This is a genomic window from Rhizobium sp. BK456 (assembly GCF_014194045.1).
GTDB lineage: Bacteria > Pseudomonadota > Alphaproteobacteria > Rhizobiales > Rhizobiaceae > Rhizobium > Rhizobium redzepovicii.
Window position 1 is genome coordinate 285,658 of record NZ_JACIAO010000006.1, and the last position, 54,932, is coordinate 340,589.

The window sequence follows — 54,932 nt, forward strand, 5'->3', positions numbered from 1 at the left end:
CCGAAGTGCGCTGGTTCAACTCCTTCCGCGCCGCCGGCAGCGCCGACAAGGTCAACCGCAATCCGCGGCTGCTCGCGCCGATGCGGGCGCTGATCGGCAGCCGCAAATCTTCGGTGGCGCTATCGACGACGGCGCTGCGCTCGATCCTCGATTCCATCGCCACCCGCCTCGACGAATCGCGGGATGTCTCGCGGTACCTGATCGGCCTTCTGGTTTTCCTCGGCCTGCTCGGCACCTTCTGGGGCCTGATCGGCACGATCGGTTCGATCAGCATGGTGATCCAGTCGCTCGATGCCGGCTCGAACGGCACGGGAGATGTGCTTGCGGCGCTGAAGGAAGGGCTTTCCACCCCGCTTTCGGGCATGGGCCAGGCCTTTTCCTCCTCGCTGCTCGGCCTTTCCGGCTCGCTCATTCTCGGCTTCCTCGACCTTCAGGCCGGCCGCGCGCAGAACCGCTTCTACATGGAGCTGGAAAACTGGCTCTCCTCGGTCACCGATGTCGGCTCCGACCTGGCGCCGGCCCTCGACGCCGTTGCCGGCGCTTCCTCGGACGATATGCGTGCGCTCTCCGATTATCTGCGCAAGGTCTCCGAGGAGGGGGGCGCCGGCAGCCAGCGCTCGGTCGCCGCCATGGCGAGCCTTGCCGAAGGCATTCAGGGTCTCGTCAAGAACATGCGCAACGAGCAGCAGATGCTGCGCGACTGGATCGAGGCGCAACAGGACGAGGCCAAGGCGATGCGCCGCACGCTCGATCGGCTGGCCGAACGCATCGGCGTTCAGGAGCGCGCCGGCGACCGAAGCGAGCGCGTGCGCGACCGCGCCAGTCAGGCAGAAAAGAGCGAGGGCAAGTAAGCCATGGCTCTTGCCCGCAACCGGCGCCGTGAACGCACGGTGGATTATTGGCCGGGCTTCGTTGACGCGCTGTCGACGCTGCTCATCTCAATCATGTTCCTGCTGACGGTCTTCGTCGTCGGGCAGTTCATCCTCAGCCGCGAGATCACCGGACGCGATGAGGTGCTCAGTCGCCTCAACAGCCAGATCAACGAGCTGACGCAGCTTCTTGCGCTCGAAAAGGGCAGCAATCAGGACCTCCAGGATTCGGTCGCCAATCTTCAGGCCTCGCTTGCCAGCGCCGAGGGCGATCGATCGCGGCTGCAGGCGCTGCTGAATGCCGGGTCCGGCGGGCAGGACGCGGCGCAGAAGCGAATCGGCGCGATGACGCAGGAGCTTGACGAGCAGAAGCAGGTCAGCGAGCGGGCGCTGAGCCAGGTGGAGCTGCTGAACCAGCAGATTGCAGCACTTCGCAGCCAGATCGCCGCCGTCGAAGCCGCTCTTCAGGCTTCGGAGGAGAAAGACCGGGTCTCGCAGACCAAGATCGCCGATCTCGGCAGCCGCCTCAACGTTGCGCTCGCCGCGCGCGTGCAGGAGTTGAACCGCTATCGTTCCGACTTTTTCGGGCGCCTGCGCGAGATCCTTTCCGACCGCGAGAATATCCGCATCGTCGGCGACCGCTTCGTCTTCCAGTCGGAAGTGCTGTTTCCCTCGGGCGGCGCCGATCTAAACCCGGAGGGACAGACCGAGATGGGCAAGCTCGCCGCCGCTCTTCTCGATCTCGCCAAGGAAATTCCGCCGGAGATCAACTGGGTGCTGCGTGTCGACGGCCACACCGACAATGTGCCGCTGGCCGGGACGGGCCGCTATCGCGACAATTGGGAGCTCTCCTCGGCGCGCGCGATTTCGGTTGTCAAGTTCCTGATTGCGCAGGGCGTGCCGGCCGACCGGCTGGTTGCCGCCGGCTTCGGCGAGTTCCAGCCGATTGCGCCCGGCGAAACACCGGATGCGCGCGCCACCAACCGCCGCATCGAGCTGAAGCTGACAGAGAAATAATCAGCGTGGCGTGGCTTGTCGCACCTCCTTCAGCCGGTCGGCGAGAAAATCGCGCACGGCGGGGCTGTCGCTGAGGCCGATCGCCGTCATGTAGGCATCGACTGCTGCGGCATCGTCGCCGGCGCGTGCGAGAAGAAAGGCACGCACGGCCCAATAGGGCTGATAGGCCGCGGCATCGCGCGGATCGAGCCTATTGAGCCGCTCCAGACCGGCGGCGGCGCTCAAGGCCCTGCCGATCACCGCTGCTTCGGCGACGCGTGCGCCGAGCGTGTGTTTTATCTTTACCAGCGCGGCGTAGAGCGTTGTCAGCGCCGGCCAGTCGGTCATTCCCGAAACCCGGCGCGTTGCATGCACGGACTGGATCGCAGCATGGCACTGAAAGGGACCGAAACGGTCGAAAGCTCCGGCCTTGCGCAGCAGCGCATCCGCCTCGGCGATCATGATCACGTTCCAGGCCGCCGTATCCTGCTCGTCGAGCGGCACGTATCGGCCATTACGGTCGCGCCGGGCGCTGCGGCGGGCCTCGCAGTGAAGCATCAGCGACAGCAAGCCGATCGCTTCCGGTTCATCAGGCAGCACCGCCAGAAGCGCGCGGCCGAGCCAGATCGCTTCGCCGGCAAGCGAATGGCGCTCCTCCTCGCCGTCGAGACCGTCCCATCCGAGGCCGTAGGCGGCATAGATCGCCGAAAGCACGGCAGCGAGCCGCTCCGGCAGAGCGGAGCGAGGGGGAATGGCGAAGGGAATGCCGGCATCGCGGATCTTCACCTTGGCCCGCACCAGCCGTTGGCTCATCGCCTCCGGTGAAACGACGAAGGCCCGTGCTATGGTTTTCGCCTCGATGCCGAGAACCGTCTGCAGCATCAGCGCCGTATGCACGGAGCTGTCGATGGCGGGATGGGTGCAGGCGAAGAGCAGCTTCAGCCGCTCATCGGGAAAGACGGCTTTGCCGGCCTCGTTCATGCGTTCCTCCGCCTCCTCGAAGGCGACGGTTATCGTCGTCTGCGCGTTGGCCGCGACGGTGCGGTGGCGGGCCGCCTGCATCAGGTTGCGGCGTGCGGCCACCAGCAGCCAGGCTTCCGGCTTGTCGGGAACGCCGCGCTCCGGCCAGACGCGAAGGGCCGACGCCAGCGCTTCCGACAATGCGTCTTCCGCCGCCGGCACGTCACGCGAGCGGGCGGCCAGAAAAGCGATTAGCTTGCCGTAGGACTGACGCGCCACCTGTTCGGCGGCGCGTCCCGCATCGGGCGGCATCGCCGTTTCACATTTGCAGGCGCGGACGCACCTCGACCGAACCCCTGTCGGAGATCGGAACGCGTGTTGCCCATTCGAGCGCGGTGTCCATGTTGGGGACTTCGATCAGATAGAAACCGCCGAGCTGTTCCTTGCCTTCCGGATATGGGCCGTCCTGAACGTCGTGATCCTCGCCTTTGCGGCGCACGATCGTACCGGTCTCCGGTGCCGTCAGCCCGGCTCCGCCGGTCATGATCCCTGCCTGGGCAAGCGCCTTGCTGTAGGCGACCCAGCCGTCGCGATAGGCGGGATCGCTGCGGTTGGCGAAATCCTCGGCGGCTTCGCGAATGATGAGAGCATATTGCATGGGAAACTCCTGATCTCTTTGTGGCGTTGATCCGGGCATCGCCATATCGGGAATATTCCGAAAGCCGTGACGCCCGGTGGAGCGGTTCAGCCGTTCCGAGACAATGAGGCGCGACCAGCGGTCATTTCGACATGGTTTTCAAGAAATCTGCAAAAAAGAAAAATGGCGCGGAGATCACAAGGAAACAGGCCGGGCGCGAGGTGCCGCATCGCTCATCGGCGCGCGGAGAGGCAGGGCGGCGCTTTACGCCGCCGCCGCCATTTTGCTCAGGCCTCGGCCTTCGTCTGGTCGACGACGTCAGCGCTTGGCGTGTTCTTCTTGATCGATTCGATGGCACTCATGGCGGACGCCTTCGCCTTGTAGCCTTCGGAAAGGAACATGGTTTCCCCGTTCGATGCCTTGAAGCGGAAGCGGAACTCGCCGGCCTTATCCTTATAAACTTCGAATTTATACATTGGATGTCTCCCGAAACGCTGAATTGCAACCATCAGCGTTAGGGAGGCTAGATCAAAATGGCGAGCTTTTCCACTGCCTTAATTAGAATTGGATGCTCGGCGTCCAATTGTCGCCGTTCCCAGGGACGCAACCGGAGGGGTCTGCGCCGCCGACGTCATTCCATCTGGATGTTCGCGCCCTTGACCACCGGTCCCCATTTGGCGAGCTCGGCCTTGACATGGGCGGCGAGTTCATCCGGCGTCGAGCCGACGATGGTGGCGCTGAATTCTTTCATCCGTTCGGCAACGGCCGGGTCTTTAAGCGCTTTGTTGGCCGAGGCGTTGAGACGCATCACCACCTCGTTCGGCGTCTTGGCCGGGGCGAAAAGCGCATTCCAGGTATAGGTCTCGTAACCCGGTATGCCTGACTCGGCGACCGTCGGCACATCGGGGAAGGAGGGCGCGCGCGCGGCCGTGGTCACCGCCAGCGCCCGCAAAGTGCCGGCCTTGATATGGCTCGATGACGAGGGCAGGTTGTCGAACATGATCGGCACCTGATTGCCGATGACGTCATTCAAGGCCGGGCCAGCGCCCTTATAGGGAATATGCTGCATGCTGACGCCGGCCATGGATTTGAAAAGTTCGCCGGACAGATGCAGCGGCGTGCCGTTGCCAGACGAGGCATAGCTGTATTTGTCGGGCTCGGCCTTCAGCAGCGCGATCAGCTCCGGCACGGTCTTTGCCGGCAATTCCGGATTGACGACCAGCACGTTCGGCACGACGACGAGCAGCGAGACCGGCGCGAAATCCTTCTCGGGATCATAGGGGGTCGATTTGAGGATCAGCGGATTGAGCGCGTGGGTCGCGACAGTGCCCATCAGAATCGTGTAGCCGTCGGGTTCGGCGCGGGCGACGTTACCGGCGCCGAGATTGCCGCCGGCACCGGCGACGTTCTGAACGATCACCTGCTGGCCCAGATCCTCCGACATCTTCTGCGCGACGATGCGCGCAACGACATCGGTCGAGCCACCGGCCGCAAACGGCACGACCATGGTGATCGCGCGATCGGGAAAATCGGCAGCAGCGGCGGATGCGCCTGATGCAAAGGCCGCAAGCATACCGAAGCCGAGCGCAAGGCTCGCACGTCGCGTCATATCGAAAGGCGCCATTCCTATCTCCTCCCAAGAATCTCAACAGCGATATCCCCACCCCGGGGCATGAAGAGGGTAGGGCGGAAGACGCGAATGACAACCGTGGGCTGGCGCGTGAGGGGTCAGACTTTAGTCGCGGAGAAGCGGATGGCCGCCTATTTCGCGGCGGCGAGCACATCCTCGTTGGCGGCATCGAATTGCAGCCGCGCCAATCGTGCATAGATGCCGCCGTGGCGGATCAGGCTCTGATGGGTGCCTTCCTCGACGACGCGGCCCTGATCCATCACGAGGATGCGGTCGGCCTTCAATACGGTTGCCAGGCGATGGGCGATGACGAGCGTCGTGCGGCCGTCGACAAGGCCGTCGAGCGCCTTTTGCACCAGGGTCTCGCTTTCCGCATCCAGCGCCGACGTGGCCTCGTCGAGCAGCAGCACGGGCGCGTTCTTCAGGATGGCACGAGCGATGGCGATGCGTTGGCGCTGGCCGCCGGAGAGCGTAATGCCGCGTTCGCCGACCTCGGTCTCATAACCCTGATCCAGCCGCGTGATGAACTCGTCGGCCTGGGCGGCAAGGGCTGCGGCGCGGACCTCGTCTCGCGAGGCTCCGGGACGACCGAAGGCGATGTTGTCATAGATCGAGGCGGCAAAGATAGTGACATCCTGCGGCACGATGGCTATGCGCCGGCGCAGTTCTTCGGGGGTCGTCAGCTGCGCGTCGACACCATCGATCGTCACGCTGCCTTGTTGCGGATCGTAGAAACGCAGAAGCAGCGAAAAGACGGTGCTCTTGCCGGCGCCGGAAGGGCCGACAATGGCAACGGTCTCGCCCGGCGCAATGGTCAAGCTCAAGCCATGCAGCGCCGATTTGCCGGGGCGCGAGGGATAGGCAAAATGCACGTCGGAAAATTCGACGCGGCCAAGGCCGGGCGAAGGAAGAACCTGCGGATGGTCGGGGGCGGCGATCGGCGAGACTTCGTCGAGAAGCTCGGTCAGCCGGTCGGCGGCGCCGGCTGCCTGCGAGAGTTCGCTCCAGACCTCCGACAAGGCGCCTAGCGAACCGGCAGAGATGACGGCATAGAGCAGGAACTGGCCCAGCGTGCCGGCCGAAAGCGTGCCGGCAAGCACGTTGTGGGCGCCGACCCAGAGCACGGCGACGACGCTGCCGAAGATCAGCGTGATGGCGATCCCGGTCAGCAGCGCGCGCGAGCGGATGGCGGCACGGGCCGCTTCATAGGCGGATTCAACGGCGCTGCCGTAGCGTGTCGCTGCGGCATCCTCGCCGTTGAAGGCCTGGACGGTGCGGGTCGCGGCGATCGTCTCGTTGGCGAAGGCGGAGGCATTGGCGAGCGTATCCTGGGCGGCGCGGGAGCGCTTGCGCACCGAGCGGCCGAAAGCGACGAGCGGGAAGACGATCAGCGGGATCGCCCCGATGACGAGGCTCGAAAGCTTCGGCGAGGTGACGATCATCATACCCATCGCGCCGATACAGAGGATGAGGTTTCTGAGCGCCACCGAGGCCGTGGCGCCAACGGCGGATTTAATCTGCGTTGTATCGGCGGTCAGGCGCGAGACGATCTCGCCGGACTGGTTGACGTCGAAGAAGGATGGCGACAGCCTTGTCACATGAGAAAAGACATCGCGGCGAAGATCGGCGACAATGCGCTCGCCGATGGTGATGACAAAATAATAGCGCAGTGCGCTTGCGACAGCGAGCACGACGGCCATGATCATCAGCATGGCGAAGTAGCTGTTGATGAAGCGGCCGTCGGACTGGGTGAAGCCGTGGTCAATCATGCGACGCACGGCGAGCGGCAGCGCCAGCGACGTGATGGCGGCAAGCGCCAGCGACGTCAGCGCACCGGCCACCAGGCCGCGATAACGCATGACGTAGGGCATCAGCCTACCGAGCGGCCGTAGCGACCGCCTTTTGTTTTCCTCAGCCCGTGCCTGCTCTGCCAAATTGTCTCCGATCGCCCTCAGGCCCCGCGCAATGCGGCCTGTTGGCTCTTGTTATCTAGGCGCCCTTCATGTATAGGCACGCCATCCTAATGGGAAGCCGTAGCCATCACGACTGCGGCTTCATTTATTCAATCGGTTCGGTGGCCGCAACTGCATGCGGCAAATTGAACTCTGGTATCGCAGGAAGATTGTTATGAAGGCAGGCATCCATCCCGACTATCACATGATCAAGGTGGTCATGACCGATGGCACCGAATACGAAACCCGTTCGACCTGGGGTTCGGAAGGCGCTGTCATGAACCTCGAAATCGATTCCAAGTCGCACCCGGCCTGGACCGGCGGCAACCAGCAGCTCATGGACCGCGGCGGCCGCGTTTCCAAGTTTAACAAGCGTTTCGGCGGCCTCGGCCTCTAATCCCTTCTGCTCGATGGAATTCGAAAAGAGCCCGGTTTTGCCGGGCTTTTTTGCGTTGTCGGGAAGGGGCGTTTTCAGGCAAAGAAAAACCGGCCGCGTCGGACGCGGCCGGTTTGTATGGAATTCCCGCAGATCTGGTCAGTTGTTGCCGAAGGCGGTCTGCAGCAGGGAAAGCTGGGCCTGGACGCTGTTTTGATTGTCGTGAACGATCACGGCTTCGGACGGGCGGTAGATCTCGCGATCGAGCAAAGCGATACGGTTCTGCAGACGCAGCGAGCGCTCGACGAGGTCGCGGAAGGATTCCGGCAGGTCGCCCCAGCCGGGCGCGGCGCGGTCGACGTTGAAGCCGTCGAGGCGAACCTTGTTCTTCTCGGCCAGCACCTGGTCACGGGACATTTCGCCATTGTTGACGGCGCGCTGCAGCAGCAGCCAGGAGGCCATCTGCATTAGACGGGTGGTGAGACGCATCGATTCTGCGGCGTAGAGAACCGAGGCCATCCGCGGCAGAACCTTGGACGCGGCGCGGCCCTGGCCGTCGAGATAGGCGGCGGTCTCTTCGACCAGCGACATGCCTTCCGCATAAAGTGCCTTGAACTGCGAGGATGCAGCGGCGCGACCTGCAAAACTGATCGTGTTCAATCCAACTTCCGACATCGCAATAGTCCCTGTTGCACGCAGCTACATATGTTCAGGTAACGCGGGCACCGACGGAAAAGTTTCCGAGCCCGGTCTTTATGACTTTAAGATGGTATCATTAGCCCAAATGCGCAAGCCGTTTCTTAAGAAAGGGTTAATCTCCACAGTTTCGTGGAGAAGCGCCGGGCACAAGGAAAAAGAAGAGCCGCAAAAGCGGCTCTCAAGGTAAAACAGGGAGAAAAATCAGACCAATTCACCGCTTGGAAAACTGTCTGAGATCCAGAGAAAATCCGGATGAGTACAGTAATATCTTATAAAGCTTAATATTTTATTAACATTGTGCCGAACTAAGACTTGAGGCGGGTTCATTTATCCGCCTATAGCCTTGTTTTTTGGGGTTTATCGGATCACGAGCGGAAGAAACTTTCCGCTGCCTGCCGTCCGGAGGCCTTGCGGGTGGCCTCGGCTTCGAGACGGGCGATCTCCGCCTTCAGCAAATCCACCCGCGCCTTTAACTCATCCACCGAAAGCATGGAGAGATCGGAACCGATCTCGTGGGCTATCTTCTTCTGCGGCCGGTCGTCATCGATGAAGCTCATGGGTTCTCCTCCATTACTGCCTGGAGCATCATGCCGAAAGGTACGGAATCGGAATTTAGGCCGATCCGGGCTAAATTCATCCTTTAGTCCCTTGTTTTACGCAGATCGTTATCCCGGAACCGCTGCACAGCTCCGGGCGACATGCATTAGCCGAACTTTACAGCAGGATCGCCGCTTTCGGGAGATTTGCCAGTTTCAGCCGCTTTGCCTGCGCCGCGATCGGCAAGCGACATGCTCTGCGGCGTCAGCATCGGCGAGGTGCCGGTCGGGATCGTCGTATAGGCGTCGCGATCGCTGGCCGGGACGGCGGCGCGGATGCGGCTCCGGATAATGGCGTAAACGGTGATCAGCACGTGAGCGACGGCGGTGACGAGGAAAAGCGCATGCGGGGTAATCACCGACATGACGGGGCCGCCGATCGTCGGGCCGATCACCGTGCCGATGCCGTAGAGCAGCAGCAGGCCACCGGAGACCTTGACGAAATCCTCCGATGCCGCGAAGTCGTTCGCATGGGCGACGGCGATCGGATAGAGCGTATTAGCGACCGCGCCGTAAAGGACAACGAGCCCGATCAGCAAGGCTGGTGACGTCGGGTGGAGTATGAAGATCAGCAAGCCGGCAAGGGCGGCGACGCTGGACATGGCGGCGAGCACATAGCGCCGGTCGATACGATCGGAAAGCCGGCCGGCGGGCAGCTGCATCATGGCGCCGGCGAAGATGGTGGCGCTCATCATGATGGCGATGCTGGTGTCGGAGAGGCCGGCGCCGGCGCCGAAGACGGCGCCGAGCGTGCCATATGCGCCGTTGGCGATGCCGACGAGCAGGATGCCGAGGCAGGAGACCGGCGAATTGCGATAGAGCGCCGGCAGGTCGAGGCGGACAGCCTTCAGCGGCTGTGGCGAAGCGGCGGTCGAAAGCGTTGTCGGCAGCATGGCGATGCAATAAAAAATGCCGCAGATCATGAACAGCACCGGCGTGCGCACGTCCTCGAGCGGGATCATCATCTGGCCGCCGACGACGCCGAGCAGCGTGATGCCGATATAGAGCGAGAAGATCGCGCCGCGGCTCTCGTTGCTGGCGCGCTCGTTCAGCCAGCTTTCGATGATCATCGAGGTGCCGGCGGTCGAGAAGCCGGTAACGGCGCGCAGAACCACCCACCAGACCGGATGGATGATGATGCCGCTCACCAGGGCGATGATGGCGATGATCGAGATGAAGCCGGAGAAGGCTCTGACATGGCCGACGCGGCGCACCAGTTTCGGCGCCACCAGGCAACCGATGACGAAGCCCCCGGCCCATGAGGTGCCGAGCAGGCCAAGCGTCGTGGTGGCGTAGCCTTCGAGATTGCCGCGGACGGGAAGCAGGATGCCCTGCAGGCCGTTGCCCATGAAAAGGAAGAGCGTGCCAAACAGCAGCGCGGCGACGGACAGAAGGTTTCTCTTCATTTCCCCAGACTCGGTCTCAGTGATATTGGAATGGACATAAGGCATGACCTGCGTCAGCCCAGCCTCAAGATGATTGATTGTGCCCCGGAATATCTTTACGGCGTGCGAAGCACCTGTGTTGGCGCGGAAAAATGTCCGTCCTGTGACATTCCGAAAAATGGAAAAAATAAAGCATGACAAAGCTGATAGCCTTGCTGCTCATCCTTGCCATGGCGATACAGCTGATCAAGCCGCTCGGGCTCCCCGGCCTCAGGCGGCGGACGGATTTCTGGAAGATGGCGCTGATCGCTTTCGGGATCTGGGCAGTTGACCTGCTTTTGCGCGATTTCCTGATGTAGGCCTGTCGTCGGCCTGCGATCGTCAGTCCTGCAGGATGATTTCTCCGCGCATGACGGGAACACAGCTGCCCGAGATGACCACATCGGTGACGGTGCCGCGGAATTTCGAGACATCGAGGGAGATGATACTGCGCCGGCCCATTTCGACGCCTTGTTCGACGGTAATGCGGACGTTCATGTCGGCGTCCAGCGCAAGTGAGACAAGATAGGCGCCAAGCGCAGCTGAAGCGCTGCCGGTTGCCGGGTCCTCGGGCACGTTGTCGAGCGGTGCGAACATCCGGGCGCGAATATGCCACGGATTTTCGGATGTTCTGGCATAGACGAAGAGCGAGAAGTCGTGGCCGCTCGTCGTCTGGCGGCCGGCGGCCGCCTGGAAGCCGGCAAGGTTGGGACGGGCGGCTGCCAACGCTTCAAGCCCGCCCACTTCGGCAATGGCGAAGTTCAGGCCGACCGAGGCAAAGACCGGAGCGTGGGTGGTTGTGACGACGGCGCGAGATTCGAGCGAGACGCAGCGGGCGATGGTTTCCTCGGCGATGGTATTGCCGACCGTCAGCGGCTGCGGCGCGCGGATGGCTGTTGCCGCGACCCTTCCGCCGTTGCGTTTCAGGCTGACCTCGACGATGCCGGCCTTTTCCTCGAAGCGCAGTTTCTCGCCGACCGGCTTGCCGAAGATCTCCGCCTGCTGGCCGAGCACATAGGCTGTGCCTACATTCGGATGGCCGGCGAAGGGTACTTCCATCGTCGGGGTGAAGATGCGCACACGGGCGGAATTTTCAGGATTTTCCGGCGGCAGGACGAAGGTGACTTCGGAGTAGTTGAACTCGGTGGCGATCCTCTGCATCGCCGCATCGCTCAGGCCCCGCGCATCGGAGATGACGGCAAGCGGATTGCCCTCGAAGCGGGTGGAGGTGAAGACATCGACGGTGACGTAGGAGAGGGTGTCCATGGCGGCTCCTGTTGCGGCTGCGGCTATGGATAATCACGATTTTCCGGCGAGGCGAGCCGGTTTCTTGTCGCCGTGACAATGCAAGAAGGGGCGGCAACGATGTGTTGCCGCCCCTTCTTCATCTGAGTTAAGGCTGCCGAAAAATCAGGCGGCCTTTTCCAGGTCCTTCTTCCAGCTGCCCTTGGCGGCGAGGCTGTTCATCTCGGCGCGGTGGGTGAACTCGCGCTGGCCGGCGGCGACGTTCTCAGGCTTGCCGTTCCAGGCCTTGAGCGCGCTGTCCTGCAGGGCGCGGCCATAGGAGAAGGTGACGAGCCAGGGCAGGTCAAAACCATTGATCGCGGAAAGATGCGCGGTCGCTTCTTCCGTGGTCTGGCCGCCGGAAAGGAAGGCGATGCCGGGAACAGCAGACGGAACCGTGCGCTTCAGCACTTGGACAGTGCGCTCGGCAACTTCCTCGACCGAGGCCTTGCGGGCGTTCTTGCCGTCGATGACCATGTTCGGCTTCAGGATCATGCCTTCGAGGCTGACGCGGGCATCGGCCAGTTCTTCAAAAACGACGCGCAGCGTGGCTTCGGTGACTTCGGCGCAGCGGTCGATGTTGTGGTCGCCCGGCTTGCCGTCCATCAGGCATTCCGGCTCGACGATCGGTACGATCTTGGCCTCCTGGCAGAGGGCGGCATAGCGGGCAAGCGCCTGAGCGTTGGCGCGGACCGAGCCGCGGGTCGGCAGCGAAGAGGAGATGGCGATGACGCCGCGCCACTTGGCGAAACGGGCGCCGGCGTCATAATACTTGGCAAGGCGCTCGCCGAGACCATCGAGGCCCTCGGTGATTGTTTCGCCCGGATATTTGGCCATCGGCTTGGCGCCGGTGTCGACCTTGATGCCGGGAATGGAACCGGCCGCGCGGATGATATCGACGAAAGGCGTGCCGTCGGCGGCCTTCTGGAAAAGCGTCTCTTCGAACAGGATGACGCCGGAGATATATTTCTTCATCGCCTCGTCAGAGCGGAAGAGCATCTCGCGGTAATCGCGGCGGCTGCTTTCGGTCGATTCCAGGTTGATCGTATCGAAACGCTTCTTGATGGTGGAGGTCGATTCATCTGCCGCAAGCAGTCCCCGGCCGCCTGCAACCATCTGCACTGCAATGTCTTCCAGTCGTTCGCTCATTCTCGTTCTCTCCACAGCATTAAACATCGGCGGTTTAAGAATATAGGACGGCGATAACAGAAGTTTATAGAGAGGAAAATGGAAGCCTAAGTCACTGAAACGATTGAAATCAATTCAATCGTTTGAAAAAATGGGAATTTTTCCAACGCGTGAGCAAAAGACCGCGAAAGGCTCTTCGCCGCCGCGGTCTATCCACATGTAAAACCTGTCAAATCGGGCTTGCCGCGCCGCGCGCCTTTTGCGGGCGCAAAGGACGCTGCCAACATTTTAAACGGACGCATCGGCCCGATTGTCGGGCCGATGCGTGGGGCAGGTTACCGAGCGGCGTTGAGGACGGCGACGCCGGGAAGCTCTTTGCCTTCCATCCATTCGAGGAAAGCGCCGCCGGCTGTGGAGACATAGGTGAAATCGTCGGCAACGCCGGCGTGGTTCAGCGCAGAAACCGTGTCGCCGCCGCCGGCAACGGAGGTGAGCTTGCCAGCCGCGGTGCGCTCGGCTGCGTATTTCGCGGCGCCGACGGTTGCGGCGTCGAAGGGCTCGATCTCGAAGGCGCCGAGCGGGCCGTTCCAGACAAGGGTCGAAGCGCGCTCGATCCAGGCGCTGATGGCTTGGACGGATTTCGGGCCGACATCGAGTACCATGGCATCGGCGGGAATGGCGTCGATATCGACCGTCTCGTTGGCGGCACCCGCCTTGAACTCGCGGGCAATCACGCCGTCTTCCGGCAGGATGATGGCGCAGCCTGATGTCGCCGCCTCGATCATGATCTGCCTGGCGGTTTCGGCGAGATCATGCTCGCAGAGCGATTTGCCGACATTGGTGCCCCGGGCGGCGATGAAGGTATTGGCCATGCCGCCGCCGATGACCAGCGCATCGACCTTTTTCACTAGGTTCATCAGCAGGTCGATCTTGGTCGAGACCTTGGCGCCGCCGACAATTGCGACCACCGGGCGGGCGGGATCACCCAGGCCCTTTTCCAGCGCCTCCAGCTCGGCCTGCATGGTGCGGCCGGCATAGGCCGGCAGATGGTGTGCAAGCCCCTCGGTGGAGGCATGGGCGCGGTGGGCGGCGGAGAAGGCGTCGTTGACATAGATGTCGCCGTTGGCGGCGAGCGCCTTGGTGAAGTCGGGATCGTTCTTTTCCTCGCCCTTGTGGAAACGGGTGTTTTCCAGCAGCAGGATATCGCCGTCATTCATCGCGGCGACGGCGGAGGCGGCGGCCTCGCCGATGCAGTCGGAGGCCGTCGACACGGCATGATCCAGTACTTCCTCGACGGAAGGGGCGATCAGCGACAGCGACAGTTCAGGCGACGGGCCGTCCTTCGGCCGGCCGAAATGGGCCAGCAGGATTACCTTGGCGCCCTTCTCGGACAGTTCGAGGATCGTCGGCGCCACACGCTCGATGCGCGTCGTATCGGTGACCTTGCCGTCCTTGACCGGGACGTTGAGATCGACGCGGACGAGAACGCGCTTGCCGCGGATGTCGGAAAGATCGTCGAGGGTCTTGAAGGAAGGCATGGGGAGATCCAGTCTTGGTTGGCGGAAATTGCGCCGACCATAGCAAGGATCATTCGAGACGCAAGGCGTTCAACGACCGTTTTCGTGTGTGCCTTCGTCGCGTCCGACCGCTGTTTTCGGAGCGGCTTCGGAGGCCGCCGCTTCTCGCCTCCGGCGCCCCTTCAACCGGTCGCGGATCCGCTCGATAATGTCCTTGAGATTAATGAAGATCGGCAGCGTGATGGCCGGTTCGACGGCTTCGAGTGACATGCCGACGGAGGCGACATGGTCGTGCTCATCGAGATCGCGGACGATCAGGATGATCGAGCCGAGACGGACGCGGTCGGCATAATCGGCCTTGCCGCCGAGGCGCTGCCGCATCAATTCGGCGATGGTCAGGCCTTTTTCGGATTCGTTTAGCAGGCCGGGACCGTAGGCGGCATCGAGATCGGCGGCGGGGCGGGCGGGCGAGAGCGCGAAGGCGCCGAAGAATTCGGCATCGTCTTCATCGACAGGCGCACGGCTGGCGAAGAGCCGGTCGAGAAGGCGGGAGTAGCTCGGCACGATGAAGAGATAGACGAGATCGTTCTCGCGCAGCCGCCCGGCATATTGATAGCGCATCGATTTTCCGTCGCGGATGACGAGCGAAGGTGTGGCCCAGCGCGGAATGCGCTCACCGCGCAGCACCGGACTATCCTTGATGACGCGGTAGGAGAGCAGTTCGTGATTGGCAGCACCCGGCAAGTCGACCTCGACCTTGTCGACCGCGCCGATGCGGGGCGGAATGATCAGGCCGAGCTTCTTGGCGACGGGTTTGATCGTCCAGCCCTGGACGAGCAGTGAGACCAGCACGATGATGAAGGCCGTGTTGAAATAGATCTGGCCGTTTTCCAATCCGCCGAGGATCGGCATGATGGCAAGCAGAATGGAGACGGCGCCGCGCAGGCCGACCCAGGCAACGAAGCCGATTTCCTGCTGCGTGTAATCGAAGGGGAGCAGCGACAGCCAGATCGCCAGCGGCCGGGCGACGAAGATCAGGAAGAGGGCAAGCAGAATGGCCGGCACGATGATCACCGGGAATTGCGACGGCGTGGCGAGCAGGCCGAGCACCAGGAACATGATGATCTGCGCCAGCCAGGTCATGCCGTCCTGGAAGCGCTTGATGGTGCCGATCGCCTGCATCTTGCGGTTTCCGGCGTAAATGCCGGCGACATAGACGGCGAGGAAGCCGCTGCCGCCGACGGCGCCGGTGAAGGAGAAGACGAGAAGAGCGAGCGCGAGCACGAAGATCGGCGTCAGACCGCGATCGGTGTCGAGCTTGCTGACGATCAGCACGATCATCATGCCGCCGAGCAGGCCGAGAATGACGCCGAGGCCCATCTGCTGGACGAACATGGCGAGCATGCCGATATTGATGCCGGCGTAGCGCTCGCCGCTTGCCAGCACCTCGACAAGGGCGATGGTCAGGAAAATCGCCATCGGGTCGTTGGTGCCGGATTCGACTTCCAGAGTCGAGCGCACCTTGTCGCGGATGTTGATGCCGCCGATGCGCAGCAGGAAGAAGACGGCGGCGGCGTCCGTCGAGGCGACGATCGAGCCGAGCAGCAGACCTTCCAGCCAGGTGAAGTTCAAGAGCCACATGGCGGCGAAGGCAAAGAGCGAGGCGGTAATCAGCACGCCGACCGAGGCGAGCGCCAGCGAGGGCACGGCCGCGAGCCGGAAGGCATGCATCGGCGTGCCGAAGCCGGAATCAAACAGGATGACGGCGAGCGCGATGGAGCCGAGAATATAGGCGAGGTAATTGTTGCTGAACTCGATGCCGAGGCCGTCGACGCCGGCGGCAAGCCCGATCATCAGGAAAAGCAGCAGCAGCGGGGCGCCGAACCGGAAGGCGAGCAGGCTTGAAAAAGCGGCAAGAAGCACGAGCGCCGTCGAGACCAGCACCACGATATAGAACGCTTCCATGCCCACCCCTTTCCATCGACTGCTTCACGAATACGGCCACCCGGCCGATCCGTCTTCATCCAACCCCTCCTCACGCGCGGCGGCCCATCAGTAAACGGCAAAACGCCAGAGAAGGGTAGGCCTTGCGGCTTAACCTCGTCGCGATGCTGCATCATGCTGCTGAACGGCTGCCGGACGGCCAACCGCCACGGAATGCTACGGGAGAAATTCTCTACAAAGAATGTATAAGAAAATCAGGCGAGAGCAGGGCAAAAAAGACAGGCACGGATTTTTCCTGCCGGTCCGCCGCCGCTCCGCTATCCCAATACTGCCTGAAGGATGATGATGGCGAGAAATGCGAGGCCGATGAACGCGGCAACCCAGATGACCAGACGATTAGCCTTTGCCAGCACGGCGGGTCTGACGTCCCGCTTGGGGTGAAACCGTTGCCGCCGTTTGAGGGTGGTGGGGGACAAGCGTTTTTGTGCCTCTGCCATTTATCGCCTCCACTTGGATCATTTCAGCCATTGTGCAGCGCTGGGCCTGTCCTCATTCTATCACGCCTGGCGAGCGGATTGCCAATCCGCGATTGATCCTTGCCTGCGAGCGGCAACGCCACACCGAAGCCGTCGCTTCGATGTGGCTTCAAAGGCCGGTGTCAGTCTTCGCTGTCCTCGCCCTCGTCGGTCAGATCCGCGACCGGCACAAGGAAAACGACGAACTCGTCCTCGATTGTTCTTTCGGGGTCGTCGTCGAATTCATAGGCATGCTCAACTTCGCTTGCCTCTTCGGCGGTCGCCTTGCGCAGGCTCAGCGCGGCCTTGCGGTCCCACAGGGGTTTACCCTCGGACTCCAGGATGGTCAGGTCGTCGCGAAAGTCTTCCGCCTCGAAGAAATGCGTCGCATCCTCGCTATTTTCGGAGCGAAAGCTGGCAACGGCGCGGCCGGCGATTTCTACGGTAAAATAATCCATCCATCTCTCTCATATTGGCGACAGCGCTGCCGCACGGTATTGGCGTTCCGCGCCTGGCCGGTGGCCGATGCGGCGCGAGGAACTGGGCATTGTGGAATGTCCAGGTGAGTTATTCTAACAGATCTCGTCCCGGCCATGAGCGAAAAGATACCAGTCCGGGGTAGACTGGTTTCGTTTGCGACATGGCAACAAAAAACGGCCCGGTTTCCCGGGCCGCTTGTCTGTCGATGCTTTAACAGCGCTCAGATGAGCTTGGCGAAAGCAACGGCCGTGTCGGACATGCGGCTGGAGAAGCCCCACTCGTTGTCGTACCAGGACAGGACGCGCACGAAGTTGCCTTCCATGACCTTGGTCTGATCGCTTGCGAAGATCGAGGAGTGGTTGTCGTGGTTGAAGTCGCGCGAGACGAGCGGTTCGTCGGTGTAGCCGAGGATGCCCTTCAGCTTGCCGTTTGCAGCCGCCTGGATGGCTTCGTTGATTTCGCCGACGCTGGTCGCCTTCTTGGCGACGAACTTGAAGTCGACGACCGAAACGTTCGGGGTCGGAACGCGGATCGAGGTGCCGTCGAGCTTGCCCTTCAGATGCGGCAGAACGAGGCCGACGGCCTTGGCAGCGCCGGTCGAGGTCGGGATCATCGAGAGGGCGGCGGCGCGGGCGCGATACAGGTCCTTGTGCATCGTGTCGAGCGTCGGCTGGTCGCCGGTGTAGGAGTGAATGGTCGTCATGAAGCCATGGTCGATGCCGACGGCGTCATCGAGCACCTTCACGACCGGCACCAGGCAGTTGGTGGTGCAGGAGGCGTTGGAGATGACCATGTGCTCCTTGGTGAGCTGGTCATGGTTGACGCCGAAGACGACTGTCAGGTCGGCACCGTCTGCAGGCGCCGAAACGATGACGCGCTTGGCGCCGGCCGTCAGGTGAGCGGCGGCCTTGTCGCGCGCCGTGAAGATGCCGGTGCATTCCATCGCGATGTCGACGCCGAGTTCGCGGTGCGGAAGCGTTGCCGGATCCTTGATCGCGGTGACCTTGATCGGCTTGCCGTTGCCGACGATGATCGTGTCACCCTCGACCTTTACGGTTGCAGGGAAACGGCCGTGGATCGAGTCGTAGCGCAGCAGATGGGCGTTGGTCTCGACCGGACCGAGATCGTTGATGGCGACGACTTCGATGTCGGTGCGGCCGGATTCGACGATAGCGCGGAGAACGTTGCGGCCGATGCGGCCGAAACCGTTGATGGCAACCTTGACTGTCATGTTCATTCACTCCCGATAGAATAGAGCCCGATAGAAAGGGCCTGGAATTGAGGAGATGGAGAGCGCCTCAAGGCGCCCTCATTAAAGCTTTGCTTCCGCGGCCGCAACGACGGCGTCGGCAGTGATGCCGAAATGCTTGTAAACGTCCTTTACCGGGCCGGAAGCGCCGAAGCCCTTCATGCCGACGAAAGTGCCTTCCGGTCCGATGAAAGCATCCCAGCCTTCGCGGACGGCGGCTTCGACGGCGATCTTGATCGGCGAGTTGCCAAGGATTTCCTTGCGGTAGGCGTCCGGCTGCTCGAAGAACAGTTCCGTGCAGGGAACCGATACGACGCGCACCGTGACACCCTTGGCTTCAAGGGCTGCGCGGGCGGCAACGGCGATTTCGACTTCCGAGCCGGAGGCGAAGATCGTCACCTTGGCGTCGGCATTGCCGGCCAGCGTATAAGCGCCCTGTTCGCAGAGGTTCTTTTCGCTGTATTCGGTGCGGACCGGGCTAAGGTTCTGGCGTGTCAGCGCAAGGCCCGAAGGACGATTGTGCGTCTTGACGGCGATCTGCCAGCATTCCGCCGTTTCCGTGGCGTCGGCCGGACGGAAGACCATCAGGTTCGGGATGGCGCGCAGACCGGCGAGCTGTTCGACTGGCTGGTGTGTCGGACCGTCTTCGCCGACGCCGATCGAGTCATGCGTCAGGACGTGAATGACGCGGATGCCCATCAGCGCAGCGAGGCGGATCGGCGGGCGGCAATAATCCGAGAAGATCAGGAAGCCGCCGCTATAGGGAATGAGGCCGCCATGCAGCGCAATGCCGTTCATGGCAGAAGCCATGCCGTGCTCGCGGATGCCCCAATGCATGTAACGGCCGGCGAAATCCGTCGGCGTGATCGAATGCATCTGGCTGGTCTTGGTGTTGTTCGACGGCGTCAGGTCGGCCGAGCCGCCGAGCGTTTCCGGCAGGAAGCCGTTGATGACCTCGAGCGCGTCTTCCGAAGCCTTGCGGGTGGCAACCGTCGGCTTGGTCTCGGCGAGCTTCTTCTTGTAGGTGCTGATCGCGGCATCGAAGCCTTCCGGCAGCTCGCCTGCCATACGGCGGGTGAACTCGGCCTTGGCCGGAGCCTTGGCCAGACCCTGTTCCCAGGCGTTGACGAGATCGACGGAGCGGGCGCCGGCTGCACGCCAGCTGTCCAGGACGTCCGACGGGATGACGAAAGCTTCGGATTCCCAGTTCAGCGCCTTGCGGGTGGCGGCGATTTCCTCGGCGCCGAGCGGGTTGCCGTGGACCTTATGGGTGCCCTGCTTGTTGGGCGCGCCGAAGCCGATGATCGTCTTGCAGGCGATGAAGGTCGGTCGGTCGGACTTGTGGGCGGCTTCGATCGCGGCGGCGATGGCGGCCTGATCGTGACCGTCGATCTCGATCGTGTTCCAGTGAACGGCCTTGAAACGGGCGATCTGATCGGTGGAATCCGACAGAGACACGGCGCCGTCGATGGTGATCGAGTTGTTGTCCCAGAACAGAACGAGCTTGTTGAGCTTCAGGTGGCCGGCGAGCGCGATGGCTTCGTGGCTGATGCCCTCCATCAGGCAGCCGTCGCCGCAGATCGCATAGGTATAGTGATCCTGAAGATCGGAACCGAACTCCTCGCGCAGCTTGCGTTCGGCAATCGCCATGCCGACGGAATTGGCAATGCCCTGGCCGAGCGGGCCGGTCGTCGTTTCGATGCCGGTGGCGTGACCATATTCCGGATGGCCGGCGGTCTTCGAGCCGAGCTGGCGGAACTGCTTCAGATCCTCGATCGTCATGTCGGGATAGCCAGTCAGATACAGCAGCGAATAGAGCAGCATCGAGCCGTGGCCGGCCGAGAGCACGAAGCGATCGCGGTTCGGCCAATGCGGCTTCTTCGGATCGAACTTCAGATATTTGGTGAACAGGACCGTCGCCACATCGGCCATGCCCATCGGCATGCCCGGGTGGCCGGAGTTCGCCTTTTCGACGGCGTCCATGGCGAGGAAACGGATCGCATTCGCCATCCGGTCATGTTGTTCGGGAGAGGTCATGGCTTTTCCGCAAGTTCCGGGTGTCGGGGGATGGCCTAGAGCCTCCAAGACCATCGAGTGAAAGCGGCAGACACATAGCAGTTGGCGCTAGCAAGTCAACAAATGGGACACCAAATCCGGGCGGGTCGCCGCGATTTTTGACATTTGATCGCGCGATTGTACAAAAGACAAATCTTGCTGGGCGAGGATCTCTAAACCGCTCATCCACAAGATAGGCCGGTGGGCAAGTGACAGGATTTATTGACGGGCCGTCGGCGAGCTGCATATCCTTTTTGAAATCGCAGGACCGGCGCGGCGTGCCGATTCGCGTATCCTGCGCGGGAATCGGGAAGGCATGATGCCCACAGGCAAAACCATGGAAGCAGCGCTCAACGAATTGAGACAGGCGATTTCGAGTCTCGAAAACGCCGTCGACATGCGCGTCGAGCGGGAGCGCGAGCAGGGCGAGATCGAGGGCGAGGTGCGGCGCGTGCACGCCGATCGCTCCCGGTTGGCGCAGGAGCTTGATGAGGCCGAATTCCGCGCCAACCGGCTTGAGGAAGTCAACCGCGAGGTATCGCGGCGGCTGGTGACGGCCATGGAAACGATCCGGGCGGTTCTGGATCGCTAGAACAGGATGGTTTCAGGCCAGGTTGGCCCAAAATCTAGATCCTGTTCTCATTGAAAGAGTTAGAGCATGACGTCGTCCGAAAGCCGCTCACACTTTTCGGCATCATGCTCTTATAGAAAGAGTTTGGCATGGCGCAGGTGACGGTAACGATCGACGGCAAAGCCTATCGCATGGCCTGCGAGGAAGGGCAGGAGGATCACCTGACCGATCTCGCCACCCGTTTCGACCGCTATGTCGGCCATCTCAAGGGGCAGTTCGGGGAAATCGGCGATCTCAGGATTACGGTCATGGCCGGTATCATGATCATGGACGAGATTGCCGAGCTGACGCGCCGCGTCACCGGGCTGGAATCCGAACTCGAATCCTTGCGCGGCAACCGCGACACGGTGCTTGCCGCTACTGCCCGCACCGAGGAGAACCTCGCGGCGGCGCTCAGCGAGGTTTCATCCCGCATTCGCGGCATCACCGACAAGCTGAACGGCCGGCCAGCCCCCGAACTCAATTGATCTTCAATTAAATAAGGACGACTTGCAGCCGCCACTGGCGCGTCGGCGCAAACGACCTTATATATCGCGATGCGGTCTGCGCCTCTCGACAGGAACCACAATCCCTGGGGCCATACTCGATCCAAAGGGAGCTGTCCCTGGCCAGGCCCGTGGGCCTGGACACACGGCGCCCACCTACGTTTGTAGGCACCCAGGATCGTAAACATCCATCGGTTGCCGTGGATCGCACTTTCCCTTCCATCTTCAGCGAAGACGCCGGACCAAGCGGGCGAAGGCGGCTACAGCGCCGCGCGTCTTTCTAGACGCGCAAAGGACGCTGTAGCACTTTGAATGGCTGTCCGCCCTTCGTCGAGTACGGCTACTTCCTCAAGCCGGGAAGGGTGACCTGGAAGACCTGGAACATGGTGTCGACGTCGGCGCCGCCCTCCGCCTTGTAGGCTGCGCCCACCTGGAAACCATCCTGCGTCAGGAAGTCGTTGTCGTTGGCGACAAGCAGGAAATAGTCGTCCGGCAGGTTCGGATCGAGAACGCTCGCAAGACCCATGGCTTCCCATTTTTCCGACAGGTTGTTCTTGTCGTTCGGTGCGCCATTGTGCAGGCCGAAGCGGGTAAGCTCGGCCTTGTCGTTGATGTCGATGAAAGGCGTCAGCGTCGCCGGCGTCAGCGAAGGATCGACGACGCCCTTCGGCGCGATCGGCTTGCCGGCATCGAAATTGCTGCCGGCGATATCGGTCGCAGTGGAGAGATCGACGATGTTGATCTTGCGGTAGAGCGAGGTGTCGCCCTTCAGGCCCTGACCGTTGCCGCTGTCGCGGGCAAGCATCAGGAAGGTCTTGTCGGAAAGGGCGACGATTTCGCTTTCTGCCGCGATCACCGTCTTGTCCTTGGCATCTTTGAAGACCGGCAGCGGCACGACATATTCGTGCACCAGCTTCAGGTGATCGGGATCGGCGGCGTCATAGATCATGGCGCGGGTATTCTGGCGGGTCGAGCCGGAATCGCCGCCATCCTGGCGGGCTGCCGACTGCAGCACTGCTATGATGAACTTGCCGTCCGGCGCCATCGCCATGCCTTCAAGGCCCTGGTTGTTCTGGCGGCCGGTCTCCGGGTCCTTCGGATCCGGAGCGGATACGCCGGGGCCGGGATTGTTGGAGGCGAAGCTCAGCGCGCCCTTGCGCATCGGCAACAGCGCCTTCGGCGGCTGGGTAGCCGAGAGCAGGTGACCGTCGGCTGCGAAGCGATAGATATAGGGGCCGTATTCGTCGCTGACGAACATGCTTCCGTCGGTCATGTGGATGATGGCTTCATTGTCGAGCGCGATCTTGCCGTTTACAGCCTGCGGCAGCGGCGGAAAGTCGCCGGCGGCGGCGCGGACGCCGGATTCCGGGTCGAGGCCGGTCATGTCGCCGCCCTTGTCATCGACAAACAGGGTGGAATCGACAAGTTTCGCATCGACCCCGGATTGCTCCTTGCCGTTCTCTGGCGCCGCACCCGGAGCGGTCGGTGTCAGGCCGATCGCAATGGTGTTCAGGCGCGGCCGATAGTCGACGGTGCCGACGGCGTTGTAACCGCGGTCGGGCAACAGGTAGAGCGTGCCCTTGTAACCGGCGCCATCGCGGCTCCAGGCGGCGGAATCGATCGCCATGCCGGAGCCGGAGCCGAAGGTTTCGCCGAATTTGTCGCGCTGATTGGCCGGGATGCGGCCGATGCCGACCAGGCCCTTGTTGACGAAGGTAAGGCTGCCGACGGTGGCGGAATTCTCCGCGCTTGCTGCGGCCGGAATGGCGGCGGATGCCGCGAGAACCGCAGCAAACAGCCGCGATGCGTATGATTTGACGTTGTTCATGAAATACCCTCTCGGTCAAAGCGTTCCTGCAGCGGCTTCCGCCCGCAGGCTGGACACCGCTTCAAATGACACCCTCGGCCTTGGGATCGATCCGCAGAGAGAACACGTCCTGGATCTCGTCCCCCATATCCCCGGCTAACGGTCTAGGATGGGATCGTGATATCTGGATGACGCTCCTACAGCGCCGCGCGTCTGAAAGGACGCGCTAAGGACGTTGTAGCACTTTTGAAGTGCTGCATGATTTTATCTTTAAATCGGTTCCGATTGAAGGAATTATGCGGGAGAGCCTGCAATTCAGGCCGTTGCCTGATCGACCGGGTAAGGTCCTTCGGTGAAGACCTCGTCGTGGTAGCCCCTCGAGCCGACATCGAGCGCCAGCGGGCTGCGCCATTCCCTTTTGTCGCTGAGGCAATCGAGCACGAAACGAAAATCATAGCGCGGCTGCCAGCCGAGTTCCCGCCTCGCGCGGGCGTTGACATAGACGCGACCGAGGCTCGGGAACATCTTCCAGCCGCGCTCGGCATAGAGCGTACCCGCACCTGGAAACAACCGCTCGACGGCGGCAGGCGCGTCGCGCCTGATCTCGGCGAGATCGTCCGACGAAAATGGCGTCGTGGCCGAGATGATGTAGCGGCCGAAGCCGACTGCCGGTGCCTTATCGAGCGCCAGCAGATGGGCGCCGGCCACATCGGCGATGTCGACGCGGCGGTGAAGAAGCTCGTTGGCTTGTGCATTCTCTGCCGAATAGCCGCCGCGAATATCAGGATCATCGTCGCGTTCGGGGAAGAAACGCGAGGTCCTGAGAATGACGACCGGCAGGCGGGATTTGCGGGCGAAGAGTTCGCACAGGCCTTCGGCAGCGAGTTTCGTCACGCCGTAGATGTTTTTGGCAACCGGCAGTACCTCCTCGGTGATCCATGCGGCCGGCTGGCCCGCGGCCGGCGTCAATGCCGCACCGAAGGTGCTGGTGGTGCTGGTGAAGACGAAGCTTGCAACGTCCGCGGCGATCGCCTCTTCGAGCAGGTTCAGCGTGCCGCCGACATTGGTGTCTAGGAAATCGCAATTTCCATGGGTCGCCACATGCGGCTTGTGCAGGGTCGCGGCATGGACGACGTGGCGAATGTCCGACATCGCCTGTCTGACAAAAGCACGATCGCCGATCGAGCCGACCATGTCGGTGAAAGCCGACGGCTTGACATCGATGCCGCGCGCCGGCCGGCCTTCACCTCTCAGGCTACGCATCAGCGCCTCGCCGAGATGGCCAGCGCTTCCCGTCACCAATATCGTCATCGCACCGTCTCTTCAGTGTTTCGGCGCCGGAGGCTATAAGGGCCGGGATTGCCAGGCAACGCATAAATTATGCATGGGGGTGCAGGAAAGTTGCAGGCCGGATCATTGTTCCGGCTGGCCTTCGAGATCGTTTTTCAACCGGTCGAGGATCGATAGAGCGTGTCCGGCATAGGCGCTGATCCAGCGGTCATGGATGTGCTTGATCGGCAGGCTGTTCAGGTGGTTCCAGCGTTCGCGGCCCTCCTTCCTGGCGATGACCAGATCGGCCTCTTCCAGCACTTTCAGATGCTGCATCACGGTGCAGCGGTCCATCTGCGGAAACATTTCGCAAAGCGCCCCCGTCGTGCGGGGGCCATCCTTGAGCAGGTCGAGAATTTCGCGCCGGCGATGATGCGCCAGCGCCTTGAAAACGGGGTCATCGGTCGATTCGCTTGACATGTTATATTTTTATAACATAATGGCGCCGAGTACAATGGAAACTCACACAATGGAGAAGAGGAGAAGGACCATGTCTCTCGGAATCCGCGTTTCAGGCCGTATCGGCCGACCCGTCGCAGAGGTATTCGACGCTGTCGTCAACCCGAAGAAGCTCAGCAGCTATTTCACCACGATCGGCGGGGCGAGCGCGCCGCTGGTCAAGGGCACCACTGTGACCTGGTGGAAGGACGCCCAGGTGGAGGTGGTCGAACTCGTGCCGGAAAGTCGCATCGTGCTCAGCTGGGATGGCGGCACGGGCGACGACAAGAAGACCTATAAGACGTCGGTGGAGATGAACTTCAAGCCGCTCGAAGATGGCGGCACGCTGGTGACCATCGCCGAGAGCGGCTGGCGTGAGGACGATGCCGGCCGGCGCGGCACCTATCTCAACTGTGAAGGCTGGACGCAGATGCTCTGCTGCATGAAGGCTTTCGTCGAATACGGCATCAATCTGCGCGAGGGCATGTTCCTCAGCGAAATGAAGGGAGAGCCGGCCAGCGCGCCGGACGCCTGACCGGCAAGTCGGCTTCAAGGAGATCGGCGGCGTAATCGTCGCATTCGCCAAGAGGAGCGAGAGTTCGCTTGCCTGTCACACTGCGGGTGCTAGTTTCCGGATTCGACACTTCATCTCGATTTCCAGGAGATTTCATTATGCAGCTTGGCATGGTTGGTTTGGGCCGCATGGGCAATTACATGGTCCAGCGCCTGATGCGGGGCGGTCACGAATGCGTCGTCTACGACGCCAGGCCGGAAAGCGTTGCCGAACTCGCAGGCCTCGGTGCGACCGGCAGTGCTTCGCTCGAAGAGTTCGTCTCGAAGCTCTCGCATCCGCGGGCGATCTGGCTGATGCTGCCGGCGGCGATCGTCGACAAGGTGCTCGCGAACCTGGTGCCGCTGCTTGAGAATGGCGACATCGTCATCGACGGCGGCAATTCCTATTACCACGACGATATCCGCCGCGGCGCCGACCTTATCACCAAGGGCATCCACTATGTCGATGTCGGCACCAGTGGCGGCGTGTTCGGCCTGGAGCGCGGCTACTGCCTGATGATCGGCGGCGAGAAGGGCACCGTTCAGCACCTTTCGCCGATTTTCGCAACACTGGCGCCCGGCGCCGGCACAACGGAAGCCTCGCCGAACCGCACCGCCGAAGCGGCTGCGGCGAGCACCGCCGAACAGGGCTACCTGCATTGCGGCCCGCATGGCGCCGGCCATTTCGTCAAGATGGTGCACAACGGCATCGAATACGGTCTCATGGCCGCCTATGCCGAGGGCATCAACATCCTGAAACATGCCAATATCGGAGCAGCCTCGCATGAGGCTGATGCGGAAACCGCGCCGCTCGCCCATCCTGAACATTTTCAATACGACTTCAATCTGCAGGACGTCGCCGAAGTCTGGCGCCGCGGCAGCGTCATCACCTCCTGGCTGCTCGATCTGACGGCCGATGCACTGCATGCCGATCCGGCGCTGGCGAAATATGCCGGGCGTGTCTCCGATAGCGGCGAAGGCCGCTGGACGATCATGGCGGCAATCGACGAAAGCGTGCCGACGCCGGTGCTGAGTGCCGCACTCTACGGCCGCTTCTCCTCGCGCGATAACGACGAATTCGCCAATAAGGTTCTGTCGGCGATGCGGGCGGGCTTTGGCGGCCACGTGGAAAAGCCGGCTCCGAAATCCTGAAGGCCAGAGGCTTTCGGCGCCTTCCAGACCAGGAAAGGCTCTAGCCATCGGTATGGGGTTCCTACCGCTTGCTGGCGGCAGCGGTCGCGAGTATCCATTGCCGAACGGGAAATGTCGGGGCTGCTTCGTCCAAGCGGCCGACACTCCATTGGAGGGCGGTGATGGAGCGTGACGGGGCAGGGGTCTTGAAGGCCGCCATATCGGGAATATTGGCACTCATCGTACTTCTTGGGGTGATCTCGCCAAGCTTTGCCCAGACATCGCCGGCGCAAGTCCCGGCCGCGGCCGCTCCTCCGGCGCAGGTGCGTGAGATGATGCAGCTCATGCAGACGCCCGAAGTTAAGCAGTGGATGTCGACCCAGATGGCGACGGCACCTGCGGGCGGTTCGGCGGCTGCGGATCAGATGTCGGTGCTGTCGGGCCTGCTGCAGCATGCCCGCCGGCACGTCGCGATGGTCTCAGATGCGGCGATGACGCTGCCCTTTCAGATCGGCAATGCGTCCTCGCTGTTGCTAGGTGAAATCGCCGCGAACGGCTGGCCGCGCATGGTGGCGCAGTTCCTGGCCATCTTCCTGCTCGGCGCGATTGTCGAAAGCCTTGCCCGTTATGCCTTCCGCCGCCGCCGTCGTCGACTGGCCGAGATGGCCGGCATGCATCTGGCGCCGCGGGTCATACCGGCGCTGATCTTCGCGGCGGCAACGGTGCTTGCGCTTCTGAGCCTCGGCTGGCCGCCGCTCAGCCAGAGTATCGCGATCGTCTGCGTCGTCGCGCTCATCGTCCAACGCTTCACCATTTGCCTCGGCGGTGTGCTGGTCGATCTCATCGGGCTGGCGCGGACCGAGGAGGAGAGGCAGGGCATCACCGCTCCCACCATGCCAGGGCATGTCGTTGCACTCTTCTGGTACCGCCGCTGCGCGACCTTCGTCATCTATTTCATGCTTGGCTGGGCGGCGATCCAGTCGATGGAACCGCTTGGCTATTCCCCGAGTGCGCGGCTCCTCGTCGGCTACATCCTCGGTATCGGCCTGCTGCTGATTGCGATCGAAGCGGTCTGGTCGCGGCCGCACAAGGACGAGAAGCGCGGTCACGGGACCTCCTGGGCGCTCACCGTTTATTTCCTATTGCTTTGGAGCCTTTGGGTCGCAGGCTTCAACTGGCTGCTCTGGCTCGGCATCTACGTACTGCTGCTGCCGCGCGTGCTTGCCGTTTCGACGATTGCGGTGAAATCGCTGCAGCAGACTGAAGCGAGCTTCCTGGCGACGCGCCGCATTGCGACCGTGCTTCTCGACCGGGGTGTGCGGGCGCTGATCATTGCCGTTGCTGCCATCTGGCTCGGGCATATGCTCGGCGTCGGCGCCGATACGATGGCTGCCGGCGAGACCATGGTGGACAAGATCGCCCGCGGCGTCATCGGCGGCATCGTCATCCTGCTGGCCGCCGATCTGCTCTGGCATGTCGTCAAAGCCTATATCGACGGCAAGCTACTCGATTCTTCCGTGGATGGCGGAGCAACGGATGAGGAGAGGGCCAGACGCGCACGGATACAGACGCTGTTGCCGATCTTCCGCAATATCCTGGCCGTCGTCATCGCCGTCATCGCCGTTTTGATGGTGCTCTCCGGCCTCGGCATCGAGATCGGGCCACTGATCGCCGGTGCCGGTGTCGTCGGCGTGGCGGTCGGTTTCGGCGCGCAGACGATCGTCAAGGACGTCATCAGCGGCATGTTCTATCTCTGGGATGATGCTTTCCGTATCGGCGAATATATCGAAAGCGGCAGCCACAAGGGCGTGGTCGAGGCTTTCAGCCTGCGCTCGGTGAAGCTCAGGCATCATCGCGGGCCGCTGACGACGGTGCCGTTCGGCGAACTCGGCGCGGTGAAGAACCTCAACCGCGACTGGACGATCGACAAGATCAGCCTCAACGTCAAATACGACACCGATCTCGTCAAGGCGAAGAAGGTGATCAAGCAAATCGGCCAGACGCTGCTCGAAAATCCAGAATTCGGCCCTCATATCATCGAGACGCTCAAGATGAAGGGTGTCGAGCAGTTCGGCGAATTCGCGATCGAAATCCGGCTGTCGATGATGACGAAGCCCGGCGAGCAATTCGTCATCCGCCGCAATGCGCTGGCGATGATCCGCAACGCCTTCAAGGAAAACGGCATCGAATTCGCCGTGCCGACAGTGCAGGTGGCGGGTGATCGCGATGCGGAGGTGGATGCCGCCGTGGCGCGCTACGCCGCCCATGCGCGGGCGAATGGCGAACCGGCGGCATAAGCCGCTTCACATCGGGCCGGCGGCGGCGATCAGCAGACCGCCGATGATCGCCATGTTGGTTTTCCAGGTATTGATCGCGCTTTCGCGGGCCGTTCCCTGCATGTCCCAGAAATTCAGCAGCATGATAGTGGCGGCAAGGGTGAAGAGGATAAGACCGAATGCCGCTGCGGTCACGAAGAGCCCTAACATCAGCTGCGTGCCGGCCAGGATCTGGAACATGCTGCCGGAAAGCAGTACCCATTTCGCAAAAGGGATGCCGCGGGCTTCGATCGCATCGGTCAGCGGCACGATGACGAAAAAATGATGAATGCCGCCAGCGACATAGAGGCCGCCCAGCAACAGGCGGCCGAGGACGATCATCATCAGGGCCGGACCATCCTGCATATCGAACCGTTCTCCTGTGTTTCAATTCGCCGTCGCGGGTAAAGCTCGTCCGAAGCTTACGAAAATGCAATGCGCCGTTACGCTCACCTGCGCAAATTCGCCCCAATTGAGAGTGATGGAGGCCCAAGCGGCGGGCTGGGTTTGCGGCGGCATGTCTTCATAGAGCTTGTATGCCTCTCATGTTACGTCTTTCAAAATGATTCCCGCCGAGCTGGCAATTGCAGCAGGATAAGAGATGTCGGGTCACGACAATTTGAAAGAGATCGAAGACGCGGAAGGATTTTCTTTTCGTGGTTTGTTCAGACGTTACAGGACACCGCTGACGGCAGCGGCGACACTCGTGGTCTTCTGCCTCGTCGGCTACGCGATCATGCAGCTCACCAACGAAGTGCGCTATGACGATGTCGTCGATGCGCTGGCGGCGACCAGGCCGAGCGCCATCCTGCTTGCCCTGTTCTTCACCGCACTCAGCTTCCTCTCGCTGGTTTTCTACGATCTCAACGCCATCGAATATATCGGCAAGAAGCTGCCCTTTCCGCATGTGGCGCTGACGGCGTTCAGTGCCTATGCGGTTGGCAATACCGCCGGCTTCGGTGCGCTTTCGGGTGGCGCGATCCGCTACCGCGCCTATACGCGTCTCGGGCTTTCGCCCGAAGATATCGGCCGCATCATCGCCTTCGTCACGCTTTCCTTCGGTCTCGGGCTTGCCGGAGTCGGCGCGATCGCCCTCATCATCATCGCCGACGAGATCGGCCCGCTAATCGGGGTCAGCCCCTTCCTGCTGCGGTTGATCGCCGGCTCGATCGTTGCCATTCTGAGTGCAGTGATGATCATCGGCCGTGATGGCCGCGTACTCGATCTCGGCCCTGTGGCAATCCGCCTGCCGGATTCGCGCACCTGGTCACGGCAGTTCCTCGTCACCGCCTTCGATATCGCCGCCTCGGCGTCCGTGCTTTACGTGCTGCTGCCGCAGACGGCCATCGGCTGGCCGGTCTTCCTGGCCGTCTATGCGATCGCCGTCGGTCTCGGCGTACTCAGCCACGTTCCGGCCGGGCTCGGCGTGTTCGAAACCGTGATCATCGCCTCGCTCGGCAGCGCGGTGAACATTGATGCGGTGCTCGGATCGCTAGTGCTCTATCGGCTGATCTATCATGTGCTGCCGCTGCTGATCGCCGTGCTTGCGGTTTCGGCGACGGAGCTGCGCCGTTTCGTCGACCATCCGGCCGCCTCCAGCGTCCGGCGCATTGGCGGACGACTGATGCCGCAGCTGCTATCGGCGCTTGCGCTGCTGCTCGGCGTCATGCTGATCTTTTCGAGCGTCACGCCGACACCGGACCAGAACCTCGAATTCCTCTCCAACTATCTGCCACTGCCGATGGTGGAAGGGGCGCATTTCCTTTCCAGCCTGCTCGGGCTCGCGCTCGTCGTTGCTGCGCGCGGCCTCGGCCAGCGACTCGACGGCGCCTGGTGGGTGGCGGTATTTTCGGCCCTTGCGGCACTGACTTTGTCGCTCTTGAAAGCGATCGCGCTCGTCGAAGCCGCCTTTCTTGCCTTCCTCATCTTCGGGCTCTTCGTCAGCCGGCGGCTCTTTACCCGCCATGCCTCGCTGCTCAACCAGGCGCTGACGGCGTCCTGGCTGATGGCGATCGCGGTCATCGTCGTCGGCGCCGTCGTCATCCTGCTCTTCGTCTATCGCGATGTCGAATACAGCAACCAGCTCTGGTGGCAGTTCGAGTTCACCGCCGAAGCGCCGCGGGGCCTACGCGCCGTCCTCGGCATCACCATCATCTCGTCGGCGATCGCCATCTTCAGCCTGCTCCGGCCGGCGACATTCCGGCCGGAACCGGCGACGGAGGAGGCGCTGGCGCGTGCCGTCGAGATCGTCGGCAAGCAGGGCAATGCCGACGCCAATCTAGTGCGCATGGGCGACAAGAGCATCATGTTCTCGGAAAAGGGCGACGCCTTCATCATGTACGGCCGGCAGGGCCGTTCCTGGATCGCGCTATTCGACCCGGTCGGCGAACATCGCGCCGGGCAGGAGCTTGTCTGGCGTTTCGTCGAAGCAGCGCGCGCCGCCGGCTGCCGGGCCGTGTTCTATCAGATCTCGCCGTCGCTGCTTTCCCATTGCGCCGATGCCGGCCTGCGCGCCTTCAAGCTCGGCGAACTGGCCGTGACCGATCTTCGAACCTTCGAGATGAAGGGGGGCAAATGGGCAAACCTTCGCCAGACGGCGAGCCGCGCCCAGCGCGACGGGCTGGAATTTGCCGTTGTCGAACCTGAGGACGTGCCCTCGGTCATCGATGATCTCTCCGCCGTTTCGACGGCCTGGCTCGAGCATCACAACGCAAAGGAAAAGGGTTTTTCGCTCGGCGCCTTCGATCCCAATTACGTCTCTTCCCAGCCGGTCGGCATTCTGAAAAAGGACGGCAGGATCGTCGCCTTCGCCAATATCCTCGTCACCGAATCCAGGCAGGAGGGCACGATCGATCTCATGCGCTTTTCGCCGGACGCGCCGAAGGGCTCGATGGACTTTCTCTTCGTGCAGATCATGGAATATCTGCGCGGCCAGGGTTTCACCCACTTCAATCTCGGCATGGCGCCTCTCTCCGGCATGTCGAAACGCGAGGCGGCGCCCGTCTGGGACCGCATCGGCAGCACCGTTTTCGAACACGGCGAGCGCTTCTACAACTTCAAAGGCCTTCGGGCATTCAAATCAAAATTTCATCCGCACTGGCAACCGCGCTATCTTGCGGTCTCCGGAGGGGGCAATCCGATGATCGCGTTGATGGACGCGACATTTCTGATCGGGGGCGGATTGAAAGGGGTAGTGAGAAAATGATCAGGACAATCCTACTTGCCACGGCATGCGCCTGCATGCTCGCGGCCGCATCGGCTGATGCCGCCGAGGAGACCACGCAGAGCTTCGAAACCGGGCTCATCCCGTCGCCGCACATCTTCCTGCCGGAAGGAGAGGTGAAGGGCACGGTGATGCTGATCTCGGATGCCGCCGGCTGGGGCGACTATGAGAAGGGGGAGGCCGACAGGCTGGTCGCTGAAGGCGCCGTCGTCATCGGCGTCGATTTTCCCTCCTATATCCAGGCGCTTGACCGCTACGATGTCGGCCTCAATGACGGCTGTCTCTACATGGTTTCGGATATCGAATCGCTGAGCCAGCAGGTGCAGCGTGCGACCGGCAACAACGCCTATCACTTGCCGATCGTTGCCGGCATCGGCGAGGGCGGAGCCCTGGCGCTGGCGATCGCCGCGCAGACGCCGGATGCGACGATCGGCCAAACGCTTGCCGTCGATCCGGCCGCCGGCATTCCGCTTGCCAAGGAGCTTTGCACGCCGGCTTCCAAGCAGGTGGCCGGCCAACGCACGGTGTATGGCCTCAGCGAGGGGCCTCTGCCGGATCCTGTTGTGTCAGTCTTCACGCCCAAGGCCGACAAGGACGGCCGGGCGCATGTCGAGGCACTGAAGAAGACCCATTCCGCAATCGAAATTCGCGATTCCACCGACGACGCGCAGACGGTGCTTGCCGATACGCTTGACGATCTCGTTACCGCCTCCGGCGCCTTCGGCAATCCGCTCGGACTGCCGCTGGCGATCCTGGAGGCGACGCCTGCCCTCGATACGATGGCGGTGATCTATTCCGGCGACGGCGGCTGGCGCGACATCGACAAGGAGGTCGGCGGCACGCTGCAGAAGGAAGGCATTCCGGTCGTCGGCGTCGATTCGCTTCATTATTTCTGGTCGGAGCGCAAGCCGGAGGAGACGGCCACCGATCTTTCGAAGATCATCGATTTCTACCGGAAGCAGTGGAAGGTGAAGCATGTGCTGCTCGTCGGTTATTCCTTCGGCGCGGACGTTGTGCCTGCCACCTATCAGCTCCTCAAGCCGGCCGAAAAGTCGGCGGTGGCGCAATTGTCGCTGCTGTCGCTCTCGCACCAGGTCGACTACGTCATCTCCGTTCTCGGCTGGCTTGGCCAGAAGACGGAAGGGGCTGGAGGCGATCCCGTCGCCGATCTGAAGAATATCGATCCGAAACTCGTGCAATGCATCTATGGCAAGGACGACGATGACGATGTCGCCTGTCCGGCGGTGAAAGATAGCGGCGCGGAGGTGGTCGAACTGCCCGGCGACCATCACTTCGACGAGAATTACGATCTTCTCACCAAGACGATCATCGACGGGCTGAAAAAGCGGCTGCGGAATTAGAACCTTTCCTGGTCAGATTGAAGCATTCTGCCGGAGCCGGTTTTCGTCAGGGCAGAGGCGATTGGCGAAGGGCATACCCGTTGGTACGCTCAAGCCGATCGCCTCTGATCCTGGCGGAGAGATGCCCGGCCCACCGGCCGCACCGCTTCGCCGTGGCGAAGCGATAAGTGCGTCCGGCGATTCCCAAGTCTTGCAGATTTGCCTGGCAAATCTGCGGGAGGGTTGGCTGAAACGGGCCGGCTGATCGACCGGCCGGCTTGGCCGTGGAGCTTTGCTACGACGCGCCGGCCGGTCGACCATCCGACTCCGTTTGAGCCAACAGAATGCTTCAATCTGACCAGGAAAGGCTCTAACGCATCAGCATTTCTTCGCTCCATCCGAGCTCGGCGAGTTCCTCACCGCGGAACCGCGCGTCGCCGGCGACAATGAATTCGTCGAGCTGCGGCGGAGCCACGCTGGTGCCGGAGAGCATTGCATGCACCTGGCCGCGATGATGCGTCTGGTGCTGGAAGAGATGGGCGAGGACGTCGTCCATCCGCTCTTCCTGGATGCGGTCGCCGCGATGGAGGCGGACGGCCGACACTAGCCTTTCCGGCGTTAGAGCCTCGCAAAGTGCGACCAGGCGCTGATCGACCCTGGCCTGAGCTTGCGCCAGCGATGAAATATCATCGAACGGTTCGTCGATCTCGAAGGCTTGGTAGCCGAGCGTGCCGCCTTCCAGGCCGTCGACATAGAACCAGTCGACCGTGATGATGTGGTTCAAGGTTTCCTTGATCGAGGGGAAGAAGCTGGTGCGCGGCGCTTCGAATTCGCCGGGCTTCAATGCCGTGCAGGCCTGAAGCAGACGGTGGTTGGCAAGGGCGTTGTTATAGGCGAGCTTGCGAAATGACCTGATGGGATCGAAGGTCGGCATCGGCGCATCTCCTCTTCGCGCGCTTTCGGACTGGCTTGCGTCAGTTCTTCTCATCGAGATTGCCGTCCCGCCAGACGAGACGACGGGGGGCGACAGGCAGATTCTCGATCTCATCGGCGATGAAATAGGGCGGGATGTCGAGGTCGGTCAGGGCCTGGCGCGTCGCAAGCACCCATTTGAATTCGAGGTGGTTGTCACCGTCTTCGACGCGGTGGATGATTTCACCCGGCTGAAAGGGGAATTCCGGGGGGATGTCCATCAGGTAATAGAGGCCGAGTTCGTGCCAGTCGCGTTGTTCATAGCGGAAAAAGTTCTCGACGACCCAGAGCAGGCGGGAGACGGTGACTTCGAGGCCGAGTTCTTCCACCATCTCCCGTTTCAGCGTTTCCTCCGACGTCTCGCCGATTTCCGCCCTGCCGCCCGGAAAGGTCCAGAAAGGCTCATGCACGGCGCGATGAACGAGCACGTGGCCGTCGCGAAAGCCGAGGCCGGCGATACGGTAATTGAAACGCTCAGCGCCTGCCGTCAGGCGGATGAGAGTGCGCTTGCTCATGTCATTCTATCCGAGATCGATCACGACGATTTCCGGCGGCACGCCGAAGCGCACCGGTGCGATGGAGCAGCCGAGGCCGCCGGAGACGATGATATTGCGGCCCTCCTCGACAATATGGCCATAAGCGTAGCGATTGCCGTAACGCGAGGGGACGATCGGCGAACGGCCGAGGAAGCGGATCTGTCCGCCATGGGTGTGGCCAGACAGCGTCAGCGACACCCGCTCGGGCACGCGCGGAAAGATGTCGGGCTCATGGGCGAGCAGGATGACGGGGGCATCGTCGGTCACTTGAGTCAGCGTTCCCTCGAGGTCATCGAGGCCGAGCATATGCGTGCGGCCCCATCTCCTTCCGGGCAATAGCGCCAGCTGATCTTCGAGGCCTGCGAGCCAGAAGCCGCGGCCATCCTTTTCGAGCCGGACGGCGCGGTTGCCGTAGACAGGGATACCGACATCGCCAAGCGCCCGGTGCCCAAATGTCTCCATTCCGCCGTTCTTCTGGGCGGTCCTGTCCTCCCACCAGTCGTGGTTGCCCATGATCGCATGGACGCCGAGGGGGGCCTGCAGGGTGGCGAGCGCCTTCGACCATTGGCTGGAATGCACATATTGCGTCACCATATTCATGCCGGCGGCGTAATCGCCGAGAAGGAGGGTGACGTCGCCTTCGAGCTCGTTGGCCCTGTGGCAGATCGCGGCAATGCGGCTTGCCGACATCCAGGGTTCGCAGGCATGGATATCGGCGAGCGCGACGACGCGGAGCTTCAGCCCCGGTGTCCACCCCGGCGGCGTCAACCGGTAACGGGCAATGCCGAGCCGCGCCAGCGGTTCATAAGCGAAGGCGTACCCACCAAGCGACATGACGCCTGCAATGCCGCCGCCAAGAACCTTGAAAAATCCGCGGCGGGTGATCACTCAGTTGTCCTCCTGGAACAGCCGGAACTGCGCAGCCTCCATTTCCTTGGGCGGTTGCATTCCGAGATGTTTCCACGCGATTGCGGTCAGAACACGGCCGCGCGGCGTACGCTGAATGAAACCCTGCTGGATCATGTAAGGCTCGATGATATCCTCGATCGCGTCGCGCGGCTCGGAAAGGCCGGCGGCGATGGTCTCGATGCCGACCGGGCCGCCGCCGAAATTGACGGCGATCATGTTGAGGTAACGTTTGTCGAGCTGGTCGAAGCCGACATTGTCGACGAGCAAGCGGGTCAGTGCCTCGTCGGCGATCTCACGCGTCACCGCCTCGGCCCTTGCCACCTCGGCGAAGTCGCGCACGCGCCGCAGCAGCCGACCCGCGATGCGCGGCGTGCCGCGGGCGCGTCTTGCTATTTCGCGAGCGCCCTCTTCGGTCATCGGCAGGTTCATCAGCCGCGCGCCGCGGCGCACGATCAGTTCCAACTCCTCGACGGTGTAGAAGCTCAGGCGCACCGGGATGCCGAAGCGGTCACGCAGCGGCGTCGTCAACAGACCGAGACGGGTGGTAGCCGCCACCAGGGTGAATTTCGAGAGATCGATTTTTACCGAGCGGGCGGCAGGGCCTTCGCCGATTATCAGGTCGAGCTGGAAATCTTCCATGGCCGGATAGAGGATTTCCTCGACGGCCGGGTTGAGGCGATGGATCTCGTCGATGAAGAGCACGTCTCGCTCCTCGAGATTGGTGAGGAGGGCGGCGAGATCGCCGGCCTTGGCAATCACAGGGCCTGACGTCGAGCGGAAATTGACGCCGAGTTCCTTCGCCATGATCTGCGCCAACGTCGTCTTGCCGAGGCCGGGCGGACCGACGAAGAGCACATGGTCCAGTGCCTCGCCGCGGTTCTTCGCCGCCTCGATGAAGACCTTGAGATTGGCGCGGGCTTCGGCCTGGCCGGTGAACTCGTCCAGCGATTGCGGGCGCAGGGTGATGTCGAGATCTTCGCCCCGCTTTTCCGGCGATATCAGGCGGGCGGGTTCGCTCATGCTCTCATTCCGTTTTGAAACCTGTCACAGCAATACACCAAAAATCGGCCGCCTCGACATCCAATCATCGGTTTTCCTGGCTTCACCGCGCCAGTTCTTTCAAGCCCAACCTGATCAGCTTGGCGCTATCGGCGTTTTCGCCGGCCGTCTTCATCGCCGCGGCAACCGCATTTGCCGCCTGGTCTCTGCTGTAGCCGAGGTTGGTCAGGGCGGAAACCGCGTCGGCAACGGGTGCGGCCGCGACACCTTCGCCGAGCTCCTGCTTGAGGGCGATGTTGATCGCTTCTCCGGCAAAGGCCGGCGCCCGGTTCTTGAGTTCGGTGACGAGACGCATGGCCACTTTCGGGCCGACGCCCGGCGCGCGGGAGACGGCGGCGCGGTCCTGCAGGGCGATCGCATTGGCGAGTTCGCCCGGCGTCAGCGTCGAGAGCACCGCGAGCGCCACCTTGGCGCCGACGCCCTGGACGCTCTGGAGCAGATTGAACCATTCCCGCTCCAAGGCGGTCATGAAGCCGAACAGTTTCAACTGGTCCTCGCGCACATAGGTTTCGATGAACAGTACGCAGGCCTCACCGGCCGAGCCAAGCTTGGACAGGGTGCGGGCCGAGCAATGGGCGACGTAGCAAACGCCGTGCACATCGACGAGCACATAGTCTTCGCCGATCTCGTCTATTGTGCCTTTCAGCTTGCCGATCATAGGGCGCGGTCTCTCAAGGGTGGGTTTCGGGCGTGATAAGTTCAACGGAGGGAAAATAAGATCGGTATCCGCTGGGGTCGCGGGTCAAAATCTTGTAGCCCCTTATCGCCGCATGGGCGCCGATGAAGAAGTTAGGCAATATCTGTTCGCGTCCGCCGCCGGCGTGACGGTAAAGCCGGAAGACTTGCGCCGCGGCGAAGGCAGCCGGCCAAGGCAGGTTCTCGCGGCGAAATTCATCCTGCGGAAGCAGTTGGTCGACTTCATCCATATCGTCGTAGCGAACGCAAAACTCGGAATAGATGATCGGATTTATGAGGACCGGTCCATCTTTAAAGACGTCGAGCATTTTCCGACGCGACCAACCGTGCCAGTCCGAACCGGCCACAGCCAGGTCGACGAGTATGTTTGTATCGACAAGCGTCGCCATCAGCGATCACGGGTCATCGACATGAGGTCTTCGGCATCAATCGCCTGATCGCCAGTTCCCTCGAGCCGACGGATCGTCTGCAGGAAACGGTCCAGCCGGCCCCGATCCTCGATCTCCTGCTTGCCGTTCTTCGGCGAGAGAACGAGCTTGCCGTTCTCGATCGAGAAGATGACCTCGCTGTTGGCCTCGATGCCCGCAAGCTCTCTAAGATCGCGAGGAATGGTGACTTGGCCTTTGGACGTCACGCGCATCTTGCTGCTCCTTCGAAGTAAGAATTATCCTTACTGTTGGAACAAGTCAAGAACAGATTAGCCGGCCAGCGCTTCCCGCATCCGGTTGCTGCCGCGATTGTGGGCATGGCAAATGGCGATCGCCAGGGCGTCGGCAGCGTCATCGCCTTTGAATTCGACTTTCGGCATCAGGATCTTCAACATCATGTGGATCTGGTGCTTTTCGCCGTGGCCGACGCCGATGACGGCCTTCTTCACGGCGTTCGGAGCATATTCGGAGACCCGCAGACCGGCGCGGGCCGGCACCAGCATGGCGATGCCGCGGGCCTGGCCAAGCTTCAGGGTCGCCACCGCATCCTTGTTGACGAAGGTCTGTTCGACGGCGGCTTCATCCGGCTTGTAAGTGTGGACGACCTCCGCCAAGCCGTCATGCAGCTGGCAGAGGCGAGAGGCAAGGTCCATGTCACCGTCGGATGTCACGGTTCCGGAGGCGACAAAGCGCAGGGAATTGCCAAGTGTGTCGATGATTCCCCAGCCGGTGCGGCGAAGGCCGGGATCGATGCCGACGATGCGAATCGTATTTTGCATGCTTCAACCTATAGCGACTACGAAATAACTGCCACCGATATGTGAACAAAACAAAAACATTCTCGGTTTTAAGCCGGTCCATTTACCGCGAATTAAAACAGATGCTTGAATTCTAGTGTCAAATACGAAGGGGGTCTCGTGTCGCAAGGAGCCCCGATGTTCTGTTTAAAAGATCGGTCGATCAGGCATGCGCTGCGTGCCAACGCCGGCAGGCGTGTTCAGAGGGGTTCGTCGTACATGGCACAGAGATTTCAATCCCTGTCCTTCAAGGTCATCGCCACATTCATTCTGCTGACGGTGCTGTCGATCGCAGTGATCGACGTGCTTGCCTATTTCGCCAGCAGCCGGATCTCCGACGAGCAGGCGCTGAAAGCCAAGGAGAGCGTGCTGATCTTTCGCGGTGACATGCTGCAGGATCAACTGACGCAGCTTGAAAACCAGGCAACGTCGATTGCGCGCATCGAAGCGCTGCAGATGTCGATCACCAGCCTGAAAAGCGGTTGGAAGACGATCGAGAAGACCTCCGGCGATGCCCGCGCCGAGTTGAAGAAGATTTTCATCTCCAGCAATCCCAACCCGGCGGATCAGCGCGAGAAACTGATGAAGCCGGAAGGGCCGAGCGGCTTTTATTATTCGAACCACGAGAAGACGCAGGGCGAAGTCGCCCGCGACCTCGCAGATACCGCCTTCAGCGATCTGCTGATCGCCGATCTCGACGGCACCGTCCTCTATTCCTACAAGAAGCAAGACGACTTCGCCGAGAATCTGAAGACGGACGCGTGGAAGCCAACCGGCGCCGGTATCGCTTTCGCCAAGGCAATCGAGAATACCGCCAAAGCGACCGATGACGCCGCACCGACAGGTTTTTCCGGCCTTCGCGTCGATGCCGCCAGCGGCAATTCGGCGATCTTCTATGCCGTGCCGATCGTCAAGCTCGGGGCGGCCAAGGGCATCATCCTGTTCAAGGTGCGCGACGACATCGTCACCGGCATCCTTGCCAAAGGCATCGTCCAGGGCAGCACGGCGCGGGCGGCGATAGTTTCCGGCGATGGGTCGGCCATCGGGCTCGACGCGAACGGCAGGCTTGCGACGCTCGACGCGACACCCTTCACTTTCATCAAGGACGCGCTTGCCAGTTCGGCGATGACGGTTGCCGATTTCAGCCGAGCGGATGGGGCGGCCCGCGCCTATGTCCGCGGTATTGACTATCGCGGCGACCGTTTCCTTGTCGTCGAGAGCGTGCTGCTCAGTGAGCTCAATGCCGGTTCGATCGAGATCGCCACTTTGCTAACCATGATCGGCATCGGCGTGCTCGTCGTCATGGCAGTCGCCACCGGGCTGGTCACCAATTTCCTGTTCTCGCCGCTTGCGCGGCTTGCCGGTGTGACCCGCGACGTCGCCGACGGCAAGCTCGACAGCGAGATCGGCAGCCTGAACCGCAAGGACGAGATCGGCACGATGGCGAATGCGCTCGCCCGCTTCCGGCAGTCGCTGATCGAAAGCCGCGAACTGGAAGCCGCCAGCGAAGAGACGCGCCTGCAGGCCGAGCAGGATCGCCAGCAGAATCTGGCCGAGCGCGAGGCCGAGGCAAAGACGCTGCAGCAGGTGGTCGAAGCGATCGACGAAGGCCTGCATCATCTGGCCAGCGGCGATCTTGCCTATCAGATCGATACGCGCTTCCCGAACGAGCTCGAAAGCCTGCGCATCAATTTCAACGAGGCGCTCGCGACGCTCAGCGAAACCATGACGGCCATCGGTGGAAATTCGATGGCGGTGCGCGCCGGCTCCGAGGAAATGCGCACCGGCGCCGACGAGCTCGCGGGGCGCACCGAGCGCCAGGCCGGCTCGATCACCGAGACGGCGAATGCGATCAGCGCCATCACCCAGTCCGTCCGGCGGCAGATCGAGCGGGCCGAACAGGCCGAGCGCATCGCCCGCGACGCCAAGAAGGAGACGACCGGCTCCGGCCAGATCATGCGCGAGACGATTGCGGCGATGGAGGCGATCCAGGCCTCCTCGCGCCAGATCAACACGATCATCTCGGTGATCGACGACATCGCCTTCCAGACCAACCTCCTGGCGCTCAATGCCGGCGTCGAGGCAGCGCGCGCCGGTGAATCGGGCAAGGGCTTCGCTGTCGTCGCCATGGAAGTGCGCGAACTCGCCCAGCGCTCGTCGAGCGCGGCCAAGGAGATCTCCAGCCTGCTGCAGAAATCGACGCATGAGGTCGAAAGCGGTGTGGCGCTTGTGGAAAGGGCTGGAGTGGCGCTGACCGGCATCGGCGCCCATGTCGAGGCGATCAACGGGCAGATCCACGACATCATGGGTGCGACCCGCGAGGAGGCCGATACGCTGCGGGAGATCAACAGCGCTGTGGCCGAACTCGACGCGATGACGCAGCAGAATGCCTCGATGGTCGAGGAAACGACGGCGGCGATCCACAGGCTGGCGACGGAAGCCCTGGAAATGGACCGCCAGCTCGGCAATTTCACGCTGCCGTCTGGCCACCACCAGTCCAGCGCCGAGGTGCACGTGCTGCGCCGTCACCGGTAACCACTATCTGACCGGTAACCACTAGCTGACGGTATGGCAAAAGGGTCGCGCTGGCGCGGCCCTTTTTCTTTGCACGCACGGTTTGGAATGGTGCGGGCGCGAACCTACATAGGCTGCATCCTTCAACTGGCCGGCAGGTTTCCCATGGTTCCCTTCTCCATACTCGACCTTTCCCCCGTTGCCGACGGCAGCACCGTTAGCCAGTCGCTCGAGAGTTCGGCGCGGATGGCTCGCAAGGCCGAGGAATTCGGTTACAAGCGCTTCTGGCTTGCCGAACATCACGGCATGCCGGGGATCGCCAGCGCGGCCACATCAGTCGTCATCGGCCATGTCGGCGCTGCCACCAAGCGCATTCGCATCGGTTCCGGCGGCATCATGCTGCCCAATCATTCGCCGCTCGTCATCGCCGAGCAGTTCGGCACGCTTGAGGCGCTCTTCCCCGGCCGCGTCGATCTCGGCCTCGGGCGCGCACCGGGAACGGATATGCGCACGGCGCAGGCGCTGCGTCGCAACCTTGAGGCCGCCGCCAACAGCTTTCCGAACGATGTGGTGGAACTGCAGCAACTGCTCGGTACGCCGGTCGAGAACCAGGCGATCCTCGCGGTTCCGGGGAATTCATCGCATATCCCGATCTGGCTGCTCGGCTCCAGCCTCTACAGCGCCCAGCTTGCCGCGATGCTTGGGCTCCCCTATGCCTTCGCCTCGCATTTCGCGCCCGACATGCTGCTCGACGCGATCGCGATCTACCGCGACCGCTTCCAGCCTTCGGCGACGCTCGACAAGCCCTATGTGATGGTCGGCGTCATGGGCTCGGTGGCGGCGACGGATGAGGAGGCGCGCTATCATTTCACCTCCGCCGAGCAGCAATTCGTCAACTTGCGCCGCAATGTCCGCGGCCCGTTCCCGCGTCCGCTGGCCGATATGGAGGGGTTCTGGTCGCCGATGGAGAAGATGAATGTCGAACACACCCTGCGTTACGCCGTGGTCGGGTCGCCGACGACGGCGGAGGCGAAACTGACGGCGTTTCTCAAGGAAACACAGGCCGACGAGGTGATCATCTCCATGCCGATCCATGATATCGAGACGCGGCTGAGATCGGTGGAACTGTTCGCGGGCCTCGGAAACTTCATGCGGGTGGCCGCATAGGTTCGCAACGAGCGGCTTGGCACAAAAAACCCGACGTCACCGCCGGGTTCTTCCATAGAAGATCGTTTTAAGAGAATCAGGCGGAGAGCTTGGCCAGCACTTCTTCCGAGACCTCGAAGTTGGAATAGACGTTCTGCACGTCGTCATCGTCTTCCAGGCTGTCGATGAGCTTCATCAGCGACTGGGCCTTTTCTTCGTCCACCGGCACATTGTTCTGAGCGCGCCAGACTGCCTTGACGGTTTCGGCTTCGCCGAGGCCGGATTCCAGCGCTTTCGAGACCTCACCAAGGGCTTCGAAGGCGCAGGTAATGTAGTGGCCCTCTTCGTCGGTCTCGACATCATCGGCGCCGGCTTCGATCGCGGCTTCCATCACCTTGTCGGCGTCGCCGACGGAAAGCTTGTAGGTGATTTCGCCGACATGGTCGAAGGAGAAGGAAACGGAACCGGTTTCGCCAAGAGCGCCGCCGGCCTTGGTGAAGATCGAGCGGACGTTGGAAGCGGTGCGGTTGCGATTGTCGGTCAGGGCCTCGACGATGATCGCCGTGCCGCCGGGGCCGTAACCCTCATAGCGGACTTCGTCATAGTTTTCGCCGTCGGCGCCAGCTGCCTTCTTGATGGCGCGGTCGATGTTGTCCTTCGGCATGGACTGGGCCTTGGCGTTCTGGATCGCCAGGCGAAGACGGGCGTTCATCATCGGGTCGGGCAGGCCGGCCTTGGCGGCTACGGTGATTTCGCGCGCAAGCTTGGAGAACATTTTCGACCGCACGGCATCCTGACGGCCCTTGCGGTGCATGATGTTTTTAAACTGTGAATGGCCAGCCATGGCACCCCTGTTCACGTCTCATTGTTCGGAATGGGCCGCCTTATAAGAGCGAAACCGCACCCTTTCAAGGAAAAAGCAGTTTGGAACAAAGGTGAGGGGATGACGTTTCAAGAACTCCATCCAACGGAAAGGAACGGTCATGGCAAGTCTCAGCGATGCGCAGGAACAGCCAGCACGTCAGCTCTGGGATCAGGTCAACGATGTTCATGCCGGCATGCTCGGAATTTCCGGGCTCGACATGCACATGCAGCCGATGGCGCCGCATGCCGATCCCACCACCAATACGATTTGGTTCTACACCAAGACCGATGCCGATATCGTCCGCGCCATCAAGCCCGGCAGCCGCGCGCATTTCTGCGTCATCGGCAAGGATCACGATTATCACGCCTGCCTTGCCGGTGTGATCGATGTGCGTCCCGACCCTGCCAAGATTGAGGAATATTGGAGTTCGATCGTCGCTGCCTGGTATGATGGTGGCAAGAAGGATCCGAAGCTCACCATGCTTGCTTTGCATGTCGACGATGCCGAGATATGGGTCTCGACGGGCAACAAGCTGAAATTCGGTTGGGAGATTGCCAAGGCCAATCTCGATGACGACAAGGTGCCTGATGTCGGCATCAAGCGTCACCTGCAATTCGCCTAACGCGCCGAAGCCCGGAAGCAAACCGCCGGGCTTTTTACTGCACACCCTTCAGCACATAGATCAGCGGCCTTTTCGGTAGCGTCCGCATGGAGACGGTGACGCTGTCGTCAGGGGCATAGGCGACGTCGAAATCCTTGCCGAACATCGAGACGAATGCTTCGACCGGCGGGCCGCGCCGGTGCATCGGCAGGATAAGTGACGAGCGCAGCCGCTTGATGACGCGGCTCATGCTGTCGGCGCCCATGGTCAGACCGCCATCGACAGGAACCATGACGACGTCGAGGCGGCCGATCTCCGTATATTGGACATCTGTCAGTTCGTAGTGCAGGTGGCCGAGATGGCCGATGCACAGACCTGCGATCTCGAAAATGAAGATTGAATTGCCATTCTCATGCGCTCCGCCGAGGCCGTAGCTGAAGCGGATATCCGTGGGGACATTGCGGATATAGGCATCGCCGACGACGAGATTGATGTTGGCCTTCTCGCCCGGAATATCGCTCCAGCCATGCAGTACATGTTTGATGCCTGGATCGGGCGCCAAGGTGAAGTGGGTCGTGTGCGCCTTGTTCATGGTCACGACATCCGGCATCGTCGCCGGCCTGTACCAGCCATTATAGTCTGTCGCGATGACGATGCCGCCAGGGGTGTTGATCTCGAAGGTGGAATGGCCGAGGAAGGTGAATTTGACCTCTTCTCCCTCGGAGACGGCAGGCGTCAGCGGCGCGGCGCCGGAAAAGCTGGCGAAGGTGACCTTGGGGATATTCTTAGCGATTGCCTGGCAGTGGCTGACGGGTGTTCGCTGTTCCTGCGCTCCGGCAGGATCTGCCGCAGCGAAGGCCGTAAGGCACGCGATAGCGAGGACGAGATATTGCGGCTTCATACCGGCCCTCCGGCGCTCTACCACTTTGAAAGTAGCGGCGGGAGGATGCGGCATGAGGTCGCAGCGGTCCAGACGAGGGATGCTCACGATTGCGTGTTGGCGGTGGGTAGAGGCTAGCGCCAGAACTCCGGCACTGTCTCGGCCAGCCGCGGTCCGAGCCTGAGCGGCGCGATCTTTTCGGCCAAGCCCGTGCTGTCGGAAATCTCCACGCCGACGCCGCAGATCGTCGCCGGCCCGCTGGCGGCTTCCATGCGGCCCTTCGGCATCTTGGAGATGAAGCGGTTGAGCGGCTCTTCCTTGTCCATGCCGAGGGAGGAGTCGTAGTCGCCGCACATGCCGGCATCCGACATATAGGCGGTGCCGCCGTTCAGGATCTGCGCGTCGGCCGTCGGCACATGCGTGTGGGTGCCGACGACGAAACTGGCGCGGCCATCAACGAAATGTCCGAAGCACTGCTTCTCGCTGGTCGCTTCCGCATGAAAATCGAAGATGATCGCATCGGCCTGCTCCTTCAGCGGGCAGGCGTCGAGGATCACTTCCGCCGATTTGAACGGATCGTCGAGTTCCGGATGCATGAAGACCCGGCCCATGACATTGGCGACGAGCACGCGCGCGCCGTTCCTGGCATAGAACAGCCCGGAGCCGCGACCGGGCGTGCCTTGCGGATAGTTGGCCGGCCGCAGGAATTGATCGTGGCGCCCAGCAAAAGCCACGGCTTCCTTCTGGTCCCAGACGTGATTGCCCGTCGTCACCACATCGGCGCCGGCATTGATCGTTTCCAGAAAGATGTCCTCGGTGATGCCGAACCCGCCGGCGGCATTCTCGCCGTTGACGATGACGAAATCGAGTTTGAGGTCGGAGATCAGGCCGGGAAGGCGGTCCCAGACCGCCGAGCGTCCCGTCTTGCCGACCATGTCACCCAGAAAAAGCAGCCGCATTCCCTATCCAATCCAAGAGGCAAAAAAGCGAAGGCCGCTTTCTGTCAGGATGGCATCCAGGCTTATGTCATGCGGCTCGTCGGGCACATGTGCCACTTCCTGGCAGTCGAATGCAATGCCGATCAGCTTCGGATGCAGGCCTTTTTGCCTCAGCCGGCTGATGGCGCGGTCATAATGGCCGGCGCCGTAGCCGATGCGGTGGCCGCGGTCATCGAAAGCTGAAAGCGGCACCAGCATGATTTCCGGATCGAGAATAGCGGCATCCGCCGAAGGGCCGACCGTGCCGAAACCGGTATCGACAAGCGGGGCGTCCTCCGCGAGCTCGCGAAAGACGATGGTCTGCCGGTCGAGGATCGCCGGCACGCAGAGCCGCGCACCGCGCACGGCAAAGCGCGCCATCAGCGGCCTGAGATCTGCTTCCGAACGGATCGGCAGGAAGCCGGAGACAATTGTGCCCAGCGCAAAGCCAACCGCCTCGCCGGCATGATCGGCCATCGCAAGGCTTTTGGAGGCGCGGTTCTCAGGAGACATGGCGTCGCGTGCCGACAGTCGTTCGTTGCGCAGCTGCGCTTTCAGGTCTTTCACGGTCATTCCATCCGCCGGATATGGAAAAGGTCGAGCGAGCATAGACGGCTGGGTGTCCGATGCAAATGCCGGATGCGACAGCACTGCGCCCGTTTCACGCCCTGTCGCGGGATGCGGCCGAAGGTCAGACGACGATGCTTGTCGGTATTGTCGTGGTGGCGATGGAGAAGGCTGCCATGTCAGGAACGGCGTTCGCCCCGGCCTGCCGGTTCTGCTGCCGCAGATCGTGCATTGCGTTTTCGAGCAACTGCTTGAGTTCGCGCACGACCGCCTTGAAATCCTCCATGGTTTCTCGATCATCGGCCGAGATGCCCGAGAATTGTGGGGTGTCCTCGGCAACACTCTGATAGGCCTTGCGGGCGTTGGCGGCGTCGTCCGGCTCTTGCGAGCCGGTCTCTTCGTCCGCGGTTTTTTCTGAGGCATCCGCCGGCGCAGCCTCGATCCCACTCGTCGCGGCGGCCGTTGTATCCGTGGTTGTATCCATTGAAGCGACTGCTGCCGGGCTGCCAGTCGCGACGGTCGATGCGAATTCGGAGGCGACGGTGCCGAGCTTGCGCGCGAGTTCAGCGGCCAGACGGGCGACCACCTCGGGCGGCATGTTGGAGCTGCGCAGCATTTCCAATTGCTGCTTCGCTTCTTCGAGCTTGCGTTCTGCCTTCGTCTTGGCTTCGTCCCCGGAATTCGCCAGAGTCTGCCGCATCTGCTGCAGCGTCTGGGTGCTACGTTGTAGTTTCAGCACACTCTGATCGCTCTCGTCTCCGGCAGCAGAGATGACCGTTGCTGAAGACGTGCCGCGCAAGATGTTGGAGGCAGAGGTGGTTGCGACCTGCATGGACAATTCCCGACAGTCCGGGTCCCCGATTGCAATTCGGCGCATTCTGCAACGTCAGACTTGCGTGGACCTGTGTTCCGGGGCCGCCGGCAGCGCCGCGGCGAGCCGTTGCATCGTTTCCTCGAACAGCGGGGCTCCGCCCGGCATCCAGCCGAGCGCGCGGATTTTCGCCGTGCTCATGGGATTGAGCGCCGCCCTGTCGGCGAGTGGCGGCAGCACGTGCCGACAGCCGGTCTCGCGTCGGATGGCCGAAAGGATGTCGCGCGTGTCGACTGATATGTCCGAGACGTTGAAGACCTCGCCGGAGATGCGGGTGCTTTCCGTCTCCAGCATCAGCCGTACCGCACGCCCGAGGTCGTGGCCGTGAACTTCCGTCCCCACACGCGAAACCACCGGCCGGCCGGCGAGGTAATCGGCGATGAGGCCGTCCCACTTGTTCGGCGAGAGATCTCCGTAGACGCCGGTCGCCCTCAGGCTTACGCCGGCAAAACCTGGAGTGGAGAGGTGGGCAAGCGCGCGTTCGGCATCCAGCTTGACCTGGCCGTAGAGCGTTTCCGGCTTGGCCAGCATCGTTTCCGCGAGCTCGGTTCCCTCAGAATGTTCGCCATAGGCGGCGCGGCTGGAGAGGAAGATGCAGCGGCGCGTGCCGGCGCGTTTGGCGGCGTCGAAAAGGCGGACGGTGCCGTCGAGGTTCAACCTGTGGAAACTCTTTGGATCGTCGCCTTCGCCGCCGCGATATTTGCCCGGAACATGGTTGAAGGCGGCGTGGACGAAGAAATAGGCGTCGTCGAAAATGTCGATCTGATCCTTATTGGGATCGAGCGAAAGTGCCGCGAACTCAACCGGGCGGGAGAAGAGACGAGGTGGCGGCGCACGGCGCCCGCCGACGATCACCTGATAACCGGCGCTCAAAAGTTCCTCGACGACATAGCGGCCGACGAGACCCGTTCCGCCGGATACCAGTACCTTCATGCTGCTCCTTCCGGATTGGCCAGCGCCGCGATCTCGGGCGGATCGCCGCCATCGTGGAAACGGTGCCACAAATCGATCAAAGGTTGTAGCCGCGCTGCCTTCGGATGATCCTTTTCCCACGGCTTTTCATATTGGTAGTGCAGGATCGAAACGCTCTTCCAGTCCCAAAGCTCCGGCATGGTGAACCATACATATTGCAGCATGTTGAAATAGACCGGCAGGCCGTGCCAATCCGGGAAGAACGTCTCGAGAAAGGTCTGGTCGGTGCGCCGCCAGAAGGCGCCCGGCCTGTCGAGGCTTTCGAGCATGTGCCGGAATGTGTCATGCGATGGGGTGGCGACGAAGACGCCGGAATTCATGCGGCGGAAGTCGGCAAGGCTTTCATAGACATTGGGCGCGGCTGAGAATTCCGGATAGAGGAAAAGCCTGTCGACATTCTTCAGCACGAGGGCATCGGCGTCGATGAAGACGCAGCGTTCGTATTCGACGAGCTGCCACAGCCTGAGCTTGCAGAAATTGTCGAGCGGCGAATGGAAGTCCGGCTTGCGGCCCTTGGTGAAGGGGGCAGCCGAATGGAGTTGGCCGCGGGCGTGGCGTTCGTTGAAGGCGACAGACAGCGGCAGGTGCTCGACTTCGATCAGCCGGCAGCCGATGGTCTTGAGCGGGGCGAGGGCGGTTGCATCGACGCCGCCGGTGTGGAGGACGACGATGTCGGCGCTGGTATCGGTGCGACGGAGAGAATTCGCCAGGGCGGTGGCGCCCATGGCGTAGTCGGGATTGGTGACGAGGGTGACATAGGCGAGGTTTGAGGTAGAGGTCATCGGCGCCGGCGACTTCCTTGCACGCCCTCATTCCTGTGCTTGTCACAGGAATCCAGCCACGGCCCGTCCGCGCCGTGAATGATTCTCCAGCGCCCAAAGACTTGGGCGCGCTGGATTCCTGTGACAAGCACAGGAATGAGGGAGAGATCGTTGGACTGGTGGTGCCTCAATAGCAAACCATCACTCATGACACTGACTTCAGTCGCTTGCCTTCCGGATCGTGGTTGATCGTCGCGGCGATGTCCTTGGTCCAGGCGGAGACGGCCGGCACGCGCGAGCGGTCGACGCGATAGGCGAATTTCTTCGCCACGTCGACGATCTCGCCGAGAAGGCCTCCTTCCAGCGTGATCGGTTCGAGGCCGAGAATGCGGAATTTCTCGTTCTGAACGATCAGCTCGTTCTCGGCGGCTTCCTTGCGCGGGTTGGGCAGCCAGGCGATGTCGGCGCCGCTTATCCCCGCGATCATCTGGGCAAGGTCGCGCACCCGGTGGGTTTCCGTCATCTGGTTGAAGATTTCGACACGGGCGCCGCGGGCGGGCGGGTTTTTCAGCGCCAGTTCGATGCAGCGAACCGAATCCTGGATATGGATGAAGGCGCGGGTCTGGCCGCCGGTGCCATGTACCGTCAAGGGATAGCCGATCGCCGCCTGGATAAGGAAGCGGTTCAGCACCGTGCCGTAATCGCCGTCGTAATCGAAGCGGTTGATCAACTGCGCATGGCGGCGCGTCTGCTCGGTATGCGTGCCCCAGACGATGCCCTGGTGCAAGTCGGTGATCCTCAACCCGTCATTCTTGGCGTAGAACTGGAAGAGAAGCTGATCCAGGCACTTGGTCATGTGGTAGATCGAGCCGGGATTGGAGGGATAGAGGATCTCCTGGCTGACCGTCTCGCCGGCCGCGGTTTCGATGCCGACCGGCAGGTAGCCTTCGGGGATCGCTGCGCCCACCGTCGAATAGCCGTAGACGCCCATGGTGCCGAGGTGGATGAGATGGGCGTCGAGATTGAGCTCGGTCAGCGCATTTAAGAGGTTGTGGGTGGCGCTGACGTTGTTATTAACAGTGTAATTCTTGTGGCGGTCGCTTTTCATGGAATAGGGCGCGGCCCGCTGCTCGGCGAAATGGATGACAGCATCCGGGCGGTGTTCGGAAAGCCAGTTCTTCAGTAGTTCATAGTCCTTGGCGAGATCGATCAGGTTGAAGTGGATGCGGCGCCCGGTTTCGGCATGCCAGATGCGGGTGCGCTCCTGGATCGAATCCATCGGTGTCAGCGACTGAACGCCAAGTTCCGTGTCGATCCAGCGGCGTGAGAGATTGTCGAGGATATGAACGTCATGCCCGGCATCGGAGAGGTGCAGCGACGTTGGCCAGCCAATGAAACCGTCTCCGCCCATAACCGCAATCTTCATCACATCGTCTCCTGATCTGTCGCTCAATATCGGGAATAGTTAGGAATTATGACAATCATTCAATGCCTACCGGCGGGGCATTCAATGCCTGCCTACCGGTCATTCAGTGCTTGCCTGTCGGGAAGCGTTGCGCCAAAGAGGGCACCGCAGTTTGGAGAAAATTATGACGGAGCGCCCATTTTCCATTTCGGGGGAGCTGACCGAGGCCGGACACCGCCTCGTGCAACGGGTCTATTATGAAGATACCGACTTCTCCGGTCTGGTCTACCACGCCCGCTACCTGCATTTCCTCGAGCGCGGCCGCACCGATTATCTGCGTTGCCTCGGCGTGGAGCAGCGCGAACTCGTCAGCGCCGACGAGGAGGGCCTCGTCTTCGTCGTCCACCGCATGGAGATCGACTTCAAGAGCCCGGCGCGCATGGACGACGTGCTGACCATCCTGACCCACACGGAAAAAGCCGGCGGTGCCAAGATGGTGCTCAATCAGCAGATCCGCTCGGGCGAAACGCTGCTGATATCAGCCAAGGTGATCATCGCCGTCATCAACGCCAAGGGGCGGCCGCGGCGGCTGCCGGAAACGCTGGCGGCGAAATTCCTGGAAGGCAGCACGCCGCTATAGGCGCGAATCGCGCGGAATTCAGGCTTGTCAAAACTTGAGCTTTATGTGAAGGAATTACCGCGCTGCAGGATGAGCGCTCTTTCGGCAGCCGGATCTTACTCCGGTCAAGTAAACCATGGAACGAAATCTTCCAAACACAGGCTTACTGTCACAGTCAGGCACTAACGATCTATTAACCATAATAGTGTCTTACTGGGAAAGTCGGAGTTTGTGCGGTGCACGCCTTCCTTTGACCAAATTTGACGGCAAGAAGGCGGAAGAAGAGCTTGGAAGTTTGACCAGGGCTTTGGGCGGCGGCCGCCGGACACTTCTTGCGAGATCACTTTGTGCCGCCCGGTCCAGCACCGGGCGTTTGGATTCGGGGATTTTGGATCAATGGAACAAGTAGGATTGGCAGCAGCAACGACGGACGTCAGCCTCTGGTCGCTTTTCATGCAGGCCGGTATCGTCGTCAAGCTCGTCATGCTCGGGCTTATCGCCGCTTCGGTGTGGACCTGGGCGATCGTCATCGACAAATACCTGGCCTATGGCCGCGCACGGCGCCAGTTCGACAAGTTCGAGCAGGTGTTCTGGTCGGGCCAGTCGCTGGAAGAACTCTATCGCTCGCTGTCGGAACGCAACAATACGGGGCTGGCGGCGATTTTCGTGGCCGCGATGCGCGAGTGGAAGAAATCCTTCGAGCGCGGCGCCCGTTCGCCGATCGGCCTGCAGATGCGTATCGACCGGGCGATGGACGTGACGCTTTCACGCGAATCGGAATTTCTCGGCGCTCGCCTCGGATCGCTGGCGACGATCGGTTCGGCCGGTCCGTTCATCGGCCTCTTCGGCACGGTCGTCGGCATCATGACCTCGTTCCAGGCGATCGCTGGTTCGAAGTCGACCAATCTTGCGGTCGTTGCGCCCGGTATCGCCGAAGCGCTGCTTGCAACCGCCATCGGCCTCGTTGCCGCTATTCCGGCGGTTATCGCCTACAACAAGTTCTCTGCCGATGCCGGCAAGCTCTCGGGCCGCATGGAAGGTTTCGCGGATGAATTCTCCGCCATACTTTCGCGCCAGATCGACGAGAAGCTGCAGCCGCGCGCTGCAGCTCAGTAACCAGCGGAGTATACTGACATGGGTATGGCTGTTGGAGGCAATGGCGGCGGGGGCGGCGGACGCCGCCGTCGCGGCGGTCGGAACAGGGCCGTGATTTCCGAAATCAACGTGACGCCGCTCGTCGACGTCATGTTGGTGCTTTTGATCATCTTTATGGTCGCGGCACCGATGATGACCGTCGGCGTGCCGATCGACCTGCCGGAAACGCAGGCCAAGGCGCTGAATTCCGAGACGCAGCCGATCACCATCTCCGTCAAGAACGACGGCGAAGTGTTCCTGCAGGAAACGCCGATCCCGGCCGCCGAGATTGCCGCCAAGCTCGAGGCGATCGCCACCACCGGCTATAACGAACGGATCTTCGTGCGCGGCGACGCGACGGCGCCTTATGGCGTCATCGCCGACGTCATGGCCCGTATTCAGGGCGCAGGCTTCAAGAATATCGGCCTCGTGACGCAGCAGAAGAAGGACCAATAGCGTTCAAGATGAAGACCAGCGTCGTCACATCTGCTGTTCTGCACTGCCTGGTGCTTACCTGGGCGATGGTGTCGCTTAGCGCCCCGGAATCCTTCAAGGTGGAGGATTTCGAGGCGATGCCGGTCGATCTCGTGCCGGTGGAATCCATTACCCAGATGCAGCAGGGCGACAAGAAGGCTCCGAAGAAGGAGACGTCTGCGCCGGTACCGACGACACGTCCGCCGATCGCACAGCCGGCCGAGAATGCCGGCGACAACAATGTCGACCTGAAGACGCCGCCGGTGCCGAACGCCAAGCCGAGCAACAGCGAGGCCGCCGCGGCGAATTCGAGCGAAAAGCCGATGCCGAAGACCGATCCGAAGCCGAACGACGTCAAGGACATCGTCAAGGAGGAAACGGAAGTCGAGCAGCCGAAGGAGGTCGCTTCGATTCCGCCGCCGAAGCCCGTCGAAGTGACGCCGCCGAAGCCGGAGGAAAAGCCGCCGGAAGAGCAGGCCAAGCCTGAGGAACCGCCGAAGCCGGAGGCCGAGGCACTGCCGGACAATGTGCCGACCCCCGTCGCCAAGCCGCAGGTGAAGCCGCCGGAACCGCAGAAGCCCGCCGAAAAGCCGCCGGAAAAGACCCCCGACCAGCCGAAGACCGCCGACATGCCGACCGACAAGAAGAAGGCGGACAAGAAGCAGGAAACGGCGAAATCCGCCTCGTCGATGAAGAGCGACTTCAATGCCGACGAGATTTCGATCTTGCTGAACAAGACCGATCCTTCCGCCGGTGGCGCCAAGCGCTCGACGCAGGAAGCGTCGCTTGGTGCGAAGAAGAGCAATGGTGGTTCCAAACTCAGCCAGAGCGAAGAAGATGCGGTGCGCGGCTTGATCGAGGGCAATTGGCTTGTCACGCCTGGGATGGAAGGCCTTTCCGGCATGGTCATCAAAGTGCATATGAAACTCGACAAGGATGGCAATATTATTGGTCAGCCAGAAGTCGAGTCATCGGGCGGCAGTAGCAGCGATGCCACACGCCGTGCGTTGGAAGGCGGGGCCTATAGAGCTGTCATGAAGTCCGCCCCCTTCTCGATGCTTCCGAAGGACAAGTATGAGGCTTGGAATGAGTTCGACCTGAATTTCGATCCGAGTTCTATGGGAATCTAGATGCTGACGGATCTGTCCCATGGCAACAAGCCTTTTGCAGCCGCTATCATGCTTGGAGCGATTCTGGCTTGTGCGCCTGAGGCGTTGGCACAGTCGGTGGACGCGGCGACCTCCAAGAAGTCAGCCTTGGATTTACAGCACGCAATTGCTTCCTCCTTCAATGTTCCTCCCGGGCAGGCGAGGGGCGGCAGAGTTGTGATCACCGTCCATCTGCGGCTCGACAAGAATGGGGCGATCGTTGGTTCACCCGAGGCAATAGCCTCGGGCGGCAACGAAGCTGCTCGAAAAAGCCTGTCGGCTCCGGCTCTCCGGGCGGTGAAGCGCTCATTGCCATTCCCGATGCTCCCGAAAGAAAAATACGAATCCTGGAACGAAGTCGTCCTGCACTTTGAATCCGGCGATCCGACTCCATAGATGCTGAAAGGCTGTTTGGTATGACAAAGTGTTCCTTTTTTCGCGCCATTTTGGTTGCAGTCGGTCTGATAACCACTGCCGTCTTTGCAACGCCGGCCAACGCGCTGGTTACCCTCGACATCCGAAAAGGCAATGTCCAGCCGATGCCGATTGCGGTGACCGACTTCCAGGGTGATTTGGGCGCGCAGGTCTCGCAAGTCATCGCCGCAGACCTGCAGCGGTCCGGTCTCTTCGCACCGATCAACAAAACCGCCTTCATCGAAAAGATTTCCAATCCTGATGCCGCGCCGCGCTTCGAAGACTGGAAGGTCATCAATGCGCAGGCACTGGTTACCGGCCGGGTTACCAAGGAAGCGGATGGCCGTCTTCGCGCCGAATTCCGGCTCTGGGACCCTTTCGCCGGGCAGCAGATGACCGGTCAGCAATTCTATACGCAGCCGGAGAACTGGCGCCGGGTGGCTCACATCATCGCCGATGCGATCTACAAGCAGATCACCGGCGAAGAGGGTTATTTCGACACCCGCGTCGTCTTCGTCTCCGAATCCGGCACCAAGCAGCAGCGCAAGCGCCAGCTGGCGATCATGGATCAGGATGGCTTCAACGTGCGTATGCTGACGGATGGCAGCGATCTCGTGCTGACGCC

Annotated in this window: 56 protein-coding genes and 1 other RNA gene (2 of these 57 only partly in view); 21 read left to right on the forward strand and 36 right to left on the reverse strand. The window is 61.8% G+C overall.

The genetic code is table 11. From position 1 onward, the window contains the following. Positions 1-851, forward strand: the 3' portion of a protein-coding gene (locus FHX03_RS19140; RefSeq protein WP_054185080.1) for a MotA/TolQ/ExbB proton channel family protein. 253 nt of this gene lie to the left of the window's left edge; 851 of the gene's 1,104 nt are visible here — the last part of the coding sequence; its start codon lies off the left edge, out of view; its stop codon occupies positions 849-851. A gap of 3 nt (positions 852-854) precedes the next feature. Then, positions 855-1,886, forward strand: coding sequence for a peptidoglycan -binding protein (locus FHX03_RS19145; protein ID WP_003590279.1), 1,032 nt, complete (start codon positions 855-857; stop codon positions 1,884-1,886). Here FHX03_RS19145 and FHX03_RS19150 read toward each other — a convergent pair whose 3' ends face one another. The 5 genes from FHX03_RS19150 to FHX03_RS19170 all read right to left on the reverse strand — a co-directional run bounded on the left by FHX03_RS19150 (position 1,887) and on the right by FHX03_RS19170 (position 7,026). After that, positions 1,887-3,137, reverse strand: a complete 1,251-nt coding sequence (locus FHX03_RS19150; protein ID WP_183854976.1) for an RNA polymerase sigma factor — start codon at positions 3,135-3,137, stop codon at positions 1,887-1,889. 7 nt (positions 3,138-3,144) lie between these two features. Beyond that, positions 3,145-3,483 (reverse strand): YciI family protein, encoded by a 339-nt coding sequence (locus FHX03_RS19155; RefSeq protein WP_097629208.1) that lies wholly within the window; start codon positions 3,481-3,483, stop codon positions 3,145-3,147. A 266-nt stretch (positions 3,484-3,749) separates the two neighbouring features. Then, on the reverse strand, positions 3,750-3,938 hold the full coding sequence (locus tag FHX03_RS19160; protein ID WP_003566419.1) for a YegP family protein: 189 nt from the start codon (positions 3,936-3,938) through the stop codon (positions 3,750-3,752). A gap of 155 nt (positions 3,939-4,093) precedes the next feature. After that, positions 4,094-5,086 carry a Bug family tripartite tricarboxylate transporter substrate binding protein gene (locus FHX03_RS19165; RefSeq protein WP_097629209.1) on the reverse strand — a complete coding sequence of 331 codons (993 nt, stop codon included), beginning with the start codon at positions 5,084-5,086 and terminating at the stop codon, positions 4,094-4,096. A gap of 137 nt (positions 5,087-5,223) precedes the next feature. Next, positions 5,224-7,026 (reverse strand): ABC transporter transmembrane domain-containing protein, encoded by a 1,803-nt coding sequence (locus FHX03_RS19170; protein ID WP_183854978.1) that lies wholly within the window; start codon positions 7,024-7,026, stop codon positions 5,224-5,226. A gap of 193 nt (positions 7,027-7,219) precedes the next feature. Here FHX03_RS19170 and rpmE point away from each other — a divergent pair, with 193 nt between their 5' ends. Next, a complete protein-coding gene (rpmE, locus tag FHX03_RS19175; RefSeq protein WP_003566413.1) occupies positions 7,220-7,441 on the forward strand; it encodes a 50S ribosomal protein L31 in 222 nt (73 codons plus the stop codon). A gap of 138 nt (positions 7,442-7,579) precedes the next feature. Here the strand turns inward: rpmE and FHX03_RS19180 are convergent, their stop codons facing one another. The 3 genes from FHX03_RS19180 to FHX03_RS19190 form a co-directional block, all read right to left on the reverse strand. After that, the gene (locus tag FHX03_RS19180) at positions 7,580-8,095 is read right to left on the reverse strand and encodes a DUF1465 family protein (protein ID WP_003542804.1); all 516 of its coding nucleotides are present in this window, start codon (positions 8,093-8,095) and stop codon (positions 7,580-7,582) included. 389 nt (positions 8,096-8,484) lie between these two features. Then, the gene (locus tag FHX03_RS19185) at positions 8,485-8,676 is read right to left on the reverse strand and encodes a DUF1192 domain-containing protein (RefSeq protein ID WP_183854980.1); all 192 of its coding nucleotides are present in this window, start codon (positions 8,674-8,676) and stop codon (positions 8,485-8,487) included. A 146-nt stretch (positions 8,677-8,822) separates the two neighbouring features. Further along, positions 8,823-10,121, reverse strand: coding sequence for an MFS transporter (locus tag FHX03_RS19190; RefSeq protein ID WP_183854982.1), 1,299 nt, complete (start codon positions 10,119-10,121; stop codon positions 8,823-8,825). A gap of 173 nt (positions 10,122-10,294) precedes the next feature. Between FHX03_RS19190 and FHX03_RS19195 the strand changes: the two genes are divergently transcribed. Then, positions 10,295-10,459 carry a hypothetical protein gene (locus FHX03_RS19195; RefSeq protein ID WP_183778669.1) on the forward strand — a complete coding sequence of 55 codons (165 nt, stop codon included), beginning with the start codon at positions 10,295-10,297 and terminating at the stop codon, positions 10,457-10,459. A gap of 22 nt (positions 10,460-10,481) precedes the next feature. Here FHX03_RS19195 and FHX03_RS19200 read toward each other — a convergent pair whose 3' ends face one another. The 8 genes from FHX03_RS19200 to tkt all read right to left on the reverse strand — a co-directional run bounded on the left by FHX03_RS19200 (position 10,482) and on the right by tkt (position 20,293). Then, on the reverse strand, positions 10,482-11,405 hold the full coding sequence (locus FHX03_RS19200; RefSeq protein ID WP_183854984.1) for a PhzF family phenazine biosynthesis protein: 924 nt from the start codon (positions 11,403-11,405) through the stop codon (positions 10,482-10,484). Between the two features lie 144 nt (positions 11,406-11,549). Beyond that, complete coding sequence (locus FHX03_RS19205; protein WP_183778671.1) at positions 11,550-12,572, reverse strand: class I fructose-bisphosphate aldolase; 1,023 nt, start codon at positions 12,570-12,572, stop codon at positions 11,550-11,552. A gap of 314 nt (positions 12,573-12,886) precedes the next feature. Then, positions 12,887-14,089 (reverse strand): phosphoglycerate kinase, encoded by a 1,203-nt coding sequence (locus FHX03_RS19210; protein WP_183778672.1) that lies wholly within the window; start codon positions 14,087-14,089, stop codon positions 12,887-12,889. A 69-nt stretch (positions 14,090-14,158) separates the two neighbouring features. Further along, positions 14,159-16,033, reverse strand: coding sequence for a potassium/proton antiporter (locus FHX03_RS19215; RefSeq protein WP_097629217.1), 1,875 nt, complete (start codon positions 16,031-16,033; stop codon positions 14,159-14,161). Between the two features lie 296 nt (positions 16,034-16,329). Beyond that, entirely contained in the window at positions 16,330-16,509 is a 180-nt protein-coding gene (locus FHX03_RS19220) for a hypothetical protein (protein WP_183854986.1), read from the reverse strand. A gap of 161 nt (positions 16,510-16,670) precedes the next feature. Beyond that, positions 16,671-16,985, reverse strand: a complete 315-nt coding sequence (locus tag FHX03_RS19225) for a hypothetical protein (RefSeq protein WP_183854988.1) — start codon at positions 16,983-16,985, stop codon at positions 16,671-16,673. A gap of 242 nt (positions 16,986-17,227) precedes the next feature. Further along, positions 17,228-18,238 (reverse strand): type I glyceraldehyde-3-phosphate dehydrogenase, encoded by a 1,011-nt coding sequence (gap, locus tag FHX03_RS19230; RefSeq protein ID WP_097629294.1) that lies wholly within the window; start codon positions 18,236-18,238, stop codon positions 17,228-17,230. An 81-nt stretch (positions 18,239-18,319) separates the two neighbouring features. After that, entirely contained in the window at positions 18,320-20,293 is a 1,974-nt protein-coding gene (gene tkt, locus FHX03_RS19235; protein ID WP_097629219.1) for a transketolase, read from the reverse strand. Between the two features lie 334 nt (positions 20,294-20,627). Here tkt and FHX03_RS19240 point away from each other — a divergent pair, with 334 nt between their 5' ends. From FHX03_RS19240 to ssrS, 3 genes are all read left to right on the forward strand, one after another. After that, on the forward strand, positions 20,628-20,903 hold the full coding sequence (locus FHX03_RS19240; protein ID WP_183854990.1) for a DUF4164 domain-containing protein: 276 nt from the start codon (positions 20,628-20,630) through the stop codon (positions 20,901-20,903). 128 nt (positions 20,904-21,031) lie between these two features. Then, positions 21,032-21,409, forward strand: coding sequence for a cell division protein ZapA (locus tag FHX03_RS19245; RefSeq protein ID WP_003590299.1), 378 nt, complete (start codon positions 21,032-21,034; stop codon positions 21,407-21,409). Positions 21,410-21,479: 70 nt separating this feature from the next. Continuing rightward, positions 21,480-21,638: non-coding RNA, 6S RNA (gene ssrS / locus FHX03_RS19250), on the forward strand. A 129-nt stretch (positions 21,639-21,767) separates the two neighbouring features. On the opposite strand, the gene FHX03_RS19255 is transcribed toward ssrS, so the two are convergent. The 3 genes from FHX03_RS19255 to FHX03_RS19265 all read right to left on the reverse strand — a co-directional run bounded on the left by FHX03_RS19255 (position 21,768) and on the right by FHX03_RS19265 (position 24,983). Next, on the reverse strand, positions 21,768-23,255 hold the full coding sequence (locus FHX03_RS19255; protein WP_183854992.1) for an esterase-like activity of phytase family protein: 1,488 nt from the start codon (positions 23,253-23,255) through the stop codon (positions 21,768-21,770). A gap of 294 nt (positions 23,256-23,549) precedes the next feature. After that, entirely contained in the window at positions 23,550-24,545 is a 996-nt protein-coding gene (locus FHX03_RS19260) for an NAD-dependent epimerase/dehydratase family protein (protein WP_183854993.1), read from the reverse strand. Positions 24,546-24,647: 102 nt separating this feature from the next. After that, the gene (locus tag FHX03_RS19265; RefSeq protein WP_183854995.1) at positions 24,648-24,983 is read right to left on the reverse strand and encodes an ArsR/SmtB family transcription factor; all 336 of its coding nucleotides are present in this window, start codon (positions 24,981-24,983) and stop codon (positions 24,648-24,650) included. 70 nt (positions 24,984-25,053) lie between these two features. Here FHX03_RS19265 and FHX03_RS19270 point away from each other — a divergent pair, with 70 nt between their 5' ends. The 3 genes from FHX03_RS19270 to FHX03_RS19280 all read left to right on the forward strand — a co-directional run bounded on the left by FHX03_RS19270 (position 25,054) and on the right by FHX03_RS19280 (position 28,981). Then, a complete protein-coding gene (locus FHX03_RS19270) occupies positions 25,054-25,536 on the forward strand; it encodes an SRPBCC domain-containing protein (protein ID WP_097629223.1) in 483 nt (160 codons plus the stop codon). A 137-nt stretch (positions 25,537-25,673) separates the two neighbouring features. Next, entirely contained in the window at positions 25,674-26,705 is a 1,032-nt protein-coding gene (gene gnd, locus FHX03_RS19275) for a phosphogluconate dehydrogenase (NAD(+)-dependent, decarboxylating) (RefSeq protein WP_097629224.1), read from the forward strand. Between the two features lie 161 nt (positions 26,706-26,866). After that, positions 26,867-28,981, forward strand: a complete 2,115-nt coding sequence (locus tag FHX03_RS19280) for a mechanosensitive ion channel family protein (protein ID WP_183854997.1) — start codon at positions 26,867-26,869, stop codon at positions 28,979-28,981. A 6-nt stretch (positions 28,982-28,987) separates the two neighbouring features. Here FHX03_RS19280 and FHX03_RS19285 read toward each other — a convergent pair whose 3' ends face one another. Further along, positions 28,988-29,365, reverse strand: coding sequence for a DoxX family protein (locus tag FHX03_RS19285; protein WP_183778681.1), 378 nt, complete (start codon positions 29,363-29,365; stop codon positions 28,988-28,990). Positions 29,366-29,600: 235 nt separating this feature from the next. Here FHX03_RS19285 and mprF point away from each other — a divergent pair, with 235 nt between their 5' ends. Next, entirely contained in the window at positions 29,601-32,204 is a 2,604-nt protein-coding gene (gene mprF, locus FHX03_RS19290) for a bifunctional lysylphosphatidylglycerol flippase/synthetase MprF (protein ID WP_183854999.1), read from the forward strand. Beyond that, positions 32,201-33,583, forward strand: a complete 1,383-nt coding sequence (locus tag FHX03_RS19295) for a virulence factor family protein (protein ID WP_183855000.1) — start codon at positions 32,201-32,203, stop codon at positions 33,581-33,583. Before mprF ends, FHX03_RS19295 begins: the two co-directional genes overlap by 4 nt. Before the next feature lie 349 nt (positions 33,584-33,932). Here FHX03_RS19295 and FHX03_RS19300 read toward each other — a convergent pair whose 3' ends face one another. From FHX03_RS19300 to ruvC, 8 genes are all read right to left on the reverse strand, one after another. Continuing rightward, a complete protein-coding gene (locus tag FHX03_RS19300) occupies positions 33,933-34,496 on the reverse strand; it encodes a DinB family protein (protein WP_183855002.1) in 564 nt (187 codons plus the stop codon). A 40-nt stretch (positions 34,497-34,536) separates the two neighbouring features. Continuing rightward, a complete protein-coding gene (locus FHX03_RS19305; RefSeq protein WP_183855004.1) occupies positions 34,537-35,049 on the reverse strand; it encodes an NUDIX hydrolase in 513 nt (170 codons plus the stop codon). A 6-nt stretch (positions 35,050-35,055) separates the two neighbouring features. Next, positions 35,056-35,958 (reverse strand): metallophosphoesterase, encoded by a 903-nt coding sequence (locus FHX03_RS19310; protein WP_183855006.1) that lies wholly within the window; start codon positions 35,956-35,958, stop codon positions 35,056-35,058. Further along, on the reverse strand, positions 35,959-36,999 hold the full coding sequence (gene ruvB, locus FHX03_RS19315) for a Holliday junction branch migration DNA helicase RuvB (protein ID WP_064840622.1): 1,041 nt from the start codon (positions 36,997-36,999) through the stop codon (positions 35,959-35,961). Positions 37,000-37,081: 82 nt separating this feature from the next. Next, positions 37,082-37,696 carry a Holliday junction branch migration protein RuvA gene (gene ruvA, locus FHX03_RS19320; RefSeq protein WP_097629232.1) on the reverse strand — a complete coding sequence of 205 codons (615 nt, stop codon included), beginning with the start codon at positions 37,694-37,696 and terminating at the stop codon, positions 37,082-37,084. Between the two features lie 13 nt (positions 37,697-37,709). Further along, positions 37,710-38,123: a type II toxin-antitoxin system VapC family toxin gene (locus FHX03_RS19325; protein WP_097629233.1), complete on the reverse strand. Its 414-nt coding sequence runs from the start codon at positions 38,121-38,123 to the stop codon at positions 37,710-37,712. Then, on the reverse strand, positions 38,123-38,374 hold the full coding sequence (locus tag FHX03_RS19330) for an AbrB/MazE/SpoVT family DNA-binding domain-containing protein (protein ID WP_003566365.1): 252 nt from the start codon (positions 38,372-38,374) through the stop codon (positions 38,123-38,125). Before FHX03_RS19330 ends, FHX03_RS19325 begins: the two co-directional genes overlap by 1 nt. Before the next feature lie 57 nt (positions 38,375-38,431). Then, positions 38,432-38,941 carry a crossover junction endodeoxyribonuclease RuvC gene (gene ruvC / locus FHX03_RS19335; RefSeq protein WP_003590322.1) on the reverse strand — a complete coding sequence of 170 codons (510 nt, stop codon included), beginning with the start codon at positions 38,939-38,941 and terminating at the stop codon, positions 38,432-38,434. 237 nt (positions 38,942-39,178) lie between these two features. Here ruvC and FHX03_RS19340 point away from each other — a divergent pair, with 237 nt between their 5' ends. Next, complete coding sequence (locus FHX03_RS19340) at positions 39,179-41,494, forward strand: methyl-accepting chemotaxis protein (RefSeq protein WP_097629235.1); 2,316 nt, start codon at positions 39,179-39,181, stop codon at positions 41,492-41,494. Between the two features lie 144 nt (positions 41,495-41,638). Continuing rightward, positions 41,639-42,640 carry an LLM class flavin-dependent oxidoreductase gene (locus FHX03_RS19345; RefSeq protein ID WP_183855008.1) on the forward strand — a complete coding sequence of 334 codons (1,002 nt, stop codon included), beginning with the start codon at positions 41,639-41,641 and terminating at the stop codon, positions 42,638-42,640. 76 nt (positions 42,641-42,716) lie between these two features. Here FHX03_RS19345 and FHX03_RS19350 read toward each other — a convergent pair whose 3' ends face one another. Then, complete coding sequence (locus FHX03_RS19350; RefSeq protein ID WP_003590326.1) at positions 42,717-43,463, reverse strand: YebC/PmpR family DNA-binding transcriptional regulator; 747 nt, start codon at positions 43,461-43,463, stop codon at positions 42,717-42,719. Positions 43,464-43,602: 139 nt separating this feature from the next. Between FHX03_RS19350 and FHX03_RS19355 the strand changes: the two genes are divergently transcribed. Continuing rightward, positions 43,603-44,106 carry a pyridoxamine 5'-phosphate oxidase family protein gene (locus FHX03_RS19355; protein ID WP_012558848.1) on the forward strand — a complete coding sequence of 168 codons (504 nt, stop codon included), beginning with the start codon at positions 43,603-43,605 and terminating at the stop codon, positions 44,104-44,106. Positions 44,107-44,140: 34 nt separating this feature from the next. On the opposite strand, the gene FHX03_RS19360 is transcribed toward FHX03_RS19355, so the two are convergent. From FHX03_RS19360 to FHX03_RS19390, 7 genes are all read right to left on the reverse strand, one after another. Then, positions 44,141-44,986 carry an MBL fold metallo-hydrolase gene (locus FHX03_RS19360; protein WP_183855010.1) on the reverse strand — a complete coding sequence of 282 codons (846 nt, stop codon included), beginning with the start codon at positions 44,984-44,986 and terminating at the stop codon, positions 44,141-44,143. Positions 44,987-45,099: 113 nt separating this feature from the next. Beyond that, the gene (locus FHX03_RS19365; protein ID WP_097629238.1) at positions 45,100-45,924 is read right to left on the reverse strand and encodes a TIGR00282 family metallophosphoesterase; all 825 of its coding nucleotides are present in this window, start codon (positions 45,922-45,924) and stop codon (positions 45,100-45,102) included. Positions 45,925-45,927: 3 nt separating this feature from the next. Then, on the reverse strand, positions 45,928-46,515 hold the full coding sequence (locus FHX03_RS19370) for a 5-formyltetrahydrofolate cyclo-ligase (RefSeq protein WP_097629239.1): 588 nt from the start codon (positions 46,513-46,515) through the stop codon (positions 45,928-45,930). Positions 46,516-46,633: 118 nt separating this feature from the next. Further along, positions 46,634-47,341 (reverse strand): hypothetical protein, encoded by a 708-nt coding sequence (locus FHX03_RS19375; RefSeq protein ID WP_097629240.1) that lies wholly within the window; start codon positions 47,339-47,341, stop codon positions 46,634-46,636. Between the two features lie 54 nt (positions 47,342-47,395). Then, entirely contained in the window at positions 47,396-48,313 is a 918-nt protein-coding gene (locus tag FHX03_RS19380; RefSeq protein WP_097629241.1) for an NAD-dependent epimerase/dehydratase family protein, read from the reverse strand. After that, the gene (locus FHX03_RS19385; RefSeq protein WP_183855013.1) at positions 48,310-49,134 is read right to left on the reverse strand and encodes a glycosyltransferase; all 825 of its coding nucleotides are present in this window, start codon (positions 49,132-49,134) and stop codon (positions 48,310-48,312) included. Before FHX03_RS19385 ends, FHX03_RS19380 begins: the two co-directional genes overlap by 4 nt. Positions 49,135-49,318: 184 nt before the next feature. Beyond that, positions 49,319-50,539 (reverse strand): NAD-dependent epimerase/dehydratase family protein, encoded by a 1,221-nt coding sequence (locus FHX03_RS19390; protein ID WP_183855015.1) that lies wholly within the window; start codon positions 50,537-50,539, stop codon positions 49,319-49,321. 163 nt (positions 50,540-50,702) lie between these two features. On the opposite strand from FHX03_RS19390, the gene ybgC reads away from it, so the two are divergent. The 6 genes from ybgC to tolB all read left to right on the forward strand — a co-directional run. Next, positions 50,703-51,158 (forward strand): tol-pal system-associated acyl-CoA thioesterase, encoded by a 456-nt coding sequence (ybgC, locus tag FHX03_RS19395; protein WP_097629244.1) that lies wholly within the window; start codon positions 50,703-50,705, stop codon positions 51,156-51,158. Positions 51,159-51,533: 375 nt separating this feature from the next. Further along, the gene (tolQ, locus tag FHX03_RS19400) at positions 51,534-52,253 is read left to right on the forward strand and encodes a protein TolQ (protein ID WP_003582115.1); all 720 of its coding nucleotides are present in this window, start codon (positions 51,534-51,536) and stop codon (positions 52,251-52,253) included. 18 nt (positions 52,254-52,271) lie between these two features. Then, positions 52,272-52,727 (forward strand): protein TolR, encoded by a 456-nt coding sequence (gene tolR, locus FHX03_RS19405; RefSeq protein ID WP_003542730.1) that lies wholly within the window; start codon positions 52,272-52,274, stop codon positions 52,725-52,727. 8 nt (positions 52,728-52,735) lie between these two features. Then, complete coding sequence (locus tag FHX03_RS19410; RefSeq protein ID WP_097629245.1) at positions 52,736-53,875, forward strand: hypothetical protein; 1,140 nt, start codon at positions 52,736-52,738, stop codon at positions 53,873-53,875. Then, entirely contained in the window at positions 53,876-54,289 is a 414-nt protein-coding gene (locus FHX03_RS19415; protein ID WP_183855016.1) for a TonB C-terminal domain-containing protein, read from the forward strand. It abuts the gene before it with no gap. A 20-nt stretch (positions 54,290-54,309) separates the two neighbouring features. Further along, positions 54,310-54,932, forward strand: the 5' end (the start) of a protein-coding gene (gene tolB / locus FHX03_RS19420) for a Tol-Pal system beta propeller repeat protein TolB (RefSeq protein WP_097629247.1). Its footprint extends 685 nt past the window's final position; the window shows 623 of its 1,308 coding nt (coding positions 1-623); its start codon is at positions 54,310-54,312; its stop codon lies off the right edge, out of view.

What these genes read in the sequence shown, in the direction of transcription:
- FHX03_RS19145 (WP_003590279.1), top strand. Translation starts at nt 855, where the DNA reads ATGGCTCTTGCCCGCAACCGGCGCCGTGAACGCACGGTGGATTATTGG.
- FHX03_RS19150 (WP_183854976.1), bottom strand. Translation starts at nt 3,137, where the DNA reads ATGCCGCCCGATGCGGGACGCGCCGCCGAACAGGTGGCGCGTCAGTCC.
- FHX03_RS19155 (WP_097629208.1), bottom strand. Translation starts at nt 3,483, where the DNA reads ATGCAATATGCTCTCATCATTCGCGAAGCCGCCGAGGATTTCGCCAAC.
- FHX03_RS19160 (WP_003566419.1), bottom strand. Translation starts at nt 3,938, where the DNA reads ATGTATAAATTCGAAGTTTATAAGGATAAGGCCGGCGAGTTCCGCTTC.
- FHX03_RS19165 (WP_097629209.1), bottom strand. Translation starts at nt 5,086, where the DNA reads ATGGCGCCTTTCGATATGACGCGACGTGCGAGCCTTGCGCTCGGCTTC.
- rpmE (WP_003566413.1), top strand. Translation starts at nt 7,220, where the DNA reads ATGAAGGCAGGCATCCATCCCGACTATCACATGATCAAGGTGGTCATG.
- FHX03_RS19180 (WP_003542804.1), bottom strand. Translation starts at nt 8,095, where the DNA reads ATGTCGGAAGTTGGATTGAACACGATCAGTTTTGCAGGTCGCGCCGCT.
- FHX03_RS19185 (WP_183854980.1), bottom strand. Translation starts at nt 8,676, where the DNA reads ATGAGCTTCATCGATGACGACCGGCCGCAGAAGAAGATAGCCCACGAG.
- FHX03_RS19190 (WP_183854982.1), bottom strand. Translation starts at nt 10,121, where the DNA reads ATGAAGAGAAACCTTCTGTCCGTCGCCGCGCTGCTGTTTGGCACGCTC.
- FHX03_RS19195 (WP_183778669.1), top strand. Translation starts at nt 10,295, where the DNA reads ATGACAAAGCTGATAGCCTTGCTGCTCATCCTTGCCATGGCGATACAG.
- FHX03_RS19200 (WP_183854984.1), bottom strand. Translation starts at nt 11,405, where the DNA reads ATGGACACCCTCTCCTACGTCACCGTCGATGTCTTCACCTCCACCCGC.
- FHX03_RS19205 (WP_183778671.1), bottom strand. Translation starts at nt 12,572, where the DNA reads ATGAGCGAACGACTGGAAGACATTGCAGTGCAGATGGTTGCAGGCGGC.
- FHX03_RS19210 (WP_183778672.1), bottom strand. Translation starts at nt 14,089, where the DNA reads ATGCCTTCCTTCAAGACCCTCGACGATCTTTCCGACATCCGCGGCAAG.
- FHX03_RS19215 (WP_097629217.1), bottom strand. Translation starts at nt 16,033, where the DNA reads ATGGAAGCGTTCTATATCGTGGTGCTGGTCTCGACGGCGCTCGTGCTT.
- FHX03_RS19220 (WP_183854986.1), bottom strand. Translation starts at nt 16,509, where the DNA reads ATGGCAGAGGCACAAAAACGCTTGTCCCCCACCACCCTCAAACGGCGG.
- FHX03_RS19225 (WP_183854988.1), bottom strand. Translation starts at nt 16,985, where the DNA reads ATGGATTATTTTACCGTAGAAATCGCCGGCCGCGCCGTTGCCAGCTTT.
- gap (WP_097629294.1), bottom strand. Translation starts at nt 18,238, where the DNA reads ATGACAGTCAAGGTTGCCATCAACGGTTTCGGCCGCATCGGCCGCAAC.
- tkt (WP_097629219.1), bottom strand. Translation starts at nt 20,293, where the DNA reads ATGACCTCTCCCGAACAACATGACCGGATGGCGAATGCGATCCGTTTC.
- FHX03_RS19240 (WP_183854990.1), top strand. Translation starts at nt 20,628, where the DNA reads ATGATGCCCACAGGCAAAACCATGGAAGCAGCGCTCAACGAATTGAGA.
- FHX03_RS19245 (WP_003590299.1), top strand. Translation starts at nt 21,032, where the DNA reads ATGGCGCAGGTGACGGTAACGATCGACGGCAAAGCCTATCGCATGGCC.
- FHX03_RS19255 (WP_183854992.1), bottom strand. Translation starts at nt 23,255, where the DNA reads ATGAACAACGTCAAATCATACGCATCGCGGCTGTTTGCTGCGGTTCTC.
- FHX03_RS19260 (WP_183854993.1), bottom strand. Translation starts at nt 24,545, where the DNA reads ATGACGATATTGGTGACGGGAAGCGCTGGCCATCTCGGCGAGGCGCTG.
- FHX03_RS19265 (WP_183854995.1), bottom strand. Translation starts at nt 24,983, where the DNA reads ATGTCAAGCGAATCGACCGATGACCCCGTTTTCAAGGCGCTGGCGCAT.
- FHX03_RS19270 (WP_097629223.1), top strand. Translation starts at nt 25,054, where the DNA reads ATGTCTCTCGGAATCCGCGTTTCAGGCCGTATCGGCCGACCCGTCGCA.
- gnd (WP_097629224.1), top strand. Translation starts at nt 25,674, where the DNA reads ATGCAGCTTGGCATGGTTGGTTTGGGCCGCATGGGCAATTACATGGTC.
- FHX03_RS19280 (WP_183854997.1), top strand. Translation starts at nt 26,867, where the DNA reads ATGGAGCGTGACGGGGCAGGGGTCTTGAAGGCCGCCATATCGGGAATA.
- FHX03_RS19285 (WP_183778681.1), bottom strand. Translation starts at nt 29,365, where the DNA reads ATGCAGGATGGTCCGGCCCTGATGATGATCGTCCTCGGCCGCCTGTTG.
- mprF (WP_183854999.1), top strand. Translation starts at nt 29,601, where the DNA reads ATGTCGGGTCACGACAATTTGAAAGAGATCGAAGACGCGGAAGGATTT.
- FHX03_RS19295 (WP_183855000.1), top strand. Translation starts at nt 32,201, where the DNA reads ATGATCAGGACAATCCTACTTGCCACGGCATGCGCCTGCATGCTCGCG.
- FHX03_RS19300 (WP_183855002.1), bottom strand. Translation starts at nt 34,496, where the DNA reads ATGCCGACCTTCGATCCCATCAGGTCATTTCGCAAGCTCGCCTATAAC.
- FHX03_RS19305 (WP_183855004.1), bottom strand. Translation starts at nt 35,049, where the DNA reads ATGAGCAAGCGCACTCTCATCCGCCTGACGGCAGGCGCTGAGCGTTTC.
- ruvB (WP_064840622.1), bottom strand. Translation starts at nt 36,999, where the DNA reads ATGAGCGAACCCGCCCGCCTGATATCGCCGGAAAAGCGGGGCGAAGAT.
- ruvA (WP_097629232.1), bottom strand. Translation starts at nt 37,696, where the DNA reads ATGATCGGCAAGCTGAAAGGCACAATAGACGAGATCGGCGAAGACTAT.
- FHX03_RS19325 (WP_097629233.1), bottom strand. Translation starts at nt 38,123, where the DNA reads ATGGCGACGCTTGTCGATACAAACATACTCGTCGACCTGGCTGTGGCC.
- FHX03_RS19330 (WP_003566365.1), bottom strand. Translation starts at nt 38,374, where the DNA reads ATGCGCGTGACGTCCAAAGGCCAAGTCACCATTCCTCGCGATCTTAGA.
- ruvC (WP_003590322.1), bottom strand. Translation starts at nt 38,941, where the DNA reads ATGCAAAATACGATTCGCATCGTCGGCATCGATCCCGGCCTTCGCCGC.
- FHX03_RS19340 (WP_097629235.1), top strand. Translation starts at nt 39,179, where the DNA reads ATGGCACAGAGATTTCAATCCCTGTCCTTCAAGGTCATCGCCACATTC.
- FHX03_RS19345 (WP_183855008.1), top strand. Translation starts at nt 41,639, where the DNA reads ATGGTTCCCTTCTCCATACTCGACCTTTCCCCCGTTGCCGACGGCAGC.
- FHX03_RS19350 (WP_003590326.1), bottom strand. Translation starts at nt 43,463, where the DNA reads ATGGCTGGCCATTCACAGTTTAAAAACATCATGCACCGCAAGGGCCGT.
- FHX03_RS19355 (WP_012558848.1), top strand. Translation starts at nt 43,603, where the DNA reads ATGGCAAGTCTCAGCGATGCGCAGGAACAGCCAGCACGTCAGCTCTGG.
- FHX03_RS19360 (WP_183855010.1), bottom strand. Translation starts at nt 44,986, where the DNA reads ATGAAGCCGCAATATCTCGTCCTCGCTATCGCGTGCCTTACGGCCTTC.
- FHX03_RS19365 (WP_097629238.1), bottom strand. Translation starts at nt 45,924, where the DNA reads ATGCGGCTGCTTTTTCTGGGTGACATGGTCGGCAAGACGGGACGCTCG.
- FHX03_RS19370 (WP_097629239.1), bottom strand. Translation starts at nt 46,515, where the DNA reads ATGACCGTGAAAGACCTGAAAGCGCAGCTGCGCAACGAACGACTGTCG.
- FHX03_RS19375 (WP_097629240.1), bottom strand. Translation starts at nt 47,341, where the DNA reads ATGCAGGTCGCAACCACCTCTGCCTCCAACATCTTGCGCGGCACGTCT.
- FHX03_RS19380 (WP_097629241.1), bottom strand. Translation starts at nt 48,313, where the DNA reads ATGAAGGTACTGGTATCCGGCGGAACGGGTCTCGTCGGCCGCTATGTC.
- FHX03_RS19385 (WP_183855013.1), bottom strand. Translation starts at nt 49,134, where the DNA reads ATGACCTCTACCTCAAACCTCGCCTATGTCACCCTCGTCACCAATCCC.
- FHX03_RS19390 (WP_183855015.1), bottom strand. Translation starts at nt 50,539, where the DNA reads ATGAAGATTGCGGTTATGGGCGGAGACGGTTTCATTGGCTGGCCAACG.
- ybgC (WP_097629244.1), top strand. Translation starts at nt 50,703, where the DNA reads ATGACGGAGCGCCCATTTTCCATTTCGGGGGAGCTGACCGAGGCCGGA.
- tolQ (WP_003582115.1), top strand. Translation starts at nt 51,534, where the DNA reads ATGGAACAAGTAGGATTGGCAGCAGCAACGACGGACGTCAGCCTCTGG.
- tolR (WP_003542730.1), top strand. Translation starts at nt 52,272, where the DNA reads ATGGGTATGGCTGTTGGAGGCAATGGCGGCGGGGGCGGCGGACGCCGC.
- FHX03_RS19410 (WP_097629245.1), top strand. Translation starts at nt 52,736, where the DNA reads ATGAAGACCAGCGTCGTCACATCTGCTGTTCTGCACTGCCTGGTGCTT.
- FHX03_RS19415 (WP_183855016.1), top strand. Translation starts at nt 53,876, where the DNA reads ATGCTGACGGATCTGTCCCATGGCAACAAGCCTTTTGCAGCCGCTATC.